Origin of the sequence: Alteromonas sp. BZK5, from assembly GCF_014349115.1 — a bacterium.
GTDB classification, from domain to species: Bacteria; Pseudomonadota; Gammaproteobacteria; order Enterobacterales; family Alteromonadaceae; genus Alteromonas; species Alteromonas macleodii.
On sequence record NZ_JACSOE010000016.1, the window covers coordinates 1 to 57671 of the forward strand.

At 43.9% G+C, this 57671-nt stretch carries 57 protein-coding genes and 1 other annotated feature; of the genes, 27 read left to right on the top strand and 30 right to left on the bottom strand.

The features are described 5' to 3' along the window. The first annotated feature begins 401 nt into the window (after positions 1-401). On the top strand, positions 402-1046 hold the full coding sequence (gene adk, locus BIZ39_RS06555) for an adenylate kinase (protein ID WP_014950043.1): 645 nt from the start codon (positions 402-404) through the stop codon (positions 1044-1046). Between the two features lie 147 nt (positions 1047-1193). After that, positions 1194-1589, top strand: a complete 396-nt coding sequence (locus BIZ39_RS06560) for an MAPEG family protein (protein WP_014976958.1) — start codon at positions 1194-1196, stop codon at positions 1587-1589. Between the two features lie 519 nt (positions 1590-2108). Here BIZ39_RS06560 and BIZ39_RS06565 read toward each other — a convergent pair. Beyond that, positions 2109-4703, bottom strand: coding sequence for a TonB-dependent receptor (locus BIZ39_RS06565; RefSeq protein ID WP_187446633.1), 2595 nt, complete (start codon positions 4701-4703; stop codon positions 2109-2111). Positions 4704-5151: 448 nt separating this feature from the next. After that, positions 5152-5805 carry a signal peptidase I gene (gene lepB / locus BIZ39_RS06570; RefSeq protein WP_061486123.1) on the bottom strand — a complete coding sequence of 218 codons (654 nt, stop codon included), beginning with the start codon at positions 5803-5805 and terminating at the stop codon, positions 5152-5154. Between the two features lie 330 nt (positions 5806-6135). Here lepB and BIZ39_RS06575 point away from each other — a divergent pair, with 330 nt between their 5' ends. The 3 genes from BIZ39_RS06575 (at position 6136) to BIZ39_RS06585 (ending at position 11107) form a co-directional block, all read left to right on the top strand. Continuing rightward, positions 6136-9051, top strand: coding sequence for a M16 family metallopeptidase (locus BIZ39_RS06575; protein WP_187446634.1), 2916 nt, complete (start codon positions 6136-6138; stop codon positions 9049-9051). 258 nt (positions 9052-9309) lie between these two features. Next, positions 9310-10155, top strand: a complete 846-nt coding sequence (locus BIZ39_RS06580) for a formate/nitrite transporter family protein (RefSeq protein ID WP_187446635.1) — start codon at positions 9310-9312, stop codon at positions 10153-10155. A gap of 91 nt (positions 10156-10246) precedes the next feature. Further along, positions 10247-11107, top strand: a complete 861-nt coding sequence (locus tag BIZ39_RS06585; RefSeq protein ID WP_187446636.1) for an alpha/beta hydrolase — start codon at positions 10247-10249, stop codon at positions 11105-11107. Between the two features lie 157 nt (positions 11108-11264). On the opposite strand, the gene hisIE is transcribed toward BIZ39_RS06585, so the two are convergent. The 8 genes from hisIE to hisG are packed head-to-tail and all read right to left on the bottom strand — an operon-like array spanning position 11265 to position 18405. Continuing rightward, entirely contained in the window at positions 11265-11882 is a 618-nt protein-coding gene (gene hisIE, locus BIZ39_RS06590) for a bifunctional phosphoribosyl-AMP cyclohydrolase/phosphoribosyl-ATP diphosphatase HisIE (protein ID WP_014950034.1), read from the bottom strand. Then, positions 11879-12691, bottom strand: coding sequence for an imidazole glycerol phosphate synthase subunit HisF (gene hisF, locus BIZ39_RS06595; protein ID WP_039222819.1), 813 nt, complete (start codon positions 12689-12691; stop codon positions 11879-11881). The genes hisIE and hisF overlap by 4 nt, the downstream gene beginning before the upstream one ends. Beyond that, positions 12673-13410, bottom strand: a complete 738-nt coding sequence (gene hisA, locus BIZ39_RS06600) for a 1-(5-phosphoribosyl)-5-[(5-phosphoribosylamino)methylideneamino]imidazole-4-carboxamide isomerase (RefSeq protein ID WP_049588644.1) — start codon at positions 13408-13410, stop codon at positions 12673-12675. The genes hisF and hisA overlap by 19 nt, the downstream gene beginning before the upstream one ends. Next, positions 13410-14039, bottom strand: a complete 630-nt coding sequence (hisH, locus tag BIZ39_RS06605; protein WP_187446637.1) for an imidazole glycerol phosphate synthase subunit HisH — start codon at positions 14037-14039, stop codon at positions 13410-13412. Before hisH ends, hisA begins: the two co-directional genes overlap by 1 nt. Beyond that, positions 14039-15109, bottom strand: coding sequence for a bifunctional histidinol-phosphatase/imidazoleglycerol-phosphate dehydratase HisB (gene hisB / locus BIZ39_RS06610; RefSeq protein ID WP_014950030.1), 1071 nt, complete (start codon positions 15107-15109; stop codon positions 14039-14041). The genes hisH and hisB overlap by 1 nt, the downstream gene beginning before the upstream one ends. Then, positions 15106-16185, bottom strand: coding sequence for a histidinol-phosphate transaminase (hisC, locus tag BIZ39_RS06615; protein WP_039225205.1), 1080 nt, complete (start codon positions 16183-16185; stop codon positions 15106-15108). The genes hisB and hisC overlap by 4 nt, the downstream gene beginning before the upstream one ends. Beyond that, positions 16185-17489 (bottom strand): histidinol dehydrogenase, encoded by a 1305-nt coding sequence (gene hisD / locus BIZ39_RS06620; protein ID WP_187446638.1) that lies wholly within the window; start codon positions 17487-17489, stop codon positions 16185-16187. Before hisD ends, hisC begins: the two co-directional genes overlap by 1 nt. Before the next feature lie 13 nt (positions 17490-17502). Further along, positions 17503-18405, bottom strand: coding sequence for an ATP phosphoribosyltransferase (gene hisG, locus BIZ39_RS06625; protein WP_014950027.1), 903 nt, complete (start codon positions 18403-18405; stop codon positions 17503-17505). Between the two features lie 50 nt (positions 18406-18455). After that, positions 18456-18574: a sequence feature (His leader region), on the bottom strand. Between the two features lie 230 nt (positions 18575-18804). Between hisG and BIZ39_RS06630 the strand changes: the two genes are divergently transcribed. Continuing rightward, positions 18805-19044 carry a hypothetical protein gene (locus tag BIZ39_RS06630; RefSeq protein WP_014950026.1) on the top strand — a complete coding sequence of 80 codons (240 nt, stop codon included), beginning with the start codon at positions 18805-18807 and terminating at the stop codon, positions 19042-19044. 15 nt (positions 19045-19059) lie between these two features. Here BIZ39_RS06630 and BIZ39_RS06635 read toward each other — a convergent pair whose 3' ends face one another. From BIZ39_RS06635 to BIZ39_RS06650, 4 genes are all read right to left on the bottom strand, one after another. Beyond that, the gene (locus BIZ39_RS06635) at positions 19060-19356 is read right to left on the bottom strand and encodes a hypothetical protein (RefSeq protein WP_336246532.1); all 297 of its coding nucleotides are present in this window, start codon (positions 19354-19356) and stop codon (positions 19060-19062) included. Between the two features lie 373 nt (positions 19357-19729). After that, a complete protein-coding gene (locus BIZ39_RS06640; RefSeq protein WP_014950022.1) occupies positions 19730-20302 on the bottom strand; it encodes a YSC84-related protein in 573 nt (190 codons plus the stop codon). 180 nt (positions 20303-20482) lie between these two features. Beyond that, positions 20483-20752, bottom strand: coding sequence for a DUF6482 family protein (locus BIZ39_RS06645; RefSeq protein ID WP_257721543.1), 270 nt, complete (start codon positions 20750-20752; stop codon positions 20483-20485). Between the two features lie 116 nt (positions 20753-20868). Further along, positions 20869-21351: a DUF2244 domain-containing protein gene (locus BIZ39_RS06650; RefSeq protein ID WP_014950020.1), complete on the bottom strand. Its 483-nt coding sequence runs from the start codon at positions 21349-21351 to the stop codon at positions 20869-20871. A gap of 152 nt (positions 21352-21503) precedes the next feature. On the opposite strand from BIZ39_RS06650, the gene BIZ39_RS06655 reads away from it, so the two are divergent. The 3 genes from BIZ39_RS06655 to BIZ39_RS06665 all read left to right on the top strand — a co-directional run bounded on the left by BIZ39_RS06655 (position 21504) and on the right by BIZ39_RS06665 (position 24134). Further along, positions 21504-22412, top strand: coding sequence for a sulfite exporter TauE/SafE family protein (locus tag BIZ39_RS06655; RefSeq protein WP_014976941.1), 909 nt, complete (start codon positions 21504-21506; stop codon positions 22410-22412). A 113-nt stretch (positions 22413-22525) separates the two neighbouring features. Then, positions 22526-23830, top strand: a complete 1305-nt coding sequence (locus BIZ39_RS06660) for an alpha-amylase family glycosyl hydrolase (protein WP_187446639.1) — start codon at positions 22526-22528, stop codon at positions 23828-23830. 85 nt (positions 23831-23915) lie between these two features. Then, on the top strand, positions 23916-24134 hold the full coding sequence (locus tag BIZ39_RS06665; RefSeq protein ID WP_049588654.1) for a hypothetical protein: 219 nt from the start codon (positions 23916-23918) through the stop codon (positions 24132-24134). 249 nt (positions 24135-24383) lie between these two features. Here the strand turns inward: BIZ39_RS06665 and BIZ39_RS06670 are convergent, their stop codons facing one another. From BIZ39_RS06670 to BIZ39_RS06685, 4 genes are all read right to left on the bottom strand, one after another. Then, positions 24384-24941: a DinB family protein gene (locus BIZ39_RS06670; protein ID WP_236552046.1), complete on the bottom strand. Its 558-nt coding sequence runs from the start codon at positions 24939-24941 to the stop codon at positions 24384-24386. 50 nt (positions 24942-24991) lie between these two features. Beyond that, positions 24992-25297, bottom strand: a complete 306-nt coding sequence (locus BIZ39_RS06675; RefSeq protein WP_187446640.1) for a hypothetical protein — start codon at positions 25295-25297, stop codon at positions 24992-24994. 179 nt (positions 25298-25476) lie between these two features. Beyond that, the gene (locus tag BIZ39_RS06680) at positions 25477-25788 is read right to left on the bottom strand and encodes a hypothetical protein (RefSeq protein WP_159578111.1); all 312 of its coding nucleotides are present in this window, start codon (positions 25786-25788) and stop codon (positions 25477-25479) included. Positions 25789-25909: 121 nt separating this feature from the next. Then, a complete protein-coding gene (locus tag BIZ39_RS06685; RefSeq protein WP_187446641.1) occupies positions 25910-26452 on the bottom strand; it encodes a DUF6624 domain-containing protein in 543 nt (180 codons plus the stop codon). Between the two features lie 828 nt (positions 26453-27280). Here BIZ39_RS06685 and BIZ39_RS06690 point away from each other — a divergent pair. Beyond that, positions 27281-28168: a hypothetical protein gene (locus tag BIZ39_RS06690; RefSeq protein ID WP_187446642.1), complete on the top strand. Its 888-nt coding sequence runs from the start codon at positions 27281-27283 to the stop codon at positions 28166-28168. Between the two features lie 340 nt (positions 28169-28508). On the opposite strand, the gene BIZ39_RS06695 is transcribed toward BIZ39_RS06690, so the two are convergent. From BIZ39_RS06695 to BIZ39_RS06710, 4 genes are all read right to left on the bottom strand, one after another. Continuing rightward, positions 28509-29132, bottom strand: a complete 624-nt coding sequence (locus tag BIZ39_RS06695; protein WP_187446643.1) for a phosphatase PAP2 family protein — start codon at positions 29130-29132, stop codon at positions 28509-28511. Between the two features lie 134 nt (positions 29133-29266). Continuing rightward, positions 29267-29962, bottom strand: coding sequence for a calcium-binding protein (locus BIZ39_RS06700; protein ID WP_187446644.1), 696 nt, complete (start codon positions 29960-29962; stop codon positions 29267-29269). A gap of 320 nt (positions 29963-30282) precedes the next feature. Beyond that, positions 30283-30681, bottom strand: coding sequence for a GFA family protein (locus BIZ39_RS06705; RefSeq protein ID WP_187446645.1), 399 nt, complete (start codon positions 30679-30681; stop codon positions 30283-30285). 47 nt (positions 30682-30728) lie between these two features. Beyond that, the gene (locus BIZ39_RS06710; RefSeq protein WP_168462830.1) at positions 30729-31784 is read right to left on the bottom strand and encodes an aromatic ring-hydroxylating oxygenase subunit alpha; all 1056 of its coding nucleotides are present in this window, start codon (positions 31782-31784) and stop codon (positions 30729-30731) included. Positions 31785-31945: 161 nt separating this feature from the next. On the opposite strand from BIZ39_RS06710, the gene BIZ39_RS06715 reads away from it, so the two are divergent. After that, the gene (locus BIZ39_RS06715; RefSeq protein WP_187446646.1) at positions 31946-32866 is read left to right on the top strand and encodes a cation diffusion facilitator family transporter; all 921 of its coding nucleotides are present in this window, start codon (positions 31946-31948) and stop codon (positions 32864-32866) included. Between the two features lie 103 nt (positions 32867-32969). Further along, a complete protein-coding gene (locus BIZ39_RS06720) occupies positions 32970-33302 on the top strand; it encodes a hypothetical protein (RefSeq protein ID WP_044556999.1) in 333 nt (110 codons plus the stop codon). Between the two features lie 75 nt (positions 33303-33377). Here the strand turns inward: BIZ39_RS06720 and BIZ39_RS06725 are convergent, their stop codons facing one another. After that, entirely contained in the window at positions 33378-34184 is an 807-nt protein-coding gene (locus BIZ39_RS06725) for an EAL domain-containing protein (RefSeq protein ID WP_080986429.1), read from the bottom strand. A 299-nt stretch (positions 34185-34483) separates the two neighbouring features. After that, positions 34484-34723 (bottom strand): hypothetical protein, encoded by a 240-nt coding sequence (locus BIZ39_RS06730; RefSeq protein WP_049587720.1) that lies wholly within the window; start codon positions 34721-34723, stop codon positions 34484-34486. Between the two features lie 252 nt (positions 34724-34975). On the opposite strand from BIZ39_RS06730, the gene BIZ39_RS06735 reads away from it, so the two are divergent. The 11 genes from BIZ39_RS06735 to BIZ39_RS06785 all read left to right on the top strand — a co-directional run bounded on the left by BIZ39_RS06735 (position 34976) and on the right by BIZ39_RS06785 (position 45707). Further along, positions 34976-36895 (top strand): ATP-dependent DNA helicase, encoded by a 1920-nt coding sequence (locus BIZ39_RS06735; protein ID WP_014950010.1) that lies wholly within the window; start codon positions 34976-34978, stop codon positions 36893-36895. A 77-nt stretch (positions 36896-36972) separates the two neighbouring features. Continuing rightward, on the top strand, positions 36973-37689 hold the full coding sequence (gene tsaB, locus BIZ39_RS06740) for a tRNA (adenosine(37)-N6)-threonylcarbamoyltransferase complex dimerization subunit type 1 TsaB (protein ID WP_187446647.1): 717 nt from the start codon (positions 36973-36975) through the stop codon (positions 37687-37689). Between the two features lie 130 nt (positions 37690-37819). Beyond that, complete coding sequence (locus BIZ39_RS06745) at positions 37820-38113, top strand: hypothetical protein (RefSeq protein WP_014950008.1); 294 nt, start codon at positions 37820-37822, stop codon at positions 38111-38113. A gap of 342 nt (positions 38114-38455) precedes the next feature. After that, positions 38456-39109 (top strand): Slp family lipoprotein, encoded by a 654-nt coding sequence (locus tag BIZ39_RS06750; protein ID WP_014950007.1) that lies wholly within the window; start codon positions 38456-38458, stop codon positions 39107-39109. Between the two features lie 99 nt (positions 39110-39208). Then, entirely contained in the window at positions 39209-40048 is an 840-nt protein-coding gene (locus tag BIZ39_RS06755; RefSeq protein WP_014976929.1) for an alpha/beta fold hydrolase, read from the top strand. Positions 40049-40169: 121 nt separating this feature from the next. Beyond that, on the top strand, positions 40170-41822 hold the full coding sequence (fadD, locus tag BIZ39_RS06760; RefSeq protein WP_014950005.1) for a long-chain-fatty-acid--CoA ligase FadD: 1653 nt from the start codon (positions 40170-40172) through the stop codon (positions 41820-41822). A 62-nt stretch (positions 41823-41884) separates the two neighbouring features. Then, positions 41885-43042, top strand: a complete 1158-nt coding sequence (rnd, locus tag BIZ39_RS06765) for a ribonuclease D (protein WP_014950004.1) — start codon at positions 41885-41887, stop codon at positions 43040-43042. 120 nt (positions 43043-43162) lie between these two features. Next, positions 43163-43459, top strand: coding sequence for a YcgL domain-containing protein (locus BIZ39_RS06770; RefSeq protein WP_014950003.1), 297 nt, complete (start codon positions 43163-43165; stop codon positions 43457-43459). 6 nt (positions 43460-43465) lie between these two features. After that, positions 43466-44548: a lytic transglycosylase domain-containing protein gene (locus tag BIZ39_RS06775; RefSeq protein WP_187446648.1), complete on the top strand. Its 1083-nt coding sequence runs from the start codon at positions 43466-43468 to the stop codon at positions 44546-44548. Next, positions 44548-45216: a fumarylacetoacetate hydrolase family protein gene (locus tag BIZ39_RS06780; protein WP_187446649.1), complete on the top strand. Its 669-nt coding sequence runs from the start codon at positions 44548-44550 to the stop codon at positions 45214-45216. Before BIZ39_RS06775 ends, BIZ39_RS06780 begins: the two co-directional genes overlap by 1 nt. After that, the gene (locus BIZ39_RS06785; RefSeq protein WP_061486105.1) at positions 45213-45707 is read left to right on the top strand and encodes a YcgN family cysteine cluster protein; all 495 of its coding nucleotides are present in this window, start codon (positions 45213-45215) and stop codon (positions 45705-45707) included. Before BIZ39_RS06780 ends, BIZ39_RS06785 begins: the two co-directional genes overlap by 4 nt. Positions 45708-45722: 15 nt before the next feature. On the opposite strand, the gene BIZ39_RS06790 is transcribed toward BIZ39_RS06785, so the two are convergent. The 3 genes from BIZ39_RS06790 to nhaB are packed head-to-tail and all read right to left on the bottom strand — an operon-like array spanning position 45723 to position 48379. Further along, positions 45723-46277 (bottom strand): GNAT family N-acetyltransferase, encoded by a 555-nt coding sequence (locus BIZ39_RS06790; protein WP_014949999.1) that lies wholly within the window; start codon positions 46275-46277, stop codon positions 45723-45725. Further along, a complete protein-coding gene (gene dsbB, locus BIZ39_RS06795) occupies positions 46274-46801 on the bottom strand; it encodes a disulfide bond formation protein DsbB (RefSeq protein WP_187446650.1) in 528 nt (175 codons plus the stop codon). The genes BIZ39_RS06790 and dsbB overlap by 4 nt, the downstream gene beginning before the upstream one ends. A 3-nt stretch (positions 46802-46804) precedes the next feature. After that, positions 46805-48379: a sodium/proton antiporter NhaB gene (gene nhaB / locus BIZ39_RS06800; protein WP_014949997.1), complete on the bottom strand. Its 1575-nt coding sequence runs from the start codon at positions 48377-48379 to the stop codon at positions 46805-46807. Between the two features lie 430 nt (positions 48380-48809). Here nhaB and fadR point away from each other — a divergent pair, with 430 nt between their 5' ends. The 4 genes from fadR to BIZ39_RS06820 all read left to right on the top strand — a co-directional run bounded on the left by fadR (position 48810) and on the right by BIZ39_RS06820 (position 53540). After that, positions 48810-49520 carry a fatty acid metabolism transcriptional regulator FadR gene (fadR, locus tag BIZ39_RS06805; protein WP_014949996.1) on the top strand — a complete coding sequence of 237 codons (711 nt, stop codon included), beginning with the start codon at positions 48810-48812 and terminating at the stop codon, positions 49518-49520. Between the two features lie 354 nt (positions 49521-49874). Beyond that, on the top strand, positions 49875-52052 hold the full coding sequence (locus BIZ39_RS06810) for a S9 family peptidase (RefSeq protein WP_187446651.1): 2178 nt from the start codon (positions 49875-49877) through the stop codon (positions 52050-52052). Positions 52053-52228: 176 nt separating this feature from the next. Then, positions 52229-52588: a phasin-related domain-containing protein gene (locus tag BIZ39_RS06815; protein ID WP_014949994.1), complete on the top strand. Its 360-nt coding sequence runs from the start codon at positions 52229-52231 to the stop codon at positions 52586-52588. Positions 52589-52775: 187 nt separating this feature from the next. Further along, positions 52776-53540: a hypothetical protein gene (locus BIZ39_RS06820; protein ID WP_187446652.1), complete on the top strand. Its 765-nt coding sequence runs from the start codon at positions 52776-52778 to the stop codon at positions 53538-53540. Between the two features lie 376 nt (positions 53541-53916). On the opposite strand, the gene BIZ39_RS06825 is transcribed toward BIZ39_RS06820, so the two are convergent. The 3 genes from BIZ39_RS06825 to BIZ39_RS06835 all read right to left on the bottom strand — a co-directional run bounded on the left by BIZ39_RS06825 (position 53917) and on the right by BIZ39_RS06835 (position 57484). Continuing rightward, complete coding sequence (locus BIZ39_RS06825; protein WP_187446653.1) at positions 53917-54453, bottom strand: DUF3592 domain-containing protein; 537 nt, start codon at positions 54451-54453, stop codon at positions 53917-53919. A gap of 58 nt (positions 54454-54511) precedes the next feature. Next, positions 54512-55945 (bottom strand): hypothetical protein, encoded by a 1434-nt coding sequence (locus tag BIZ39_RS06830; protein WP_049587740.1) that lies wholly within the window; start codon positions 55943-55945, stop codon positions 54512-54514. A 78-nt stretch (positions 55946-56023) separates the two neighbouring features. After that, positions 56024-57484: a DUF3336 domain-containing protein gene (locus tag BIZ39_RS06835; protein ID WP_187446654.1), complete on the bottom strand. Its 1461-nt coding sequence runs from the start codon at positions 57482-57484 to the stop codon at positions 56024-56026. Positions 57485-57671 lie beyond the last annotated feature (187 nt).

A 57671-nucleotide genomic window follows, 5' to 3' on the forward strand; every position in this document is an offset into this window, starting at 1 on the left:
AAACGACCTGACAGGTATTACCCCAGAGTAGTGAGGAAAAGACCGACTAAATACCCCACAAAGAAAAATGCCAGTCAGCTTAACTGACTGGCATTAGGCGTAATGCCCGTTTTTTTATTTCTACGACTAACAAAAGTAAGTTTAGCCATTTTATTGTGCTATATTTTGGCGGTCTAAAATTTCAAGTTAATCATATTAAGAGTTAGCTTATTCATCTTAAATAAGATGAGTTACTGAATGGGTGTAGGCGCAAATTTACAAAAGTGCCTATAAGCTGAACATATATTCGCCATTAGTCTTAAGATTAACTTTACGGTACTGCTTACACTTGTCACCCCAGTGTTGAATGTGTAAAGTGCCCGAAGTAAAAAGTTTAAAAATCATAAGCGGAGAACGCACTCATGCGAATCATTCTTCTCGGCGCTCCTGGCGCGGGTAAGGGCACACAAGCTCAGTTTTTAATGGGCAAATATGGCATTCCACAAATTTCAACGGGCGACATGCTTCGTGCTGCAATTAAAGCAGGTACAGAGCTAGGCCTTGAAGCAAAGCGTGTAATGGATGAAGGCAAACTAGTATCTGATGAGATTATCATTGGCCTAGTAAAAGAGCGTATTGCACAAGATGACTGTAAAGACGGTTTCTTGTTAGACGGTTTCCCTCGCACTATTCCTCAGGCTGACGCAATGAAAGAAGCAGGTGTCACTGTTGATCATTGCATCGAGTTTGACGTTCCTGATGATGTAATCGTAGAACGTATGGGTGGTCGTCGTGTACACCCTGCATCAGGTCGCGTTTACCACGTTGTTTACAACCCGCCAAAGGTGGAAGGTAAAGACAATGAAACTGGCGATGACCTTATCGTTCGTGATGACGACAAAGAAGAAACAGTGCGCAAGCGTCTTGCGATTTACCATGAGCAAACAAAGCCGCTTGTGAACTACTACAGCGCTGAAGCGGAAGCTGGAAACTGTGAGTACCACAAGCTTGACGGTACACGCCCAGTTGAAGAAGTGAGTGCTGAACTTGCTGAACGTTTAGGTTAATTGCCAACAACGTCAACAAAAGGTCGCTTAGGCGGCCTTTTTTGTTGCTTGTAACTTATTAGCGGATAACGTTTAATGACAACCATGAATGTTGAATTAAGCGCTGATTAATACAGCGCGATATAACTAGAACATGTGGAGTAGACCATGGTTTTGCCAATCACGGCGTTTTACGCCAGCTTACTGGGTATTTGCTACCTGTATTTGTCGTTTTTAGTCATTGGCGCCAGACGTCGCCACCAAGTGGGAATTGGCGATGGTGGTCACGAAGACCTAAGTCGTTTGACTAGAGCACATGGCAACTTTAGCGAATACGTACCCATAACCCTTATTATGATAGCGTGTTTTGAAGCCAATACTGGCCAAGTGTGGGCTGTTCACGCATTGGGGAGCGCACTGTTATTTGGCCGTGTATTACATGCCTATGGCTTAGGTCGTCACTCAGGCGTTAGCTGGCAGCGCTTCGCGGGTATGATCCTGACTTTCCTTGCTATGCTGTGTGCAGCAATAGGTAATTTGGTGCTCATTCATTTCGGATTGTAAGCGTTGCAAAAGAAGTAAATACATATAGAAAAAATGGCATTAAGCTTAGCTGGCATTTTTTTTACCTCATTTCCAATCAGGTTGAGCTAATTCAGGCATTGAGAACAGGTTCGCTGTGTGTACTGCAAAGGTATAGTCTCTGCACAGAGGAATAACCGCAACGAATCGACTTGACGGAACTTTTGCCACCTAAGCGTTTTGTCCTGTTTGGCCGTTTAACCAATTCGGTTGGAGTCTAAATGCTAAAGATTCTTATAATTTTGGTATTTCTAGTTTTTTACACCTACTTACTGAAGCGTAGGTTTAAAGTGAAGATGATGGAGGCATGGCGCGCCGAAAAGGTGGGGTCTGAGGTTATGGTCTATGTGATGATTGTATTGCCTGTGACTCTCGCATGGCTCACTACGGTTCTTATTGAATATTTGTTCTTTTAGAAAACGTCGAATCGAAACTTAAAAAGCGCTCAAGGCATGCCATTGTTAAGCAATGCGGTTGAGCGCTTTTTCGTTTTAAAGGCTTTTAGAAGCGGTAAGTTAGTTTAGAGTATACGAAGCGGCCACGTGGGTTGTGCACGCCGCCTACATAGCCGTATAAGTCACCATCACCATCTCCAATAGCAAATGGAGGCTCTTCGTCAAGCAGGTTGTTTGAACCAATTACAAGGCGAAGGTTATCGCTGTAGTTGTAACCAAACTGCAAGTCCACCAACATTTGAGAATCAACTGTTCTCGAGGTATTTTCTTCAAAGTCCAACACACCGTCGAAATCAATGTCAGGCGTGTCTTCAAACTCACCAACAAAGCTAATGTTCAAGTTGGCATCGAACGCACCTTTAGACCAGGTTGTGCCGAATAACCAACGGTGTTCTGGATAGCCATATTCGCCAGTGTACTCAAGACCGTCTTTTTCGAACTCGTTCATGTAAGACCAATCAAGGTTAAAGCGTACGTTACCGAACTCTTGCAACTCCATGCGGTAGTTAGCGCTGAAATCAACACCAGACGCTTCTTGAGATGATACGTTTTGGTAGGTGTTGAAAATCTTTTGAATTACACCTAATGACTCGCCTGGCTGCGGATCTAAGCGAACACAGATTGTGCTGTCTTGGTTATTACATTCCGCGTCGTAAACTAAACCGAATTGCTGCTCATCAATTTTGTTATCCTGCGTAATACTCCATACATCAATGCTCAGGCCTAATTCTTGAATAGGTGCGTAGATAACTCCTACGTTCCAAGATTCTGACTCTTCTGCATCCAAGTTAGGGTTACCCGCAAACTCGATATTGTAATCCAACGATTCACAATCTTGACCTGTTGCATCACAGCGATATTTGTCTACGAAGAAAACACTTTTCTGTGATGGGCCAAGGCCAACTTGTGCAAGAGACGGTGCTCTAAAGCCCTGAGCCCATGAACCGCGCACGGTTACTTCATCACTTGGCGCCCAACGTAATGCTATTTTAGGGTTAGTTGTACTACCAAAGTCACTGTAATGGTCGTAGCGGCTAGCTAGTTGAAGCTCAAGCTGTTCAGCTAAAGGTATAGATAGCTCTAAGTATGCAGCATACTGGTCGCGTTCAGCAGAGGCAGAAACCGATTCTGTACCGAAGATTAATCCGCGCTGGAACTGAACATCAGGAACGTCAGATACTTGCTCTTCGCGATATTCAACACCTGCTGCCATCATGACAACATCGTCGCCGAAGCTGAATGCTTCACCGGTAATGTGAGCGTCAACGCTGGTCATTCGAGATTCACCACGGCGCACAAGGCTAGTAGTAATATCATCAATTACACTTTGTGGGTTAGTAACGCCACCAAACGGGTTGTAATTACCAAGGTTAATTTGTTCCTGAAGCCAGTCAACGCGAACCCAACCTTGTGACTGATCACCACTTTGTTCTGAACGGCTGCGGCCTTTTTGTACAGATGCTTCCCAATCGTAATCATTGAACGTGCCACGAAGGCCAGCGACTAAACGAAGGGTGTCAGATTCGATATCCCAGCGACGGGCACCTGCGTCAACAGGGCGGTAGCGACCAATTTCAATGTCTTGTCCAAACGGGTTATCAGGATGAGTACCCGGAACGGTTAAACCAGCATCTTCATCTAGAGGTGTTGCTGCACCGCCTGCTTCAGACGTATTGTGCTGCATTGCAACTTCCATAAATGCTGTGGTTTCGTCGCCAATTTTATAGTCGAACTGACCAATAAAGCCCACGCGCTCAGAAGCCGGTATGGTTAAACCAAATGGGCCATAATCGAACAGACAGCTGCCAGACGCCGTTGCGCTATCTTCTGGACAATCAGGGTCGATAGTTTTAACACCATCCACATAGAAGTAACCTGGATAACCTCGTGAAGAACGGAAGTCCATACCACCATAAGGTGATTGGTTAGCTGTTCCGAATCGACCCATTTCGTCAGCGCCAAGCGTGCTGTTGTTGAAATAGTCGATGATAACTGTAGCACTGCTTTTTTCGCTTTGAGAGCCCCATAGAATACTGGCAGTGGTCTCATCATAGCTTGGGCCTGTTGTACCACCATAACCTGCATTAATCTCTAGACCTTCGTAGTCTTTCTTCAGTACTACGTTTACTACACCAGCAACAGCGTCTGAGCCGTAAATCGCAGAAGCGCCATCTTTTAATATATCGATTCGTTCGATGGCGGATACAGGAATAGAGTTAATATCAACGAATGAGTTAGTGATACTTTCAGCAAAGGCGCTAATTGCCACGCGACGTCCGTTTATTAGAACAAGCGTTGCATCTGGCCCCATACCTCTAAGGGATACCGCTGCCGCGCCATTGGCTGTAGAGTCTTGGCTGTTATTGCGTGTCGAGAAGGTACCCGCACCTGTGGCCGGCATACGCTCGAGTAGCTGTTGAAGGTTTTCATAGCCCATGCCTTCAATCATTGTTGCATCTATTGATTGAATAGGTGAAGGGCCTTCCATATCTGTACGTTTGATACGAGAACCGGTGACTGCAATTCGTTCAAGGTTGGCTGCTTCTTCGTCAGCTTGCTGTGCATACGCAGGAGATAGAGAGGTTAATCCTGAAAGTGCTAATCCCACTGCAATTGCACTTACTTTACGACCTTGTTTCATTGTTATTTCCTTATTTCCATTTTACTTGTTGTGTGTTTTTGCAACACGATGGTGTTGCAAAATTATGAATAGCACTCCTAATACTTAAGTTGCAATAGGGGAAAACACGAAAGATGTGACACTTGGTTACAAAGTGTGTAAACCATGTATTACTTTTTTAAATGTGAAGCGGGATGAAGCGGCCGTGAAGTTAAACTAAAAACAGCGTAAAAATAGAGGGTTGCGGCTTAGTTAATTGGTGTTGAGGAAGTGGGAATTTGATAAGGAGCAAGGCCGCTATTTGTAATTCATTAGTAAGAATTTACGTATATGCAATTGCTCCTACATTTTTCTTTATATACGTGAATATCACCGCTTTATCAGATCTGACCAGATTTTTTTTGCCGAAAAATTGAACGCAAGTAAAGGTCTAGCTTGGCCTTTTTGCAAGTAAGGGTATTGTTCAACCCTACTGAAGTGATGTGAAAAGCCTGTCTTTTCGCGGTAAATACATATCGTCCGGATCTAGTGAAAATGCAACCGAGTTGGCTTTGCCCTGAATTTCTTCAATTGGAATGAAGCCATAATAACGAGAATCAACGCTATTGTTCCTATTATCCCCCATTGCCAGCACGTGATCTCTGGGCACAGTGATCAAATTAAAGTTTTTCGCAGGGCTAGGTAATGGGTTAAGCGCTATGGTTCGTGTTTGGCCTAAAATCTGCTCGGAATAAAGATTGTGACCTTTGACGCTTAACGTTGCTTTTTCACCATTGATAAAAAGAACGTTGTTTTCTAATTTGACCTTATCACCTTCAATGGCAACCACACGTTTAATGAGTCTGGTATCAGCTGCATTACTGTCAATGATTACAATGTCACCGCGATTGATGTTACCAGTTTTCGCGACAACAACGTCTGTGAACGGCAGTTCTAGCGTGTAGGCTGATTTATCAACCACTACGCGGTCGCCTACTTGAATGGTGGGCTCCATAGAGCCTGTAGGGACATAATACCAATCAGCAACACTGCTTCGAAACGAGAAAAGCAAAACCATAAATAAAATGAAAGGCAGGTTGTTCTTAACGCTCTGTTTTAGATTTAACACGGCTTCGGTTCTCACTTTTCGTAGATTGCTCGTTGGATCAAAGTTTTATCACGACATGGCTTGTGTAATAGATGTAGATTGTAAATTACCTAATTTGTTCAAAATTGAGGTGTGGAAAATGTAACGAACTATGTCGGTAGCTAATTAAGGTTGCTCTAGCTACAGGGTATTGAGCGTTGAAAAAAAGCAATAAAACTAATGTAAATCATATGTTTATATTTCACTCTGTAAAAGATGAACGCCGCCCGTTTAGGCATGCTTAAAATGTCTGAAAAAGGAATGTCATGGCACTGGTGGTGCACTTGTGGTACTTGTTACATTTTTGACTGGCAAAGAACATACATAATGCTTGAAACATTCAAACGAACAAGAATGTACACTGCAATTGCTGTAATAACATTAAGTGCAGTTTCGACAGGGTGTACGCATAACACCAATGATCCACAAAATGTACGAACTGCTTCCGATATAACCAGCGAAACAACCACTAATGCAGATAATAGTACTGCTTCCCTAAATACGTCACTGTTCAACGTGGACTACGAGCGTTTTACTCTGGATAACGGGCTTACCGTTGTACTGCACGTTGACAGGTCTGATCCCGTTGCTGCAGTCGCCCTCACTGCGCATGTGGGTTCAGCCAGAGAAAAAGAAGGGCGAACAGGCTTTGCGCACTTGTTTGAACACTTACTTTTTCTCGAATCAGAGAACTTGGGAAAAGGCGGTCTTGATAAACTCAGTGCGAAAATTGGCGGCTCAGGTGCAAATGGCTCGACGAGTCGTGATAGTACCAATTACTTCCAAACTGTACCCATTGATGCTTTAGAAAAAATGATCTGGGCTGAAGCCGATAAGTTGGGATTTTTCATTAATACCGTAACAGACCCTGTGCTCGCTAAAGAAAAGCAAGTGGTGAAAAACGAAAAGCGCCAGAGTGTGGATAATCGTCCTTATGGTCACAATCAATATGTGATTGATAAAAACCTTTACCCTGAAGGGCATCCTTATAGTTGGCAAGTGATTGGGTCGTTAGATGATCTGCAAAACGCAACGCTTGCTGACGTGAAAGAGTTTTTCAAAAAATGGTATGTACCTAATAATGTGGTGCTTACCATCGCGGGTGATATTGACGTAAATCAAACTAAAGCGTGGGTTAAAAAGTATTTCGATGAAATTCCTGCGGGAGAGCAAATCAATAAATTACCGCCTCAACCTGCGAAGCTCAATGAGACTAAAAAACGATTCCATATAGATAATTTTGCACAAGCGCCACTTTTAACTATGGTGTGGCCAACCGTACCTGAATATCACGATGACTATTATCCACTTCAAGTACTTTCTCAGTACTTAAGCCAAGGCAAAAATGCTCCGCTGAACAAGGTGCTTGTTGACGAGAAGAAGCTCACCAGTGATGTTTATCTTTATGGCTATGATGCTGAGATTGCTGGACAGCTACAGCTGCAGGTTATGGCATTTAATGGCGTGAACTTAAACACTGTTGCAGATGGAGTTAACGAAGCGTTCGCCCGTTTTGAGAAAGACGGGATTTCTTCCAAGGATTTGGCGCGCATAAAAGCAGGTCAAGAAACAGAATTTTATCAAGGACTTTCAAGCGTCTTAGGTAAAGGTTTTCAATTGGCGCAATACGAAATTTTTGCGGGCGGGGCTGAATTTATCAGCCAAGATGTTCAGAAAATTCTGGGCGTTTCACAACAAGATGTAATGCGTGTTTATAGCACCTATATTAAGGATAAACCGTTTGTGGCCACCAGCTTTGTACCTAAGGGACAGCAAGAGTTGGTGTTAAGCGGCTCTACTGAAGCTAATGTAGTGGAGGAGCAAATTGTCGCGGGGGCGGAAGAGAGCTTTGATGCGTCAGTTGCGGCTGAATACGAACGTACTCCGTCATCGTTTGATCGCACGAAAGAGCCTGCTTATGGTGAATCAATAGAAGTTACACCACCTAAGGTTTGGCAAAATACACTGTCGTCTGGCATCAAAATAACGGGTATTGCTAATGACGAAGTGCCTTTGGTCGCGTTTGAGTTAAAGCTAGATGGTGGCATGCTTCTAGACTCAGTAGGTAAGACAGGAACCGCCAATTTACTTGCCGCAACCTTGCTTAAAGGTACGGCGGAAAAAACACCCGAGCAGCTGGAACAGGAAATTGAGCTTTTAGGCGCTTCTCTGGAGGCCAGTGCTTCTGAAACTGACATAACTATAAGCGCAACGGTATTGTCTAAGCACTACAGTGACCTAATGCAGCTTGTCACTGAAGTGATACTTTCTCCTCGCTTTGATGAACAAGAGTTTGAATTAGCTAAAGACGATACAATCAACCAGATTGAACAAATAAAAGCTAACCCCAATGCCATTGCATCGGTTGAGTTTAAAACACTGCTTTACGGAGACGCGCATCCATTTGCTAAAACTGTGCTTGGCGATAAGAAAAGTGTGAATGATATAACGCTTGATGACCTAAAGGGGTATTACGAGAAATACTTCACACCATCATTGGCAAAGTTCCATGTTGTGGGAGACATCAAGCAACAGAACGTTGTAAAAAGCCTAGCGCCACTTAATGCGCGATGGTTACCAAAAGATGTTACTTTTGCGAAGGTACCAGAGCCCAAACTGCCAGAAAGCGCCCAACTCTTTTTCTATGACGTGCCTGGGGCTAAACAGTCAGTGCTTTATTTCGGCCATTCCGCCCCGAATGTTACTCATGATGATGCTTATAAAGTCAGTGTGATGAATTATCGTTTAGGCGGGGGCGGTTTCGCCTCACAGCTTATGCAGGAACTGCGTGAAAACAAAGGCTACACCTATGGCATTCGTTCATCGTTTTCTAGCGATAAATATACCGGTGAATTCACCATACGAAGCGCCGTAAGGTCGAACGTTACCTTAGAAGCAACGCAAGCTATCATGGATATATTAGCAGAGTTTGGTGCAAACTATTCAGATGAAGATTTAGGCGTTACGAAAGGATTCACACTTAAATCTGGTGCAAGGGCGTTTGAGACGCTAGGCGCTAAACTGAGTATGGTTAGCGAAATCAGCGATTTTGGCTTGCCCAATGATTACGTTTTACAGCAAGAAGCTGAGGTGAAAGCGTTAACCGTGGGTGAGATAAAGCGCCTATACGGTGAATATGTACATCCTGATAAGATGATTTATTTGATAGTAGGGGACAAAGATACCCAGTTTGAGCGTTTAGAAGCGCTTGGGCTAGGGCAACCAACCTTGTTAAACCCTTAGTTCATGTTTGACGTTTTGCGAGCATTATAACGACCGGCAATAAAACCAAAGCCCTTGTGAACAGCGTTCACGCGGGCTTTTTTATTAAAATGGGTGCTATATCTGAAATAGGCAAATTTATTGTGACCAAAAACGTGCTTAATCAACGTAACCTAATAGGGAGGTCTGGTGATGCCTGTTAAGTAGCTGTGTCGTAGACCAAATACTATGTAATTGAGGTAAACGTCCTAGTTAAGCAAAGAGTTGCAGGAGGCATGAGTGACAGAAAAAGTGAAGGAGTCTGGGCATAGGGAGCAAGGCGTTGCCCTTAGTCATACTGAAGAAAAAGATGTACGAGATAATCAGAGCTTAAATTCTGTTTCTTTGTATGCCATTGTCCACAGGGAAGGGTTAGAAGAACTTCAGCGTCCTATGATGTCATTGTGGTGGTCTGGTGTGGCGGCAGGCATTGGCATCTCGATTTCAATTCTTGCTGAAGGAATTCTGCATCACCTCTTTGCAAACTCTCCCAATCAGTTTGTTATCGAAAACCTGGGCTATACGGTTGGTTTCGTGCTGGTGATTGTTGGTCGCCTACAGCTATTTACCGAAAATACGCTGTCAGTTATCCTGCCTTTGCTAAGCAAGCCATCGGTTAACATGGGAGTGTGCATCGCGCGCTTGTGGGGCATTGTCTTCGCCGCCAATATGTTCGGCACCTTTTTGGCTGCGTTTTTCAGCTTTTCGCTGCAATCTGTTCCACCAGAGCTGGTTGAAGGGATGACCGCTATTTCTGAACATTATGCCAAGCTATCACCGTCAGACGCCTTCTCATACGGCATTATATCTGGGTTTATCATTGCCGCTATTGTATGGATGAAGCCTTCGGTTAAGCATTCTCAAATATTGATGATAGTTATTTTTACTTATTTAATTGCTATAGGAAATTTTACGCACGTGATAGCCGGTTCAACAGAACTTTTCTTGTTAGCACTGCAAAATAAAATAAGCGTTCTTGAAACACTCTCACTAATTGGTGCAACATTACTAGGAAATATTGTGGGCGGAACGGGGCTGTTCGCGCTGCTGGCTTATGGCCAAGTGGTAAGGGAAATCGAGAAATAGAGAAGTCAAAAAGTGACCCTTGGTGTGCAAACAGTGGTTAATTGAAATTAGCTGCGTTATAACATTCCGTTTAAACCACTAAGGGATTACGGTGCTTCGCTTTCTAACAGCAATAATTCTTGTCGGAAGTGCATTTTCATGTGCTTTTGCTGAATCAATCATTAAACCTATCATTTCTGAAGCGTCTGTTTCGTTACCTAGAAGCAAAATAGTGACAATAGAAGATACGGAAACTGCACGTAAATATACGTTATTTGTACAGTTGCCAAAAAGCTATAACACATCTCCTTCCAAGGATTACCCCGTAATATACACAACAGATGCGCCTTACAGTTTTCCTATTATCGTAGGCTCTATGCGAATGCCAGTAAACGTAGGCCAAATGGAAGAAGCGGTCATAGTGGGGTTGTCTTATTCCCTAGAATCAAAAGGCGTGGAGAGTAGAGTAAGGGACTACACTCCTGCCATAGCCAATAGTTGGAAACTGGAAACCGGTCTTGCTGCTGAGTACCTGTCATTTATTAGACGAGATGTATTAACATTTATTGAATCTACATATCGAGTAGACGCCAATCGACGGACTTTTATTGGGCATTCATTAGGCGGGCTATTTGGCGGCTACGTGCTCATGCAATCTCCTGAAACCTTTTCTAACTATGTGCTTGTTAGCCCTTCAGTGTGGTTTAATGACGATTACTTACTAACCTTAGAAATGGCTGAAACTCAATCGCCCAAGCGTGTTTACATTGGTGTGGGAAGCTTAGAAACGCCTGAGTTTGGCGAGGGTCAAGATATGGTTGCGGGGAGCAAAGCATTGGCAAGTAAAATCATCGCTAAGGCAGATCAAAACATAACACTACAATTGCATGTTATCGGCGGTGCGTCACATGCGACCGTATTTCCCACCGTTGCTATCCAAGGGATCGATTGGATATTGGGAACGCCGCGCTAGTCGCGTTTTCTTTAACTGACGGATTATTTTATGCTCAATTTTTAGGCAGGCTAAACAATGTTAATTGCAATGAAGTGCAAAGCTCTGCGATACAAAAATGCCCTTCGCGTAGAAAACGAGAAGGGCATTTTGAATAATAAACGAGTTTTACAACGGATTACTTGTGGCGCTCACGCAACACATCAAGTGCATCGTTTAGCGACATATCGCTCGCCTGAAGCAGTACCGTTAAGTGGTACAACAAGTCAGCGGCTTCATTCTTTAGCTCTTCTTTGTCGTGCACAGTAGCCGCCAATGCGGTTTCTACACCTTCTTCGCCCACCTTCTGCGCTATGCGCTTAATGCCTTTGTTGTAGAGGCTAGCGGTATAGCTACTTTTAGGATCCGCGTCTTTACGGGAAGCCAATACACGCTCTAAATCTGCAAGAAACGTAAAGGCTGGTGTGTTGCCGTCGAACCAACAGCTTTCAACACCAGTGTGGCATGTCGGGCCGTTAGGGTTGGCAAGTACCAACAGTGAATCTTGGTCGCAGTCACAAGCAACGCTCACTAAATCTAGCGTGTTACCTGACGTTTCACCCTTGGTCCAAAGACGCTGTTTTGAACGGCTGAAGAATGTCACTTTGCCCGTTTCAAGGGTTTTCGCCAATGCGTCTTGGTCCATGTAGCCCTGCATTAATACCTTGCCAGACAGTGCGTCTTGCACAATGGCGGGTAGTAGGTTGTCCATTTTGTCCCAAGCTAATTTATTGCTGTTTTCGTTAGTAATGATCACGGGTTTACTCCTTCTGCTTGCGCCGTTAATCCGTGACGCTTACGCATGGCAACGCCATTGCTGGTCAACTCTGCTTTCAACTCATCAATATTGATGATGCCCTTGTGAAATACTGATGCTGCAAGCGCGCCATCTACGTCAGCCTGTTGAAACACATCCGTAAAGTGGGCAATTTCACCTGCGCCACCCGACGCAATTAGCGGCACTTCACAGATATCGCGCACGGCTTTTAGCTGCTTCACATCGTAGCCTTTGCGCACGCCGTCTTGGTTCATGCAGTTCAGAACAATTTCACCCGCACCGCGCGACTGAACTTCTTTAATCCAATCGATGGTTTGCCACTGGCTTTTTTGCGTTCGCGCTTCATCACCAGTGAATTTGTACACTTCGTATTGGTCGGTTGCTTCGTTATAAAAGCTGTCGATACCAATCACGACGCACTGTTGACCGTATACGTCGTGTAGCTGGTTAATTAGATCTGGGTTATTAAGGGCAGGGGAGTTAATCGAAATCTTATCTGCACCCATTTCCAAAATGCGCCCGGCGTCTTCAATGCTCTTAATGCCGCCCGCTACGCAAAACGGGATATCAATAACCTGTGCTATACGGCTTACCCAGCTTTTGTCTACCACGCGGGCATCAGAACTTGCGGTGATATCGTAAAATACCAACTCGTCGGCCCCCGCTTTTGCGTATTGCTCGGCAAGAGGCACAATATCACCAATAATTTCATGATTTCTAAACTGAACGCCTTTAACGACTTTGCCGTCGCGTACATCCAAACAGGGAATTATGCGCTTTGCCAGCATGCAATAGCCTCCTTCACCGTGAATTTACCTTCAAGTAGTGCGCGGCCTAAAATTACGCCACCAACGTTTGTGGGTTTTAGCGCTTCGATATCAGCGATGCTGCCAATACCGCCAGACGCTTGCCAGCTAACGTGTGGGAAACGGGCTGCCATTTCTTGATACAGCTCAGTGTTCGCACCTTGTAGCGTGCCGTCGCGGCTAATGTCGGTACACAGCACATGCTTTGCGCCTACTGTAGCGAAGTCTTCAAGCAAGCCTTCAAGGGCTACGCCAGAATTCTCTTGCCAGCCGTGGGTAGCAATAAGCTTTTCACCGCTGTCGCTAATATTGATATCAAGGGCCAATACAATGTGCTCTGGGCCGTATTTTTCTACCCAAGACTTCACAAGCTCGGGTTGTTTTACCGCCAAAGAACCAATCACTACGCGGCTTACGCCCGTTTCTAGTAATTGCGCTACTTCTTCTTCACTACGAATACCGCCGCCGGCTTGAAACTTCATGCGCTTGGTATCGACCATAGACTTAATTAGTGAAAGCTGACGTTTACTGGTGTCTTTAGCGCCTGTTAGGTCAACAATGTGCAGCCAGGTTGCACCTTGGTCGGCATAGTCGTGAACCACGTCTACTGGGTCCAGTTCGTATTGGGTTTTCTGCTCGTAGTCGCCTTGATAAAGGCGTACTACGCGTCCGTCAATAAGATCAATCGCTGGAATAATCATTATAGGTTCACAAAGTTAGTCAGTAATTGTGCTCCGGCCTCGCCAGAACGCTCTGGGTGAAATTGCACCCCGTAAAAGTTGTCTTTATTTATAGCTGCTGAAAACGTATTACCATAAGTGCAGCTTGCAAGCGTGTGCTCGTACTCAGGAACGGCAAAACTGTGCACAAAGTAAAAGTAGGTATCTTGTGGGATGCCCTTAAATAAACTTTCTTCTTTATGAGAGACTGTGTTCCAACCCATATGAGGTAAGCGCACGCCTTTTGATTCCATGCGAGCCACATGACCTGGCATTAGGTTTAAACAGTCGATGTTGCCTGTACCTTGAAAACCACCTTCAGCGCTGGTTTCAACCATAAGTTGCATGCCTAAACATACGCCTAGCACAGGTTGGGTAAGCGACTGCAGGGTTTCCACTAGCGCTTTTTGCTTAATGCTTGCCATCGCTGCTGCCGCTGTTCCTACGCCGGGTAAAAACACTTTATCAGCGTTTTTTATCACGTTTACATCGTCAGATACGTCCACTTCAACGCCTAAGCGCTCAAGGGCAAAGCGTACTGATGAAATGTTCGCGCAGCCGGTATTTACTATGACTATTTTTTGTCGCTGGCTGGGGTTTACCACTGACATTACAGGGCTCCTTTACTACTTGGTAGTGCATCGCCTTGGCGCGTAATGGCTTGACGTAGCGCACGGCCAAATACTTTAAACAGGCTTTCTACTTGGTGGTGAGCATTACCTTCGCTGGTGGAAAGGTGTAACGATAGCCCCATGCTTTGTGCAAGCGAATAGAAGAAGTGCGGTACCATTTCGGTGGCCATTTCACCTACCTGGTCGCGGCTAAATTCAGCGTCAAACTTAAGGTGTGGGCGGTTAGAAATGTCCATAATACATTCCGCACGACATTCATCCATTGGCAACGCGAAACCAAAGCGACCAATACCGCGTTTGTCGCCTAGTGCCTTTTTAAGCGCTTCACCAAGGGCAAGCGCGGTGTCTTCTACACTGTGGTGATCGTCAATGTGCAAATCGCCATCGGTAGTCAGGTTTAGCTCGAAGCCACCGTGGGTCGCAATTTGGTCAAGCATGTGGTCAAAAAAGCCCATGCCGGTTTGAATTGTCGACTTAGCCTGCGAATCAAGATCTACACGCACGCGAATGTCGGTTTCAGAGGTGGTACGTACCACCTCTGCAATACGTGACGACGCAAGTAAGCTTTTCTGAATATCGTTCCAGTTTAAGCTTTCACGGTTGTACTGAAAACTGCGAATTCCCATGTTTTCAGCAAGCTGTACATCGGTAATTCTGTCACCAATAACAAACGAACGAGTGAAGTCCACTTTGCCTTGCTGTAGGTATTCTTGTACTAAGCCAAGCTTTGGTTTGCGGCATGTGCAGTTATCAGCATCGAAGTGCGGGCAAATAAGCACGTCGTCAAACACTACACCCTGGCTTTCGAAAATGGCCATCATGGCATTGTGTGGCTTGTCGAAGTCTTCTTGCGGGAAACTGTCTGTACCCAAGCCGTCTTGGTTACTTACCATCACGAGTTTAAACCCAGCTGCCTTTAGTTTAAGTAGCACAGGAATAACATTTGGCTCGAAAACAAGCTTCTCTAAACTATCTAATTGCTTATCTACTGGCGGCTCTTCTACGAGTGTACCGTCGCGGTCAATAAATAAAATGGCTTGCTGACTCATGCCGCGTCCTCATTATTTTTAAATTCGTTAATTAGCTGCATTAAACGCTGGTTTTGCTCTTCAGTGCCTATGCTTACGCGTAAACAGTTTTGTAAGTTAAGCTGTTTTGATTGATCGCGAATAAGCATGCCTTGGCTTACCAAGTACTGCATTAGGGCTTGCGCATTTGCGTAGCGGAATAAGATAAAGTTTGCTCGTCTATCACCCACTAATTCAAAGCCTTCGATAGATTCCAGCGCTTCGGCTAGGGCCTCTTTTTCCCGGTTAATGGTAGCCACCTGAAGCTCAAGTAACGTTAGCGATTCAGCCGACAATGCTTGTGCAGCAATCTGCGCTACTGGCTCTGGAATGGGGTAGGGCGCTATCACTTTAAGTAGTGCTTGGATGACGGGTGCCTGAGCAAGTGTAAAACCACAGCGAAGACCGGCAAGAGCAAACGCTTTAGACAGCGTACGAAGTACCACCAAGTTTGGATAGTTGTTAATCTCATTTGCCCACGTATTGTCGGCATCGAACTCAATATACGCTTCATCTACAACAACCAGTGCTTTATCGGCAAAGTGATTGAGCACGGTTTTAATGTCTTCACGAGCAACTGGCGTACCGGTTGGATTGTTGGGCGCACAGATGAAAATCACGTTAACGTCATCTTCAGCGCATACAGCATTCACGTTAAGGCTAAAGTCGTCGTTAAGCGGCACTTTCTTAACGCCCACATCACAGGTTTCAGCACTGATTGCATACATACCGTAGGTAGGCGGGCATATCAGAATGCTGTCTTTACCCGGCGTGCAGAAGGTGCGAATAAGTAACTCAATGCCTTCATCTGCGCCGCGGGTAACAATAAGCTGCGATTTGTCTAGCCCGGCGTAGTTTGCGTAACCACTGACTACCGCTTCGGGCTGACATGACGGATAGCGGTTAAAGTTGCTGCTATCTACACTGTATTCGTTGGCATAAGGTGACTCGTTGGCATTAAGCCAGTCTTGACCACCTGAAAACAAGCGACGAGCCGATTCATACGGCTTTAGCGGCACTAAATTTTCGTTAATTAGGTTATCGATAAGTGCCGACATTAGGCGTCTCCTTGCTTAAGTGCCTGCATACGAAGTGCAACGGCCTGTTCGTGTGCATCTAAGCCCTCGGCAGCTGCAAGTGCCATAATCGCAGGGCCTAAATTACGCATGCCGTCTGCGCTTAGCTCTTGAATAGTGTAGCGACGCATAAAGTCTAATAATCCAAGGCTAGAGTAATTCTTAGCATAGCCATAGGTTGGCAGTACGTGGTTAGTGCCCGACGCGTAATCACCTGCAGATTCTGGTGACCACGGGCCTAGGAATATAGAGCCTGCGTATTTAATTTTTGGCAAATAATCACGGGCATTCTCTATTTGTACAATTAAGTGCTCAGCAGCGTAGGCGTTACTTGCTTCAATGGCTTGCTCAATGGAATCAGCCAAAATATAACGCGCATTTTCCATAGCAGGGCGTGCAATCTCAGCGCGAGATAGGGTTGCTAATTGACGTTCAACCGCGGCTTTTGCTTCTTCAATAAGTGTAGCGCTGTTAGACACCAAAATAGCCTGCGAGTCTGGACCGTGCTCGGCTTGGGAAAGCAGGTCGGCCGCTACAAACTCAGGGTTTGCGAACTCATCAGCAAGTACCAACACTTCTGATGGGCCGGCCGGCATATCAATAGCTGCACCATCAGCACGTTGGCTTACTTGCTGTTTAGCTTCAGTCACAAAGCTGTTACCCGGGCCAAAAATCTTATCTACTTGAGGAACGCTGTCTGTTCCCAAGGCCATAGCGGCGATTGCTTGGGCACCACCACACAAGAAGATCTTGTCGATGCCGCATTTTCTGGCCGCATACGCAATTTCAGGCGCGATAAGCTGTTCTTTGTTTGGTGGAGTACAAAGTAGCTTATTTTCGCAGCCCGCCACCAATGCAGGTACGCCTAGCATCAATACGGTTGATGGAAGTGGAGCGCTGCCGCCTGGAATATAAAGACCCACTGCATCAAGGGCGGTGAAGCGCAGCTCGCATTTAACACCAGGCGTTGTGGTTAGCGCGATATCACTAGGCATTTGCGCTTCGTGAAACATTTTTATGTTGTTGAACGCAGTATCGATAGCACTTGCTACATCTGGCGTTACCTTCGCAGCAAGAGCATCAATGTTTTCTTGTGAAAGGACAAGGCTAGTTAAGTCTGGGCAGTCAAATTTACGTGTGTAATCAAGTACTGCCTCATCGCCTTCTTTTTCAACGCGGGCGATAATGTCGCCCACGGTCTGCTTTAACTGTTGGCTATTGGCCATAGCCGGGCGGGCTAGCGCCTGTTTTTTCTCATTTACCGAAAGAGATGACCAAGTAATCATAATTGCCTGCCTTTTAGCCCATCATTTTTTCGATTGGCATTACAAGAATAGAGCTACAACCAAGGGCTTTAAGTTTCTCCATGGTTTCCCAGAACAAGGTCTCTGTAGAAACAACGTGGATAGCAACTTGTTCTTCATTTCCAGCAAGTGGTAGAACCGTAGGATTTTCAGCACCTGGAAGTAGGCTTTTCACCTGCTCTAAATACGCTTTTGGTGCGTGTAGCATGATGTACTTGCTTTCTTTTGCTAGTAATACGCCATCAACACGTGGCATTAGTCGGTTAACCAGTGTTTCTTTCTCGTCGCTAAGCTCGCCATCAGCGCGCTTAATAAGTACCGCTTTACTGCGGAAAATAACGTCTTTTTCAACAAGACCGTTAGCTTCAAGGGTTGCACCGGTAGATACAAGGTCACAGATAGCGTCAGCTACACCTGCTCGTGGGGCCACTTCCACAGAACCTTGTAGCATTACAGCCTTTGCATTTATGCCCTGTTCTTTGAAGTAGCGCTCAAGTAGGTAGGGGTAAGTTGTTGCTACTTTTTTGCCTTCTAGCGACTGGATTCCTTGATAATCCATCTCATTAGGTACCGCAATAGACAGGCGGCAGCCGCCGTAGTCTAGACGACGCAATACTTCATATTCGAATGGCTTGCCCGCAGCTTTACGCTCTAGCATTTTCTCTTCTAGCTCATTTTCGCCAATAAAGCCTAGGTCTACTACACCATCCATAACAAGACCTGGAATATCGTCGTCACGCACGCGAAGCAAATCAATAGGCTGGTTCGTAGAATGCGCAATCAGCAGGCGATCACGAATATTGAGTTTAATGCCTATAGCTTTCAGTAGGGCAATGCTGTCATCGCTCAATCGACCTGATTTCTGTACGGCAATTCGAAGTCTTTTGCTGTTACTCATTGAAACGTTCCTTACACGTTGTGTTTTAACTTTTGATTGCGCCTAAAACGAAAAACCCCCGGAAGTTTCCTTCCGAGGGTCGAGAATTTGTTTTATCTGCGCCACTGGAAGGATACATAGACCTTCCAGCACGAACCTGAAAGGTTATGCTTTGTGGTGATGGTGATGTTTCGTCGCGCAGTTAATCATTTTGAAAATTTTAATTCCTAATTTCGAACGGCTGAAACATTAGCGTTTTGAATTAGGATTTGCAAGGCTAAAGTGAACTCTTTTGGCACATTAACTCTAATTTAATGTGTATATAATAAAACAATTCGTTATGAATTAGTTTTGAACCGTAATTTTAGGCAACTCGTTGCCGATAAGTTATAGAGACAAATGCAAACTTCTGGAGGGCGTATGAGCAACGATCTACTGTTTCCCATTTTGCCTCGCAACACAAAAGTACCGATTGAGACGGACGACCGCGTGAAGAAAGTGCAAAAGACCAAAAAGTCCGAGCATTTCAGTGAAGAAGAGCGCGATCAGTTTCAAGACGTGAAGCGAACTGAGATTATCGAAAAATCAGCTGAAAACTCGAAAGATAAAGAGCGAGGTAACAGCGAGGGTGGGCTTAAGCATATTGATATTGATGTTTAGCGAAACTTGTTAGCGTTAGGTTTTGCTCGCATTGAGTTCTTCAAATAAAGCCGCAATTTGATTCGTCACTTTGTGCTTAGGTAAGTAGAAAGGCAGCGGCATTCGCTTAGAGTGAGACTCTTTCACTTTTACCGTGGCACTTATATAACTTTCTAACACTGGCAAATCTTGCTGCTTAAGTGTCTCAATTAACTCTCTTGGAAGCTTTGCTTGGCTATTGAATTGATTAACAACAATACCCAACAAACGCAGTTCAGGGTTGTGGTCTTCTTTTAATTCCATTGCATTTTCAAGTAATCGCTCACTAAACAGCGAAAAAAATCAACACCGCAAAACCACGTGGTTTTATATACCTAGAATGGAAAGCGTTATGGTTAGTATAAAAAAGTCTGTATGGCAGCTTGCAATAATGCTTCTGGCGTTTGGATGTCCAATAATACTTACATCAGCCGATGTGTACACTGCGCAATATTACGCAGATAAAGGATTGAAAAGTGCTAAGCATTTTCCTGGATTGGCGAGTCTTTGCGATATTAGTCTTGAGCCGCGGGATATTTTTATTGTAAAGGTTTAGAGCGGTAGCGGGCAGTTGTGCAGAAAAAATAAAAAGGCCTCTTGCATTCAAGAGGCCTTCGGTGTGTTGGAGCGCTAATCGCTAATATGGTTAGGAATAGTTAGGGCAGAATTAGTTTAGTTCTTTATCTACCCAAAATTTCGTGCCTTTAACAGTGGCCTGTAATGTAAGGCCGCTTTCAGTCATAGTATACACTGTGACGTTACCCAAGTAGCCTTCGCCTTCTGCAGATGCACCTTTGTTACCGGCTTTCGCTGCTACATCCGCGTTACCACCTACGGTCCATCCATTTTCAATAAAGTGATTCATCGCTTTTTGTGTGTGGAAAACCATAACAATTCGGTAATCTTTTGCGCCTAAGCCAAGGCCTACGCCACCTTCGGCCATATTCATATATGTTTTTGCGCCGGTTACATTATTGTTTACAACACCATAGCCTGTGCCCGCCGCCACAAAGAATACGTTGATGTTAGCATTGGTAAATACGGCGTAGCCGGCAGCGTCTTTTACCTGAGAGCGCGTATCGGGCTTTTCAGAATAAAGGCGGGCAAGCGCGTTATCTTGCATATCTAAAATAGCTTGTCGCTTTTCAGCAACAGTTCCGTCGCCCATCGAAGCGCACGCCGTCAAGGCTAACACGGCAGCCACAAACACAGATTTAATAGCTAACTTACTTATTTTCATGCAATTCTCCTTAGCATGTAGGTATTTTATTAACTACAGAAGAAGACCATTCTTACTGTTTCTAATTCAATAAAATACCGTTTTAATTTACGTCACATTAGTTGTACGCAAAAAACGTGCTAAGTGGTGCATGGAACATTGAAAACTATTGGTCTTACTTGCTAGTACACCTGCAAGTCGCTACCACTCAATTTCAAGCTCTAACGCACCGGGATGATCGGTTTGACCAACCATTTCTTCATACGGTGTGCTTTGACGGAGCCAAACTTTCTCAAAGGCTTGAGAGTCAAAATGCTCCCTAATCTCGTTCAAACAGTGAAACGTTTTAGGTTGTGACTTGTTGTCGCGAACCAAGGTGCGTGAGGCGCCCATACCGGTTGATGCGAGGTAATTGCCGCCTTCTAGTGACTCGATGTATAAGTTCATAGTGTAACCCTCATTAGGTCGCAACTCGTTATAGCTGCGTCTTGTATCTAATTAGTCGAAAATAGCCACAATGATCATTAATTTTGTGTCATGCACGATAAGGAGCCTTACGCATTGGTTGCATTTCAAAGCAACACGAATTACCACCACTTATTCGAACATACTGCGATCCCCGCCTTTTGCATACATTCATGAACACGCTCTTTGTCTTCTAAATTTAAAAATGATCCCACTTCAAATTGCTGCAGAGGGGCTTGTAGCACAAGCTGTGGCGCACATTTTAAGCTCAAGTCTTTTTTATAGTACAAGGACGTATCAGGGCGGAAGAATTCTATGCTGATACCGTTCGAGCTAGTGACTTGAATGCTGTTTGATGAAATTAAGAGCGTCTCCCAGCGGTATGTTGCTTTAGAAACCAAATACATAATCAGTGCCAGTAACCCGACCTCCAATCCTGCAAAAGGTAATATGACCCACGCACCGGCCAGTGACCAAGCAATAGCTATCGAGCTGATAAAAAGGGCAAAAGCTGCAATAAGGTGCTTTGTCTGTTGCCATGTTGCTGAGCGGTTTGGCGAAAGATGCAGTTGCACCTGGTGCTCAAATGTAGATACTTCAACCATGTTTTTAAAATGCTGTATATGATATCTGTGTAAGTAAAACCTTATACGTAGTGGGATAACAATAGTTTGAAAATTGTACAGGTGCTAGTTGGCTGCGTACTTAGAAAAGTCATGCCGTGTAACTTGCCGTATTATCTGCCTTAAGGACGTATGTGATTTCTCTCATCAAGCAAAACGCTGGCAAAACAGCGTTGATAGTACTTTTATTTTTATGGATCGGCAGTTTGCTAGCGCAACCAGCCCCTATTGAGCTTGTTAAAGAGTTCGGGCTTTTCAGCGTTCTTGGCGTTATTGGTGCTATATTTGCGAACGCCACTGGAGCTGGCGGTGGCGTGGTTTTCGTTCCGTTTTTTAACTACCTGTCATTTTCTGCGCAAAGCGTTGTGGCAACGAGTTTCGCCATCCAATGCTGTGGTATGACCGCGGGGGCACTAACTTGGGCCGCGTATTATAAACACCAACACAAGTATGATCAGTATTGGAAGGCATTACCCAGTGTACTGATGTTAACGGTTCCCTCGTCAATATGCGGCATAGGATTCGCTCAGTATTCTTCTCAAAGTACACGGCTTCTAGAGCATTTGTGGGGTGGGGCCAATAACCTTCACATCGCTTTTGGTAGTTTTTCTATTCTATTAGCAATCGCAATATTTGCTTCTATTCCGCTAATGAAGCGTACCCATTTCAAAAAAGACTTACATACGAAAGATCTTTTGCTTTTACCTTTCATTGGTTTTTTAGGCGGCATTATCACCGCGTGGCTTTCGGTAGGAGTAGGAGAGTTAGTCGCTGTTTACCTCATAATTCGAGGGTTTAATGTAACTTTGTCTATTGCCAGCGCGGTTATCTTGTCGGCTTTTACTGTGTGGTCTGCATTGCCGTATCACGCTTTTATAAGCGAGTCTGTGGTATGGCAGGTTGTTTTGTTTGCTGGGGCTGGTGCAATAGTCGGTGGAACGATTGCAAAGTTTGTTGTTTTAGCATTTTCGGTTCAGCGTCTAAAACTTTTTTTCGGTATTTGGGTACTAATTTTAGGTGTTACAAGTTTACCTATTCTTTAAGCCACGAGCTTGCGGCAGTTAAAGGCCCAGCTCGCTGCAATTTGAAGCCTAAAGTAACGCGACGCAGAACCAGATTCTTCTTCTAAACGCTAATCTCGATAAGGAAAGATAATATGGATATCAATCCTGTTCCTAAGAAACGATATAACGTGCTTCAGCCAGAATGGTCATCTCACGCTGTTATTTATCAGGTCAACACACGACAGTTTTCAGAGCAAGGTAATTTTGAAGGAGTGAGAAAGGGGTTATCCCACATTAAATCACTTGGCGCTGATATTGTTTGGCTTATGCCTGTACACCCTATTGGTAAAAAGAATAAAAAGGGAGAGCTTGGAAGTCCCTATGCAGTAAAAGACTATCTGGCCATTAACCCTGAATTTGGTAGCGAAGAGGATTTCAAAGCGCTGGTGGATGAAGCGCACAAGCTTTCGCTAAAAGTCATCATAGACTGGGTGCCAAATCACAGTGCGTGGGATAATCCTTTGGTTGAACAGCACCCCGAGTGGTACGCCAAAGACTACAAAGGAGATTTTCGTCCATCTCCGTGGTGGGATTGGAGCGATATCATAGAGTTTGATTATGAACACGTTGGCCTTCGCAAATACATGATTAACGCGTTGTGTTATTGGGTTGAAAAGTTCGACATTGATGGGTTTCGCTGTGATGTAGCGGGGTATGTCCCCAACGATTTTTGGCAGCAAGCAGTGCAAACGCTAAGCGCAATCAGACCAGTCTTCATGTTGGCTGAATGGGAGAATCGAGATCTTCACGAAAATGCGTTCAATATGACATACGCATGGAGTTGGAACGAGACGCTACACGAACTCGCACACGGACAATGTTCGCTGGATAGGTTGCGCAAGTATTATTCGTGGAACGAACGCAGCTGGCCTCACTCCGCTTACAGAATGACCTTCGTTAGTAATCATGACAAAAATGCCTGGGATGGCACTCAGCGCGAACAATTTGGTGATGCGCTTGAAGCCTGCATTGCGTTGTCGGTGGTAGGTGAAGGTATGCCGCTCATTCACAACGGGCAAGAAGCCGGGGAAACCAAGCGTTTAGCGTTCTTTGAGCACGATCCTATACACTGGCAAGAACATGAAATAGGCAACTTGTACCGCAAGCTAATTGCTCTTAAAAAGTCCAAAGCCGTGCTAGGGAACGGAGAGTACGGGGCAAGAATGATACAGGTGCCAAACTCTAAGATGGATAAGGTATTTAGCTTTGTACGTTGTAGTGAAAGTGAAAAAGTGTTCGTTGTGATTAATTTTTCAAATGAGTATCTAGAGGTGACCTTTGAAGAACCATTGTTTCAAGACGAATATACACAATGGCAGCATGAGGAGAAGCGAAATTTTGAAGCTGGTTCTGTCTGTGAGCTTGAACCTTGGCAGTTTGAAATTTGGGTAGCTTGAAGCGTTGATCGTTTGGCGTAGTGTTTAACTACAAAAGGTATATAAGATTTTTCATTTTTTACTGAGTAAAGATTAAGGACTAACTATGACTACGAATGATCCAACTGAAAAAAGCGAAGACCGCTCGTTAAATAATCACGCTGCGCTGAAAACATCCATTGCCAATGGTGATGTAAAAGAGGTCAAGACGCGACTTGAAGGGCATACTTTGAATAAGCTAGAAAAAGGTTATCTTATCGATCTCGCACGCTTGAGTGGTAACAGTGAAATCGAGGAAGTGATCAAGTCTATACCCGAAAGTTAGGTGCTTACTTAATTCATCTAATGTGAATCTAATGTGATTCTGATGTGAATCAGTCTCAACTTGATCTGTCAGATTCGAATAATAGGACTCAATCAAATCTGAGAGTCGCATATGTGCCAGAAGCGGACGGTGGTAACACCCCACTAAGGGGCGATAATACATGGGCTTAAATTAGGATCGAAGTGACGCAGCCCATGTATTAGCGCCCCAGCGATCAGCGCGAGCGCCTTTAGTGGCTTGTTATACCCTTTAAGCGTTGGGTATTTTAACCAGCAAATCCGTGACGCCTAAATCTACACTAAGTTGTGACAACAGTGTAGAAACCTGTCCACGATGATGAGTTTGATGGTTAAAGAAGTGCAGCAGTAGATGTGCGAAGCATTTTGAATGCGAGACGCCTCTCATATTTTGATAGTTTAGGTTACTTGCTAAAATGCCCTCGGAAAGCTGATTAACAAAATTCAAGATTGTGTTGTCCAGACTTACTCTTTCTTGTTTAAGCAGGGCGAGCTCTGAGAACAAAAGTGAGTCTAGTTTTTCAGGCTTAGGCTTCGATGCTAACGAATCTAATGCAGTAAAAGTTTTAGAATGAGTGGCAAAACGTTTAAGCCAAATTATATCTGCCACCAAAATATGATTGAGTGTACCAATGATAGAATCAAAGAAAGCCCCTCTATCCTTGGCAAGTTCCTCTGAGCCTAAATTCGACGCAGCAGAATAAATAGATGCGTTCATCCATTTATTGTATTCAGCCATTAATATGAAATTGCTTTTCGAAGACATTCGTCCGCTGCTTGCGATTGTCATGTGCTTCCCCAAATGACCAGCGTTTTACAAAATTTGACATTGTTAGGTTGTCACGAAGTCTCTTTATGTAACAAGCCTTTAATTACTAATTCGCAGTTACCTTGATCTCTTTCAAATAATGCAATACTTGGAGCATAATAGACATTATTAGCGGCTTTTACTTGTAATAATCTTTTCGTTTTAGATTTGTTTCTAAGTTCGTCATTATTGGCGCTAGCTATTTCAACGTCGCACGATTGAAGTAACACTGTAGAAACTGACTCATCCTCAACTGCTAGTACTTCCTCTATTACAGCATTTTTTGCTAAAGCGCTCGAAGAGCACAACATTGAAATTATAAAAATTTTCTTTTTCATTGAGTTAATATCCTTGTTTTACTCATCTAAAAATAAGTTTTTTTTGATTAAGCGCTTTTTACGAAAATTCTTGCTACAAATAGCACATAACTTACTAATATGGCGAAGCCGCGCACGTGTTTGCGTCCCAGCGAGCGACAGCGAGTGCCATAATTTGTTTGTTAGGCCGTGCTGATAAGTTAGTCACGGCTATTAATAAAACTTTGTAACTCATCTGAGAAGCCGCTAATTTGTTTAGCTTCTAGAAGGCCGTCTGATTTCATTAATGCAAGTTGCAGCATAGCTTTAGACCTTGCATTGTAATCGAATATGTTGACGATACGTTTGTCGCTGTTTTCCATCAATTTATACAAATAAAGATATTTTGCATGATTTGAAAGTTCGGGATCATCGATTCCTTTACGCACATCGTCCAAAACTTGCTGGCAGCATTTATCTAATGCATCTGCCTTAACTTGTTTGAAGTGTTTCCAATCTGCCTCTGAAATCATGTTTTACCTCTATAGGCCTAAAATTAAGCTATGGGGCACATATGTGGTGCTATAATCGCGAAGCGGCCCCGCGTATGTGTCCCAGCGACGGCAGGGAGTGACTTAAGCGCGTTGTTAAGTCTCACTTACGACCACACATTCTCTCTGATGCCATATTCCAATAGGCTTGAGCTGTAGTCATTTTCATTTCACGCCTTCTATTATCAATATCTTCAATGTCCTGAATAGGAAATGGTGTGAAATCAGTGCCATCACATTTGCCTTGGGTTCCGTAAAGCTGTGGGCGATGAGTCCTATCATAAAGGTATGCGTAGTTAGCAGGATTAATCTTTCCTTCTAACGCTAAAGGGCGCATGATTTTAAGCATTTTGTCTTGAAACTCTTTGTTGTAGTCGGCATGTTGAACAATTATCCATGCTGCCTGCGAAGCATCTTTTCCGACCATATCGATAGTGGGCCAGCCAAATTCAGTAACAATTTCTTCGATTCTATTAGCTTGCTCTATGCGAAGTTTTTCGAAATCCCTATCAGTTTTTCCGTGTAATGTACTATGATCCAGTTCCATCATCTGATTTAGTTCTTGACGCAGACTGAAGTAATCATCTTTAGCAAATGAAAAGTTACTTGTTAGGCATATAAAGACAATGAGATATAAATTTTTCATATTACTCCTCCGTGAGACTTAACTTTTAAATAAGGGGCGCAGGCATGTGGGGCATAATGGCGAAGCCGCCCCGCATGAATGTGTCCCAGCGACCGAAGGGAGTGCCAACAGCGTTTTGTTAGGCGTACAAATGAACGCACGCAGCTTTGCTGCTACCACTAGCCGATAAGACCACTTATTTAAATTATTGAATTTAAGATAAAACAACCCTGTGCGAAATGCCAGATGTTAACGACATTGCTGGATAAAAGAGCGAGTTTAGAAAGCTGGTGATGTTGAATATTTGCGTTGCGATATTGATGAAAAGCGCGTTGCTAAAGCCGTTGAAACTATCAAAAAAGCAAGCTGTAAAGACAACCTAGCGAAACAACCTTGATGCTGTAATGTCACATCCGAATCACCATTTATTGCTGTGAGTAAATGACGCCTAACGCCCCGCTTAGGGGCAATAACACGTGGGCTAAAATTGGAGCGAAGCGACTGAGCCCACGTGTTATTGTCTCAGGGAGCTTGCGAACCTCCTAATTGATGCGTTTTATATATTTTCACTCATCGTATATTGAATATCATCATGAGGTGGAACGAACTGGAGTAATAAGCTATTTCATGACGAGAGTACTGGCACACCAATCACAGTTTTCCTGTACTAATCTCCCATCTACAGGTAAAGATGACGACTAATATATTACGTAAAACCAAAATAATTCCTCCGTTTAACTTTAACACGCTAGCCCACTCTGAAAGCCACCTGTAACATAGGGTAATGTGTAGAGCTAATTTGTCTTATATCAGGTCAATTTATGCGAACAAGCATCTAAAGGAATAGCTATGGCAGCCAAATCAACTATCACTCATCAATATGATTTACAAATGACAGTCATAGACATCGTGGCATTGCCTGAAGAACGCTGCGTGGCCTTGAGTTGGAGCCAAGATAGTGGGTATCAATTTATTGCGTTGCAAGAAGGTAACTTTGTTCCTCTTTCCTACACGATATCGTATGACTTAGAAGAACTCTCATGTGCTGCCTTGTTTAAAACTACATCTGGATTCGGCTGTGTATTCCCCGATAATGTTGTTACCTATACGCTCTCAGATAGTCACTTTCAAACATATCCTTTCGCCGAACCGTTTCCAATGGATGCTGCAAACCGTTCAACGTCACCGGTAAAAGCTCACATGGATGAACACACTGGTACAATCCACGTAATTTTCGAAGATTTCTTTTATAAAAGACGAGGACGGTTTATTTCAAAAATAAGTTTAAATAACAACCTTGCTCATTATTCCCCATTGTATGCTTTTCCGTTCAACACAGCTTGGTATCACGAATGTAGTGACATCTGTTTTGATAAAAGGCCTCTTGTGCTCGCCATTAATTGCCCATCACTATGGCACAAAAGAGAGCCGTGCCCTACGCGATCAACGCACCTAACGGTGATCAATGATGATGGTATCTCTAACGTGACTTCGACTGAACACGGCCATGGGAGCTTTTCTTCAGATAAACAACACCTGATGGTTAAAACAATCTTCAGTCCCTATAGCATTCATTTTTATTCTCTATCGGGTGATAAAGCATTTGTTCTAAACTTAACCCCCAAGCGGGTACTGGGAAACATTGATAAGAAGTGGTTGACACTCTTCGATAAATTTAACGACACTTTATGGCTTGCTCGCGATTATGATGTAACTCAGGTAAAGCTCTTGCGATAAACGCCTTACAATGCTTCGAACATAACTCTGCCAACTTCATTACACCGCTACGTTGGACTCAAATTAAGTAAAAATATGGGCAGTCCGTAAAAGGAAAGCTTTTATCGGACGAGTGAAAGTGAGTTTTTGTGGCTATCTCGACAGACTCCATTGCCCCTGACGCGGTTATCTAACTGAGTTATGTCAGACGTCCGCTTCACGCTCATAGCTGCCTGTTAGATTGAGTCTAAACCTATCCATCGAAACTGTGAGATCAGATATGAGCACTACATCTAATATAGGTGTGTCACTTCCTATAAAGAAAGGAGGCACACCGTAGCTCGTATTTCCGTGATTAGCGTTATTTAAATCGATTCGGCAGATGAGAGCTTTGCTTAAGACCTTCAACTTCATCTTCAACAGGCTTTTCGAGCTTTGACACCGCGTAGGCCACGCCAAAGCCCAAACAACTTCCCACCAAAACATCTGATAAGTGATGCGCGTCGCGCTTAGTCCTCGACTTTCCTATGACTGCTGTAGCAGCTAGGCCTGCCGCCGACGCTAACAATAAAGGTCCAGAACTACGAGGTATTGAACCAGCCACTGCGGCTACTGCTGATGCATGTCCTGATGGCATAGAGTTAAATTTGTCTTTCAATGCGGGGCCTTTTATCTCAGGGCTGCTCTCTGCTCTTGGGCGCTTTCGTCCAATCAAACGTTTAAGCCCTGCGTTAAATAATCCCGCCACTGAAGCTGATAACGTCGACTTTAAAAGAAAGCGCTGCACCTTTGGTGCATGCGTCATCTTAGATAGCGCGTAAGCAGAACCCGTAATGGCGACGACAGATGGAGGTGTTGTCGCCTTGCTCAAAGTGCTTGATGTTATAAAGTTCTCTTTATTTTGCGTTGTATTAGCGCTGGGCTTGTTCATTTTTCGCAGTGCTCGATACGCAAGTAGGCCTTTAATTCCTGTGGAAGATAACATAAAAATCCCTCTTAGATAAAGTGATGGACTATTGAGGAAAGTTCTTGCCGTGTACAACATTGAAGCCACGTGGCCAAAACATGCTGTAAACGTAGAAAAAGAGCCGCACGTGCGGCCCTAACATCACTTAGTCATTACTCTTCAGAACTATCACTTGAGTTACTTTCAAACTTACTCTGATAACGCTTAAATTCCGTACGCGTAATTAATTCATCGTCATTTGCGTCAATATTATCAAAATCACGTGTTACACCACTTCGCGAGGCTTCAGCTTTAGTAAGCTTACCGTCGCTGTTAGCGTCCATCATCTCAAATTTACTGCGCGCAATGACCGCTTCATCTGCGATAACCGTATTATCGTGAACAACAGTATCTTCAGCGACTTTGTCAACGTTTGTCTTTTCTAAGTTTCCGTTAGCCTTCAACTCAGTCTTAGCTCGTAGTTCGTGAGTCAGCCTTTTGTCTTTCGTCGCGGCAACCACTTCATCGACATCAGTATCAACTTTAACTTCCGTTTCCATTGTACCTTCTGTACCCATACTCTCTTTCATCGATTTTACCGTTGCAAGCACGTCGTCATCGAAATGTTGAGGGTGCTTCGTTACATGAGCATTGAACTCTTTAATTGAAAGCTGCATGTCTGAATTGGTATCAATTTTGGAAAAGTGCGCATAAATCTCATCGTCGTCAGCTTCTTCTCGTGAAATATAGCCGTTGTCATCGTTATCCAAATCGGCAAATGTGGTGTCTATTTTTTCGATACCATTGCCGGCAAACGCGGCAGTAGAAAGTGCGGCGCTGATTAGTGTAGCAATTGTTAATTTTTTCATATCTAACTCCTTGGTTTTTCGGCCTCCATACTGCTTAAAAACGGAGGAGAGTATTCACATGGAGTTATTCACAGCATATGCCATTTCAATAAAATGTTTTTAGATCATTGGTTTATGTTTTTTGAAAGGTTGGGTGACGACAGGCGGAATTGTGAGATCTATAGAATTTTCTGAAAAAGTTACTCGCTATTTTTGACAAAAACGGAACACGTTAAGCGGAGAATGTTTTGAATGCGAGCAACAATCGACCTGCCGTTATTCAAGCAGCGAACTTTGTTTAGTATAAAGCCATTAGGTTTCGAATGAGTATTCAATGTTTGTTACGGTAAACGTTCAAATTTTGTGATGGTTTCTAAGCTTTCTTCCCACGCAGCTTTGCTTACGCCGAAGATATGTGCAGTAGGTTTAATCAGTAGTTTTGTATCCAGACACCCAGCGGGTACGGCTAGAATGTCACCGAGTTGAGTACACGGAAGGGCTGAACCACAAATTTTACAGAAACTTTTGCTATGACGCGTGTTCTCGAGCGTGAAGTTGACTACAGCGTCAACACCCGATGCCCAAGTTAATATAGCCGAACTTGAAAACAGGTTGGCTGCGAAGGCCGAACCTGTATCCTTTTGACAATGTTTGCAGTGGCACAGATAAAAACTGTCAAAATCACCCTCAATTTTAAAAGTTACCGACCCGCACAAACAAGACCCTTTGTAATTGTTCATCAAAACTCCTTTTTTGTGAAATACCACTATTTAAAGCACCAAGACTGCTACTGTTTAGCAAGCCAATCGTAAAAATGCGCCACGCCTGCTTCTAAAAACGGTTCTATGGGACCGTGTTCTTCTTCGCCTGATAAATAAAGTGCTCGTCGACCTTTTTCTAGCAATAGGCAGGCTTCTTCATCTTCTACCGCTGTTTCCATATAGGCCGCTTTTTCCGCTGCAAAGTAGTCTGGCATATCTTTATAAAGTGCTTCGGGATAATAAAATTCAACGTGGTTTACACATGCGCCGGCACCCTTGGGGTAAATCGTGCTGACGACAATAATATCTGGGTACCACTCAATCATAATATTAGGGTACAAAAAGCACCATATTGCGCCAAAGCGAGGAAGTGTTTGCCCGAATCGTGCCAATAATGCGTCTTGGAACTCTCTGTAACGCGGTGTTGTGCGCTTGGTAAGCTGGTCGCCTAGCCCAACTTTTTGAACTGAAAAATCATCGCCAAACGACCATTCTAAATCATCGGGTTTAACAAACTGGCGAAGCCCAGGGTGCATGGAGTACACGTGATAGTTCTCTAGATAGATTTCGATAAATGTCTTCCAGTTAAATTGATATTCCGACGTTTCAGAACCGGCGTAAAAGTAATCGGTAAAGTCGAGATAGTCCTCAAGCCCAAGGGCAGATAAGTCCATATTAGGAGATCGCCCTCGAAATAGAAGACCGTTCCACACTGACAGTGATTCCTTTTTCAACTGACCGCTAGGGGCATCCTTAAAGTGGGGCGCACCTTTAAGCTGGCCTGTATTGTCATAGCCCCAGCAGTGGAGTTTACAAACTATGCTGCGTGCCCTGCCTTGCCCTTCAAGAAGTTGAGCTTGTCGATGTAAGCAAATATTGGATATAAGTTCATAATTCTCACCTTGATTAAACAACGCATAACGGTCGTTAAAGTGAGGCAGTACTTGATAGCTAAACTTCTCTGGCACCATTAGGGAATGGCCCGCATAAGCAAGCCCTCGAGAGAATGCTTGCTCGACTTCCTGCCGGCTTTCATCAGCATCAAAGTAACTTTTTATAGAAGGATGGGTAACGATTTTCATAGTTTAAAACGGGTGCTAAAAACGCAGTGCGTTGAGTCGAAATAATATAGGCGCTATGTATCACTGAATTGCTTAAAAAAATAGCAATATTTTATTTAAAGCACTATTTTTTTTAAAATATCGGAGTAGAATCCGCGCACCTTAATTTCGAAGTGATTTTCATGGACATTGGCTTCCATCACCTTGAAGAAAAGCGTCTATTAACGCTTTCTTTTTATATTGCCGGTGCATTTGTCGTTATTGCGCTTGGTTTTGCCATTTTAACCAGCTCTGGCGCTATTTTATTTGATGCTGCTTACTCATTAATTGCTTTTGTTATGTCAATGCTAACGCTAAAAGTAGCTAACTTGGTTCAACGTCCTGATGATGACCGTTTCCACTTCGGTTACACGGCCATTGAGCCGACATTGAACATGTTCAAATCGCTTATCATCATTGCCACGTGTGTGTATGCCGTTGCAAGTTCAGTTCAGAGTTTGTTGGCGGGTGGACATGCTGCTGAATATGGTATTGGTATGTTTTACGGCGTGGTAGCGACAGTTGGCTGTTTCAGTATATCTATTTATATGCGCGTCAAAGGTAAGCACTTGGTGTCTGATTTAGTCAAAGTTGATTCGCATACGTGGATGATAGATGGTGTGTTGAGCGCCTCTATTTTGTTCGCTTTTATTTTAGCTTACGCGTTGGAATCGACTGAGTATAAAACATGGGCGCCGTATGTAGACCCGGTATTGTTGATTATACTTGGTTCGGCAATGCTTCCTGTACCGTTTAAAATTTTGCGCGAAAGTTTAAATGAAGTGATCAATAAAGCTCCTCCTGAGTCTATTTCAGCGGTAATCGAGAAAAAATTCAAAAAAACGTTGGCTGACGTACCGTATGAGCATGTGGAGGTGCGAATTAGTAAGCGGGGTAGGGATGTTTATCTGCTAGTCCATATTATTGTGGATGATGCATTCTCGTTTGCAACGATCAGTGAGTTAGATGAAATTCGACTGAAATGCGAAGCAGAGATGCGCGAGTGGGACCCAGCAATTATCATGGACATCTTGTTCATCAAAGATCCTGAACTAGCAGAGTAATGATATAGGGTGAATATGATATTTCTCGTATTCACCCCTTGCGTGGCTGGCAAAATTCTCCAAATTTTCCGATAATCAAGTCTTTAAGCTAAATGAAGATGTGATGGAAACGCGACTTCCGCTATATAAAAAGCTGCTGGTGATGTACAGAATAGAGCCGGGGTGTTTAGGGCCGCAAGGTACAGACTACGTCGAAGAGTTTTGTGTATTCGCTAAAAAGCGGCTAAAAGACAAACACGGGCATTGCTTGCGATGGACGATTAAGCCGCGCTATGACAAAACACTACCTGAGTTGGAGTTTCAAATAAAAAACGGAGTGGTTTCGCGTGACAATGCCGCTAAGTACATGGATAGCTTCAACATTGATATTGACGCATTTGAAGAAGAGTTAGAAGAGTCGCTGGCAGATTTGGTTGACGCGTTTTTCGAACGATAAACCGGTGCTGCTTAAATTAACTTTCAGCGTTTTAACTGTAAGATTCAGGCTGGATTAGATTGTAATCAAGCCTACTTAATTAAACTTCTCCTCAGGTACGCTTGGAAATGTTTCAAAAAGCGGAGGAGAGAAAAAGTATCCTTGCTGTTTTACTATATTTAATTCCGCCAATGTATCTCGTTCAGCTTTGGTCTCTACACCTTCAGCAAGCACATCTATGTTTAGTGCTGAGCAAAGCTCGGCAAGTGCCTTTACTATTAACGTTTTCCTATTGCTTGTATCTATGTCACGAATTAGGCTCATATCAATCTTGATACTGTCTGGGGCGAGTTTAGCTAACCAGTCTAAATTGGCAAAGCCCGAGCCGAAGTCGTCAATAGCAACCTTAAAGCCGATTTCTTTATAATAATCGATAATATTTTGAAGGTGAGCAGTGTCAGCTATTTTTTCTTCTTCAACCACTTCAAACGTAATTTGCTCCCTTGGAAAGCCATATTTATCAGCTGCGGCGAGTGTGGTGCGAATACAAATGTTAGGTTTATAAACAGCCCCGGGCATAAAATTTATGCTTAGCCGCTCTTTAATCTTAGCTTCTGCGGCTAATGCAATGGCCTTAACTCTGCAAGACTGGTCAAATTTATAAACGTTTTGAGCTGTGACCTGACTTATAACGGTGTGAGCAGGCTCATTATTTAGCCCTCTTACCAATCCTTCAAAACCAAACGTGCATTTTTGTGACAGGTCAATAAGAGGCTGAAACGCCATGGTAAAGTCAAAATCAAGTGCTTCTCCATTGAGGCAGCCTTCACACGACAGTTCTCTCGTTTCTTGCTCTTTGATGTATATGGGAAGTTCTGACGCTGAAATGCCGCTAAAATTCATGAGGCCCACTTGGTAAGGAATTAATGAAGTGTAACTTGACATTGCAATTATCACACTTGTTAAGGCAAGTAGCAAGGTAACTGTTTGATTCGACGATGAGACTACTCGGAGTAGTAATTCTCGTTTGGGTAGCTGCAGTCTTATCGGCGATAAGTTCATTTCAGCGCTTATAAAAATTAGGAAGTAGACTGGAGCTAATTGCGTGGTAAGCGCAATTTAATACTTTCTTGGTATAAAAAGGGGCATAAAAAAAGCCTCAACGCATACGTTGAGGCTTCCATACTAATCCCACTGTTGTATTAGTTTAAAGACTTCAGCTTTTGATAACCTTCAGCTTCCAGTTCGTCATTTACGCACTCCAGTACAAACACATCTTCTGGCTTGCCTTTAGTGCCTTCTTCTTCAGCGATTTCTTTGCAGAACTGGGTTAATTCCGCTACCAGCTCTGCAGGTGCTTCGTCTGATGCAGCTGCAATTACAGAGAACGCCATTGCGCTTAAACCTACTAAGCCTAAACCTATAAAGCGTAAACCTTTCATAATTACCTCGTTTAATAGTTGAGTGTAAACATTTACGAGCTGGATATTGCGCCTAAGTGTTAAGATTAAAAAGCTAATTTTTTTGTTCTAGAAGACAAATTCTTTTCATCAAAAATTTAACAATTGTTTTGACTCTAAAAGGCGTCAGGTAGCAAATGCTGACGCTAAAATGAAAACCTTTAATGGGCATTCCATAGGCTTTTTGGCATAATGCGCCGCTTAAAGTAGAAAAGTAATGACAGCGCCTAAACCATGCCCACAATAAATAACGTATTCTCTTCAGATGGCCTCCTTGCAGGTGCTATCAAGGGGTTTGTACCTCGCGAAGCTCAAACTGAAATGGCAAAGGCGGTTAAGCGCGCTATTGATACCACTGGTAGTCTAATAGTAGAGGCCGGTACAGGAACGGGAAAGACTTTCGCTTATCTCGCTCCGGCATTGTTGAGCGACGGAAAAGCCATTGTTTCTACAGGGACTAAAAACTTACAAGAGCAGCTATTTCACCGCGACTTACCGCTGGTAAAAAAGGCCCTAGGCAGCAAGCGAAAAACCGCACTGTTAAAAGGCCGTTCAAACTATCTTTGTCTACACCGTGTAGCGCAGCACAGCGGCAACTCTACGCTGGTTGAAAAAGAGGTATTGGGTCAGCTTTCAGAAGTGAAACGTTGGTCTAGTACTACGAAAACAGGTGATATGGGGGAACTTAAAACCCTTCCCGAAGATGCCCGTGTTTTACCGCTGGTTACCTCTACAGTGGATAACTGCTTGGGCCGCGATTGCCCAGATTATGAAGATTGCTACTTGGTAAAAGCGCGCAGAAAGGCGCTGGATGCTGATATTATTGTGGTAAACCACCACCTTTTCTTTGCTGATATGGCACTGAAAGACACAGGGTTTGGCGAACTTATCCCAGAAGCTGATGCGATTATTTTTGATGAGGCTCATCAAATTCCCGATATTGCCAGCGATTACTTTGGCGAGTCACTTTCGACAAGACAAATTCACGATATTGCGAAAGATATCACGCTGTTGTTCAGAACAGTGCTAAAAGATGCTGGGCAGCTAGATAAAGCGGCTGACAAATGCAGGATGATTGCCTCTGATTTACGGTTATTGTTCCCGGATACGGCTGAACGCGGCAACTGGGCTGAGGCGTTAGACCGTGACGACGTGCGCATGCAGGTGGGCAAGCTGGCCGAAGCGCTAGGTGTACTGCATGAAGTGTGTAAGCTCCATATTGGCCGCGATAAAGATTTAGACAACATGTACGAACGTGTTGTGGCTGCAAGAGAGCAGTTAGATGCGTTAAGCGACAATAAGCAAGAAAATGTAAGTTTGTGGTATGAAACTACTCAGCGCCACCTCATTATGCATTTAACGCCCTTATCAATTGCCGCTAAATTCAGACGTTTCGTATCATCGCCGCCGCGCGGGTGGATTTTTACCTCGGCAACCTTAATGGTAAACGGCGGTTTTGATCACTTTCAGCGCCGCATGGGCTTAGAAGACGCAGAAACGTTAGGATTAGATAGCCCGTTTAATTATCCTGAACAGGCCATGCTGTGCGTGCCCCGCTATTTACCAGAACCAAACAGCTACGCTATGCGCGAAACTTTGCTAGAAACAGCCAAACGGCTAATCAAAGCAAGTCGCGGGAGATGTTTCTTGTTGTTTACTAGTCACGCTATGCTTCGAGAAATTGCGCAGAAGCTAGAAGATGAGATAGATAATCCGCTACTGGTGCAAGGGACTACCACCAAGCAAGCATTGCTGGATGCGTACCTTGCAGATGAAAAAGCGGTATTAATGGGCACAGGCGCTTTTTGGGAAGGAGTAGACGTTCGCGGCAACGACTTGGTTTGCGTGATGATTGATAAGCTGCCCTTTGCGTCACCTGATGACCCGCTGCTTCAAGCTCGTATGGAAGATGTAAAAAAACGTGGAGCAAACCCGTTTGGTGTTATTCAAATTCCCCAAGCTGTTATTACGTTAAAGCAGGGCGCGGGAAGACTCATCCGAGATCCTTCAGATAAAGGCGTGCTGGTTATATGTGACAATCGATTAGTGACGAAGCCTTACGCCAAAACCTTCGTCGGAAGCTTGCCAGATATGAAAAGAACAAGAAGCTTGGACGAAGTGGAAAAATTTTTAGCCGGCATTGATGAAGCCTAAGTTAAAGCACTGAAAAAGCGGTAAGCGTGTATTACGCCATTAGCCCCTTTTCAGCTTATATGAAATAAGAGATAAACATGAACATTTTAGCTATAGATACCGCAACCGAAGCTTGTTCGGTCGCGCTTCAATTCAAAGACACCGTCATAACGCGTTTCGAGATATGCCCTCAGCAGCATAGTCAGCGACTTCTTCCCATGGTCGATGAGGTGTTAAAAGAAGCAAAGGTTTCGCTGGGCGACCTAGATTTACTGGCTTTTGGTCGAGGCCCAGGCAGCTTTACCGGTGTTCGCATAGCGACGGGAATGATTCAAGGTTTAGCGTTAGGGACAGGCTTAAAAGTAGCGGGCGTGAGTACGCTCGAAGCTATGGCGTTTGAAGTAGCGTCTAAAACTCAGCATAAAGATGCATTGATTACCGTCGCGTCTGATGCGCGTATGGGTGAAGTGTACTTCGCGGTTTACTCTCAGTCGCAAAATGGGCTTGTACTTTGCACTGAAGAGCAAGTTTGTCCGCCCGAATTGGCTATTGAACAGCTAAAAGTACTTAGAGAAGAAAACGGCGCGGCTGTAATTGCAGCTGGCACCGGCTGGTCTGCCTACGAGGAGCTTGATAACTGGAAGTCTGAAGTATGTGGTGAGGTAGCGTCTGACATCACGCTTCCAAACGCGCAATACATGCTTAAACTTGCAATAGATGCACATAGTAAAGGCGAAGTATCTGACGCTGTGAATGTAGAACCTGTATATCTGCGCGATAAAGTAACGTGGAAAAAATTACCAGGCAGAGAGTAACGACACGCCGCCGAATATTGGGCGCCCATTATTAACAATAAGATAAATCGAGCAACGGGGAAAAGAGGGGCGAGTCTTAAGGTTAAAGCTCGCTTCCCAATGGTATGATTCTTGCCTCAGTTAACTTTGTATGATTATCAATAATAATTTCGCTGTACCGTCTTCCGAACCTTCGCAAGGCCGTGTCGCTAAAATTAACAAAGACCCTGAACAGCAAAGTAAAGGGCAAAGCGAATCGTCTGCTAGGGCGATTGTTGTTGCGCCCGACGAACAGGGAACGGATAACGCCAAAGCGTACCAACAATTCATTCGCGAAGATGGCAACACGTATTCTCAAAATGCCATAGCGTCATACACAAGCTTTGAAAAGCAGCAGCAACGCGAGTCTATTCAATCTATGTTCGGCGTGGACATCTACGCGTAGTTCAATTCCAAGCACCATAATTCACACCGTAGATAAATTTAACAAATTGTTAAAACCCGCTGTTTATTTGAACAAAAGCCTACCGTACATACTCTACAAATTGTTGGTTGGGATGATCTATCTCATTTAAGCGACATAGTGTTTGAACGGCAGTGGTTGTCCATTCGTATAAATGCTAATGTTTGGTTGTTGGTATTCGGTTTTTCTTTTTCTCATAAAGAGATACATGAAAGTAGAGGCGGGTTGTAATCGAAATTTCACTGTATTTTTTAAACAACCCAGTGCTTGTAGACTGACTTTTATTCAAACGCAGCATTTTCTAGGATTTATAGGAGCTCGTCGATGTCTCGGTATTTAGTTTTACTTACAGTCTTTTTATTTGCGGGCTGCACAATAGTCCCAGATAGCATAGAAGTGCCTGAAGGAACGCAGCTAGTTAGCTATTCGAAAGCGGTTACGTCGGGGGCGAACGCGCAAGGCCAAAAGGCCAGATGGGGAGGAATGATTGTTGGTGTTGAAAATAAGCCCAACAAAACGTTCATTGAACTCGCTCATTTTCCGCTAAATCATTATGGCAAGCCTTCAACAAATGGAGAGACGTCGGGTCGATTCAAAGTACAAATTGATGGCTTCGTCGACCCAATTGTTTTTGAAGAAGGGCGTGCGGCAACGTTTCTAGGTACAGTTACCGCTCCAACTGCGGGCATGGTGGGTGAGCAGCCCTACATTTATCCGACGATCATTGCCGATGACTACCACATGTGGAGGAAGCAAGAGGTTTATGATGTAAATACTTACTTCTTCAATTACCACACAGGTTGGTATTCACCTTTTTATCGCTTCAATGGCCCTTGGATGTATCCGCATTTTAATCGAACGCGCGTAATTCGTTACGAAAATGCGCCGAGCAAGGCCACGCTTCCTTCTAAATCTAAGTCTACACGAAGCAAGACAAAGGCAACGATACAGCCCGCAAGGCAGGATAAAGCGAAGTAAAAAACTTATCATGGAGGCGGCATAATATTGCCGCCTTTTTTTTATTTTTAGGACGGTCATGGAAAGTGCGCGGCGATTTATTGCCGCAAAGGATGAAAGATGATTGAAACAGAATTTAACATTGGGGCATTACATTTAGCTGCGTTAGATAATCAAGGTGCCGGCAAAGTCGTACTTGGTTTACACGGCTACTTGGATAACGCAGAGAGCTTACGGCTGTTAGCACCCTACCTACAAACTCACCGCTTTATTGCGCTAGACCTAGCTGGTCATGGTCGTTCTGGTCACCGTGCACTAGGCGCACATTACAATCAAGCTGATTACCTGCAAGACCTTTATGCGCTAATAGAATCTCAAGAGTGGGAAGAAGTCATTTTATTAGGACACTCTCTCGGCGGAATACTAGCGAGCCTTTTCGCCGCACTTTTTCCGGAAAAAGTCACTGCTGTAATAAGTATTGATGCTTGTGGGCCGCTTACCGAAACTGAAGAAACAACCGCAGCACAAATGCGTGACGCAATAATGAGTCGTCACGCGAAGTCGCGAAATAAACTGCGAATCGTTGATTTAGACGACGCAGTTAAAGCCAGGTGCAAGGTATCAGATATTCCTGCCGAACACGCGCGTTCTATTTTATCGAGAAATTTGACCCAAGATGCAGGGGGACATTGCTTCTGGTCGAGCGACCCGAAGCTTCGTACAAAATCTACACTAAGACTCACAGAAAAGCAGGCAGAATCGCTAATGCGTGCTATTGTATGCCCAATTCTTTTTATTGGTGCATCTAACAGTTTTAAAAACCTTGAGACTGTTTTCCCCAATCGCAAGGGGTGGTTTTTAAATGCGCAATACGAACAATTAGTAGGCGGCCACCATATTCACATGGAAAATACTGACGATGTAGGGGTATTAATTCGTCATTTTGTTGAGCAATTGTAAATTGTGCCGTTTATTTTTTTTTACACATCCTATACTATTCGCAAGTTATCAGACCAGTTATATAAGTGCAGCTCCCCATGCGCTTATAAAATAGTATAAGAATAAAGTAGAGGAGGTTTTGGTGGAAAAAACCTGGCTTAAGCATTACGACCCTCGCGTTTCCGCAGAAATTGATGCCGATCGTTACGCATCTGTAGTAGACATTTTCGAGCAGTCGGTAAAGAAGTTTAAAAACAAAGAAGCCTTCATTAATATGGGGCATTCAATCACGTTTGAAGAGTTAGATACTTTATCAGCTCAGTTTGCCGCTTATTTGCAAGCAAGCGGACTAAAACGCGGTGATGCTGTGGCAATTATGATGCCCAACCTTCTTCAATACCCTGTTGCCATGTTTGGTATTCTGCGCGCAGGGATGGTTGTGGTTAATGTAAATCCTCTCTATACAGCTCGTGAGTTAAAGCACCAACTAAATGATGCTAATGCAAAAGCCATCGTTATTGTTGAAAACTTTGCGTGTACTCTAGAAGAAGTCATCGCAGATACAAATCTACAAGAAGTCTTTCTGACCGCTTTAGGCGATATGCTTCCGGCACCTAAGCGCTGGATCGTGAACGCAGTAGTGAAGTACGTTAAAAAGATGGTGCCTTCGTTTAATCTACCTGAAACGACATCGTTTATGTCTGCGGTTAAAAAAGGGCAATCTCTTGAATATAAACGCCCAGATATCGATAGCGGCGATTTAGCGTTTCTTCAATACACAGGTGGCACAACGGGTGTTTCTAAAGGTGCCATGCTTACTCATCGCAATATGGTAGCGAATTTAGAGCAAGTGTCAGGTATCTTAGAAACAGTGATTGAAGAAGGCGAAGACTTTGTTGTTACCGCGCTTCCGCTTTACCATATTTTTGCGCTACTGGCGAACTGCTTGATGTTCGTTAAATACGGGTGCCGTAACTTGCTTATTACCAACCCACGTGACATGCCGGCTTTTGTAAACGAACTTAGCAAATATCCGTTTACCATTTTACCTGGCGTAAATACCTTGTTTAATGGCCTGTTAAATACGCCTGGATTCAGTGAACTTGATTTCAGCAAATTTAAGTTTGGTTTAGGCGGCGGTATGGCTGTTCAGCGCCCCGTTGCAGAAAAGTGGGAAAAGGTCACCGGTACTGTGCTTCTTGAAGGCTATGGGCTAACAGAGTGTTCGCCTGTGGTAGCGGTTAACCCGCCACAGATTGAAGCTTATAAAGGTGCAATCGGTATGCCGGTCCCTTCTACAGACATCAAGCTCCTTGACGACGACGGTAACCCTGTCGAAAAGGGCGAGCCTGGTGAAATGTGGGTGAAAGGCCCTCAGGTAATGAAAGGATATTTGAACCGACCAGAAGCAACAGAAGAAATTCTAAAAGACGGTTGGTTAGCCACAGGTGACATCGCAACGGTAGATGATGAAGGTTACTTCTATATTGTTGACCGTAAAAAGGATATGATCCTAGTTTCAGGCTTTAACGTGTTTCCTAACGAGATTGAAGAAGTGGCTGCAATGCATGAAAACATTGTTGAAGCAGCTGCGGTTGGGGTTCCTCATGAAGTCAGTGGTGAAGTTGTGAAATTATTCGTAGTTCGAAACAGCGACTCACTTACTGAAAAAGACGTTATCGCGCATTGCCGTAATCACTTAACGGGTTACAAAGTGCCTAAGCAAGTTGTTTTCAAAGACGACTTACCAAAAACCAATGTAGGTAAAATACTGCGTCGGGAGCTTCGAGACTAATTTCGTTGAAATAGTTTTGTGAAAGCCGGCGTAAGCCGGCTTTTTTATTACTGTGCAAAAATATGCAATATCAATTAATTACAACATCTGAACAACTCGAAAAAGTGTGCACTGCCGCACAGCGTCAAGAGGCGGTAGCCTTAGACACCGAATTCGTAAGAACGAAAACCCTCACTCCTCATTTAGGCCTTATCCAGCTCTATGATGGCCATCAGCTGGTACTCATTGATCCGCTCGCCATAGACAATATGCAGCCATTTATCGATCTCATGGAGAATACCGAAGTCGTAAAAGTACTGCACTCGTGTTCTGAAGACATTGAGGCGTTCCTTACCGCTTTTGATACCGTACCAACGCCTGTGTTCGACACGCAGCTTGCGGGAAGTATTTTGGACATGGGACCGTCACTTGGCTATGCAAAGCTTGTAGAGTTGCTGTGTGATATCAGTTTGGACAAAGGGGAGTCGCGAACCGATTGGTTAGCCAGACCTCTACGTGAAGCGCAGCTTAGCTACGCAGCGAATGATGTGCTGTATTTACTGCCTTGCTACCAACAGTTAGCCAGTAAAGTACAAGAGGCGGGGAAAGTGCACTGGATTTACCAAGAGATCGCTTTGCTAGTTGATAAGAAGCGCGCTCAAATGCCTGAAGATTTTGCGTACTTAAGCATTAAGAATAACTGGCGATTGAACAGCGAGCAGCTCACCGTATTACAGGCACTAGCGGCATGGCGCTTGAATACCGCACGAAAAAAAGATCTGGCCCTAAACTTCGTGTTCAAAGAAGGGCATTTGTTTGAAGCGGCGCAGCGTCTTATCGATAGTAAATCTGGCCTTTCGCGTATTAACGGCGTGAATCATCAATCGGTACGCCGCTACGGCGACACCATCATCACGCTAATTGAAGAGGCGAGAGCAAAGTACGCGCAAACACCAGAAAAGCTCAGACTTCCGGTTGTGCTGCGGTTAATTGATATCGCCAAGTACAAAAAAACGCTGGCCGAGCTTAAAGTTATCAGCGACCAGATAGCGAAAGACAATGCTGTAAATAGTGATGTTATTGCCTCTAAAAAACAGCTGAATCAACTGTTAAAATGGTACTGGTTTTCGGTTGATGAGACCCGCGTGCAGGGACTAATGCCCGATGTACTGTCGACGTGGAGAGAGCCATTGTTTCGCTCTCACGTAACTCGTCTACTTGGCGACGCTCCGGCCCAATAGTGCCTTAAAAGCAATATGGGTGAGCAGTATTAGCGAGAGGTGTATGTTCTCTGGCCAATTAAATCTGCATAGTGACCCCAAAAGAACTAAACAAACGAATTAAGAAAGAGTAAAAATTCTATGTTATGCGCAGTTTATAAAACGCGAAAGAAAGACGGAATGTATTTGTACGTGCCAAAGAAAGACCATTTTGAAGACGTGCCAGAGCCGCTTATGGCGAAGTTTGGTCGCCCAGAGCTAGTGACTATCATCGCACTAGAAAAGCGTGAGAAACTTGGCCTGGTTGACAAGCAAAAGCTTATCGACGAGCTTAATGAAAAAGGCTTTTACCTTCAAATGCCGCCAAAAGAAGATAATTTGCTAGAGCAACACCGTGAATCTCTTGGGCTTTCAAAAACGCCCGATAAGAAGTTTTAAATATCCATGTTATTAAAGACTCTAAACCGCTTAGTTAGCCGAATTACCTTTATAGCTAAGCGCAAAAATCGTAGTTTATTTCCTCAACCGCGCAATATTGCCCTAGTTTTATCGAGTATAACCTTAAGCTTTTCACTGGCAGTTCATGCCGAAAATCAGCCAAGTAATGACAGAGGGCTTAGCGAGACGGGCTTCAAAAGCTACGTTGCTCAACTGAAAAAAGAAGCGGCCGAAAAGGGCATAGATAAGACTAAGCTAGATTTGGCGTTTGCTGACATTACTTTCAGGCCCACGGTCGTCAAGTCTGACAAAAGCCAGCCAGAGAAAAAAATAACGTTAGATGACTATCTAGCAACGCGAGTACCCGACTGGAAAGTGAAGCAGGCGGTTGAGCAGTACAATGAACACAAAGTACTGCTTGACGAAATTGCTCAAAAATACGGGGTTCAGGCACGCTTTATTGTTGCGCTATGGGGCAATGAATCTAACTTTGGTAAAATTCAGGGCAACTTTAGTGTGCTGTCTGCACTGGCATCTTTGGCGTATGAAGGGCGACGAGAAAAGCTGTTTAAAGACAATTTTTTTGCGGCACTTCAGATTCTAGATGAAGGGCATATCTCTGTAGAGGCGCTTAAAAGCTCTTGGGCCGGTGCGATGGGACAAACACAGTTTATGCCCATATCCTTTCTAAATTACGCAGTGGACTACGACGGCGACGGCAGGAAGGATATTTGGGGAACCAAGGCAGACGTCTTTGCATCAATCGCCAACTACCTATCATCTGAAGGTTGGGATAGTGAAGGGACGTGGGGACGCCAAGTAATACTAACCAAACCAGTACCTTTTTCAGGGTTAGCGAAATCTAACATGAAGCCGTTGGCCTTTTGGCAGCAGAATGGCGTCAAGCGCTACAACGGAAATGAACTCCCCAATGCAGAAATCAGTGCATCGCTTATTATGCCAGATGGTGAGCAAGGCCGAATTTACTTGGTGTATAACAATTTTCACACACTGATGAAGTGGAACCGCTCGTCTTACTTTGGCGTTTCGGTTGGGTATTTATCAGAGCGGATAAAACGAGGTTATTAATGGCTTATCGTCACATCGATTCTCAAGGCAATGAAATATCACTACCCGTTGGTAAAGTAGTGTGTATAGGTAGAAATTACCTCGACCACATTCAAGAAATGAATTCTACCGTATCTGAAGCACCCTTGCTGTTTATGAAGCCAAAGGCTGCCTTATGTTATATGCAGAAGCCTATTGACATTCCTACCGACAAAGGCGAGTGTCACAACGAGCTTGAAGTCGCTGTGCTGCTAAAATCATCATTGAAGAATGCGAGTGTAGATGACGTAAAAGCCGCGATATGGGGTATTGGACTTGGTCTCGATTTAACCCTTCGCGAGGTTCAAGCCGAGCTTAAGAAGCAAGGCCAGCCTTGGGAAAGAGCGAAGTCTTTCGACAACAGTGCACCGCTGTCAGGCTTTGTGCCGTTAAGTGAAATAGAAAACTTGGAAGACCTGCGTTTTACCTTAACTATAAACGGGGTGGTTAGACAGCAGGGACATACCGAGCTGATGCTGCACAAAATCATCCCACTTATCGCCCATATGTCATCTATATTTACGTTAGACAGCGGCGACGTGATTCTTACAGGCACGCCCAAAGGGGTAGGTAAGCTTTGCTCGCAAGATACGATTGTTGCAACGCTAGACAATCATTTAACCGTGGAAACCGAGGTAATAGCAGAATGACAGCCGCGTTTTGGGAAACCAAATCTTTAGAAGAGATGACCCAAAAGGAATGGGAATCACTTTGTGATGGATGTGGTAAATGTTGTCTGCAAAAATTTATCGATGATGACGCGGTAGAAGAATACGAAGTGACCGACCACATTAACGATAATGAGAAGATTCACTATACCAATATTGTGTGTACGTATTTGAACACAAAAAAATGTGAATGTACCCAATATGAAAGGCGTACGGAGCTGGTGCCTGATTGCGTGAAGCTGACAAAAGAGAATCTAAAGGATATCTTTTTTATGCCTAATAGCTGCACCTATCGCCGCCTTTATGAGGGAAGGGGCATACCGTCGTGGCACCCATTGTTAAACAAGGGAAAGAAACACGTGATGCACGCAAAGGGAATGTCGGTACGCAATAAGACTGTTTTTGAAACCGATGTGGATTTAAATGACTTTGAAGACTATATAGCCATTTGGCCTTTAGAAGACTTAGATTAACGCGCAGAACGCGCGTTAATCGCCATTAACAATCGCATAAAGCAACGCATCGCGCCCGAATACGCGTTTGCGACAAAGCCCTTCTTTTGTACCACCAATTCGCTCTGCTACACGTATGCTTGCCTTGTTGTTAGGCTCTATAAAGCATTCTAATCGATGCAAATTCATTTGAGAGAACGCAAGCTTCTTCAAGGCTTCACAAATCGCGGTAGCTAAACCTTTCCCGCATGCGTCTGGTCTGAGCCAGTAGCCAAGATTAGCGGTAAGGTGCGTGTGGTGAATATGATTGATAATGCCCATACCTAAGCACTTTTCGTCGTGCATTAGCAAGTAGGTAAGTCCATAGCCTGTATCTCGGGCCTTTTCCATGTTGGCGATGCACTGTTTGGAGAGTGCAGGCGTAACAGGGCAAACCGCTGAACCAAACCAAGGTTTTACGTGATGGATAGACTGTTGCCCAGCCTCACAAAGCGCATAGCAGTGTTTCTCCGCAATGCGCTGAATGGAAATGGGGCCTTGCTCCGTATGTATTGGAGGTAGGCGTGACGGTAGAATGGATAAGTCGATCAAAAGGGTTTCTTATCCAAGAATCGACATGCAAACACAATAGCGAATACAGCAAAGTAGGCAGCAAAAATAATCTGCATCCACTCAGCCATTCCCATAGACAAAAACTGCCATGAATCTTCTAAACAGTCACCTTCAGCAGCAAATACAGCGGGTAGCCACTCGTGAAGTTGTAACCACGAAGGGAAGTTTGGCACAATTTCACAGCTGGCAAAAAATGGGTTCGCAGCATTGAGAATGCCAACGTGTTCTTTGGCAATTAAGAAGCCCCATCCTGCAGATACAGCCCAACCAGCGAAACCAAGCATGCGTGTAAAGCCATTGTTTTTAATAACGACAATAAGTGCTGACAACACAATACCGTACATGGCGGTTCGTTGATAAATGCACATAATGCACGGCTTTAAACCCATGCCATACTGAAAGTAAAGCGCAGCAATTTCTAATGCCAATGATGTGGCGAAAAGCACAAGCCATGAAGACTTGTGCTCTGCCCATTGGCTAATGCTGTGAATGATTCCGCGCATAGACTAGTGACCTACCGCTTGAGCACCCGCTTCAGCAGCGGTGTGGTGTTCAATGAGGTGCATGTCGTAAAGCACCTGAGTAGCATCAGCAAGTCCAATGTAAGTTGCTAACAAACCAACGATGGTCAGCACGATGGTATATGGCAATGCCATCATAACCATACGGCCGTACGACAAACGAAGCAGTGGCGCGATGGCTGAGGTTAGCAAGAATAGGAAAGCAGCTTGACCGTTTGGTGTTGCCACGCTTGGTAAGTTGGTTCCCGTATTGATTGCTACAGCAAGCATATCGTACTGGTCACGTGTGATTTGACCGGCCTGTAGAGCCGCTGTGACTTCAGTGATATAAACAGAGCCCACAAACACGTTGTCACTCACCATCGAAAGCACACCGTTAGCAAGATAGAACATAACCATTTGCGTTTCGCCTTCAAACGACAGTACCCAATGGATTACCGGCTGGAAAAGGCCTTGGTCAATGATAACGGCTACTACACCAAAGAATACGCAAAGTAATGCGGTAAATGGCAGTGCTTCCTCGAACGCTTTTCCAAGTGCGTGTTCTTCGATAACACCGCTCATAGAAGTAGCAAGTACAATAACTGACAGACCAATAAGACCCACTGACGCCATGTGCGTAGCAAGACCAATGATTAACCAAACACCTATTAGTGCTTGTACTACCAGCTTAGCGGTTTCACGCTTACTGCGGCCCTTGTCCATATGGTCGTTATAGTCGACCAAGATCTGTCTTACCGCTGCAGGTAATTTTGCGCCGTATGAAAACATACCGGTTTTTTCCAGAATTACGGTGGTAAGTAGTCCAAATACGAATACTGGGATAGTAACAGGTGCCATACGGATGAAAAATTCAACGAAGTCCCAGCCGGCCTTGTCTGCAATAATCAGGTTTTGTGGTTCACCTACCATGGTCATAACACCACCAAGGGCAGTACCTACCGCTGAGTGCATCATAAGGTTGCGTAGGAAAGCTCTGAAGTCTTCTAAGTCGTGGCTTCCCAGCTCGTCGTCGCTTGTGTGGTCGTGATCAGAATGAAACTCCTTGCCCGACGCTACTTTGTGATAGATAGAGTAAAAGCCTAGACCGACGCTGATAATTACAGCAACTACCGTTAATGCATCGAGAAACGCCGATAGAAATGCAGATGCAAAAATAAACGATAGGGATAAAATTAACTTGTTGCGAACCTTAATCACTAATTTGGTGAACAAGTACATAAGCAGGTCTTTCATGAAGTAAATGCCCGCTACCATGAATACCAGTAGCAATAGCACTTCTAAGTTAACTTCAATCTCATGCATCATATGGCCAGGCGATGTCATGCCTATAAACATCGCTTCGATGAGCAGCAGGCCGCCTGGTTGAAGCGGGTAACATTTCAATGCCATCGCTAAGGTAAAGATGAATTGGATTACAAGCGTCCAGCCCGCTACATATGGGTCCACCATAAAGATAAAGGGATTAACAATGAGAAAGGCAATAATGGTTTTTTTATACCAGTCGGGCGCATGTCCCAGGAAATTCTTATAGATCGCCGCGATCATTGAGGTTTGCATGAGTTCCTGTTCCTTTTACAACAAAGCACGCGTTTTTGCGCATCTTTATACTGTGTAGTTCCGGTTATTGCATACATAAACTGCTGGCGCTATGCGATTTATTTCGCCTTACCGCGGTTTTGCTGCTGTCATTATAGTCGGAAATTAAGCGTACATGATATTAACGTCTTGAGAAAGCAATTCACAGACCCCACCATGTGAAAGTCACTGAATATTTATCACTTTTTTTATGATAGTTATCATTGAATTTGAAAATACGTAATATTTCGAACATAAAATGTACAAGTAGTGTTTAATGGTGTTTGAAATAACACTTTAATTTTAACAAGTTGTTAAAAGCTTTAGTGGACGAGGCATAATTCATTGTGATAATAAAACAGCATCTGGTACAATCAGTTGCAAAATAACAATAACGTGCAGGCGATTAGTTATGATTTATAAGGCACAGAGTCCAGCTGGATTCGCCGAAGAATATATTGTTGAATCTATTTGGAGTGGAAGATTTCCACCTGGCACCATTTTGCCTGCAGAAAGAGAGCTTTCTGAGTTAATTGGTGTAACGCGTACTACACTGCGTGAAGTACTTCAGCGTCTAGCTCGTGATGGTTGGTTAACAATTCAACACGGAAAGCCGACCAAGGTTAACAATTTCTGGGAAACGTGTGGGTTAAACATTTTAGAAACTCTCGCTCGTTTAGACCAAGAAGGGATCCCTGAACTGGTTGATAATTTATTAGCAGCGCGCACTAATTTAAGTGCGGTTTTCATTCGAGGCGCAATTCGAAACAACCCTCAAGAGTCTGCTGAAATTATTGCCCGTTATAAAAATGTGGAGCAAGAAGGTTTAGCTTTTGCCCAGTTCGACTATCAAATGTCACATGACCTGGCGTTAGCGTCTAACAATAACGTATTTGTTTTGATGATGAACGGTTTCCGTGGTTTGTACTCGCGTATTGGTGGCTATTTCTTCTCGCACCAACAAGCACGCGACGTGGCAAACAAGTATTACGCAGACTTGCTTGATGTTGCTGAGAAAGGCGAATACGACCGTGTCCCTGTAGTAGTTAGAAAGTACGGTATAGAAAGTGGAAAGGTGTGGCTTGCTATTCGTGATGACATGCCTAAGGATTTGGTCGACTAAACACTAGGCTGCCAAAGGCTGTTGGTTTCCATACGACGGCTTTTACAATAAACAACAAAAGCGCCGCATTATTTCTGAATATGCGGCGTTTTTTTATCGCTTTCTACTAACGCTCGTTGGTGAATTTACAGCGATGAAACACAGTTTCACATATCTTGTAACATTTTAACCCTTACTTAGTCTCATTCGCGTTAAGTAACGCTAGACCCTAAATCGTAATTATATATACTCACTTTACTTATAAACTTCGCTTAGTTTAGCTGCTTTCTTAAATCTTCAATGATCAAAAGTCGATTGTCTTCAATCGCTTGGCGGTAAACAAAGCGCCAAAAAAAGTGCACAACAGGAATAATAATGAAATATCTATGGATAGCACTTGCCGCAGGTGGCTTGGTAGCAGGCTGTGGCGTCGAAAATAAAACTGAAAATCCTCAACAAGTAGCTGAAAGTGCAGCGCCATCCGTTATGCTAAATACTCAAGTAAGTGCGCCTGTGGCGAAAAAAGTGCCGCATGAAATGACCGCGCATGGTGTCACCCGTAATGACAATTACTATTGGATGCGTGATGACTCCCGCACCGACGAAGAGATATTGTCCCATTTAGAACAAGAAAACAGCTATGTTGAGACTGTTTTGGCTCCTCTTAAGAAAAACCGAGAAGCGCTTTATGAGGAGCTCGTGTCTCGGATTGAGAAGGACGACTCAACCGTTCCCGTTCTCGACAATGGTTACTGGTACTACACCAGCTACTCAGGTGAAAACGAGTATCCTATTTATTTAAGAAAACCTTCACTTGACGCTGAACCGCAAGTATTGCTTGATGCAAACCGAATGTCTGAAGGGCATGATTATTTCAGTATTGGCAGTTACGCGGTGAGCAGCAACAACAAGTTGCTTGCGTATTCTGAAGATACGCTTAGCCGACGCATCTACACTGTGTATGTCAAAAGCCTAGAGAGTGAAGAAAAGCTTGATGACATTTTAGAAGGTACGTCTGGAAGTGTAGTTTGGGCGAACGATAATACCCACCTCTTTTACGTGAAGAAAGACCCGCAGACTCTTTTAGGATACCAAGTCTATCGCCATAAATTGGGCACGTCTCAAAGAGAAGATGTTTTAGTTTATGAAGAAAGCGACCCTACCTTTTATACCTATATCAGTAAAAGTAAAGACGATAGTGTCATATACATTCACCATGACAACACCGAAAAAACAGGTGTGACTTTGATTGATGCGAATAACCCAACGTCTCAAACAAAAGTATTCTTGCCCATTGAAGACGGACAAGAATACAGTGTAGCAAAAGCGAGTGACGGTTATTTTGTGTTGACTAATATTGGTGCGAAGAATTTTAGAGTGATGAAAGCACCATTAGACGCCACTAACGATGTGTCGAAATGGCAAGAAGTGATTGCACATCGTCCAGACGTTTTCCTTCAAAGTATTGAAGTAATGAACAACCACTTAGTGGTCAAAGAAAAAGAAAACGGGATGCTGCGCTTGGTCGTTCACAATCTGACGACAAACGAAGAGAAAGTTATTCCAACTCAAGATCCAATTTACGGTGCGTATTTTAATGCAAACCCTGAAATGGATACCAATAAGCTTAGAATTTATTACAGCTCGTTGACCACGCCTGGTTCTATCATTGATATCAACTTAGATACCCTTGAAAGCGAGGTGATGAAACAAACCCGTGTATCTGACACTTTTGACTCCTCTCTCTATGCCTCTGAGCGCGTGATGATTGAAGCGAGAGACGGTACGTCGGTTCCCGTTTCGTTGGTTTATCGCAAAGATAAGTTTAAGAAAGACGGCACCAATCCATTATATCAATACGCCTATGGCTCATACGGTTCGACTGTAGACCCAACGTTTAGAAGCAGCTGGTTGTCTTTGATAGACAGAGGTTTTGTTGTCGCGATCGCACACATTCGCGGAGGTCAAATGTTGGGGCGCGAGTGGTATGAAGACGGCAAAATGCATCAGAAAATAAATACCTTTACTGACTTTATTGACGTTTCAAAAGGACTTGTGGCAAAGCAGTACGCAGACAAAGACCGCGTCTTTGCTATGGGCGGCAGCGCGGGTGGCTTATTAATGGGCGCAATCGTAAATATGGCACCTGAACTCTATCAAGGTGTGAGCGCGCACGTTCCATTTGTTGATGTAGTGACCACGATGAGCGATGCGTCTATTCCGCTGACTACCGGCGAATATACCGAGTGGGGTAACCCAGCCAACAAAGCTGAGTTTGACTATATGCTTTCCTACTCGCCTTACGATCAGATTGAAGCGAAAGACTATCCACATATGTTGGTCACAACCGGACTACACGACTCACAAGTGCAGTACTTTGAGCCAATGAAGTGGGTGGCGAAGCTAAGAGAATACAAAACAGACGAAAACTTATTGCTTTTCAAAACCGACATGGAAGCGGGTCACGGTGGAGCTTCAGGACGTTTCAAACGATTCGAGTCTACCGCGCTTGAATATGCGTTTGTATTGCATCTTGCAGGTGTTCCACTCTAACTCTACACCCACCTTTTTAAAACCAGTCTCCTCTGGTATTTCGCCCGAACAAGTTAGCGCTTTTTCGGGCATTTTTATGTTTTTTGTGTTTTTAGTATGCGGATTCTAATTGTTAATCGTAAAGTAAAGCCATGGTGTTGAAATACACTCTCATTTAGCATTCATAGGAGCTGAACATGACTACTACTGACACAATTAAAGGTAAAATCAACGAAGCCGAAGAAATGGCACGTAAAATTTGGTTAGCAGGCCTAGGCGCTTATGGTAAGAGCGTTGAAGAAGCGCAGGGGCGCTACGAGAAGCTAAGCGAAGAAGCGAACAAAATGTTTGACGAGCTAGTGACAAAGGGCGAAACGCTAGAAGAAGACGCAAAAAGTAAGTTCAAATCTACGACTAACGATGTTGAAAATCGCGTTGCAGACGTGCGCAAGAAGCTTGGCCTTGATTCAGAGCCAGCTGATCAGCGCATCGAAGAGCTTTCAGCAAAAATCGATGCCTTGACTGAAGCGGTTGCAAAGCTAGCTGCCAGCAAGTAAAGCAATCAGTATATTGGACACCGTTTTCGGTGTCCAAAACGCAGCTTTCATTTAATCCTTTTAACTAAATAGGCTAGATAGAAAGCTACAGTTGAGTGACCGCGGAAAGCGAGTGTGCAAATTAGTGTGCTGTAAATCACATTGCTTTCCACTGTCATGCTTACTAAATCTCCATATTGGAGGCGTTATGAGCAACAAAAATATTCCTAACCCGGAAGCTATGCCTGTTGTCCAAAGAGAATCGACAACGCTAAATGGTACTACCCCTTCATCTCTGAAGTCGTCCCCCTTGTTTGGATGGCTTTTTGCTGGTTCCGACCTATTGTCTGCAAAGCTAGATCAAGCGGCAGGTGTGGTCAGCCAAAAAATTGATAACACTCAAGAAACCATCAATGCTATGCAAGCTAAAGGCTTGGAAGTGGAGAGTGAACTTAGACGTACGCTTAATCCATTCGCCCTAGTTGATACAGCTCAAAAACTGGTTGCATCAACGCCGTTATTTTCGGCGTTGTCTGGCGGTCAAAAACGTCAACAGAAAGAACAGCAGCTTGAAATGCTGAGCGCAAAAGTGGACTTACTCGTCGAGCAAGTAGCCCTTTTAGCTGCAAAGGAGGCGGCGAAAAAAGCCGAAGTGACAAGTACTGCAAGTAAGGCTACTGCCAATAACAGAACAGCAACTAAAAGCTCTTCAGCTAAGTCAACAACCACCTCGTCGACAACTACCGGTACCCGCAAACCGAGTAAAGCAAAAACAACCACTACAACGGCCGCTTCATCGCCTAGTGCGACTAAAAAGGCCGCGACTGGAACAGCGAATAAGCGCACCGTAGCAAAGTCAACGGCAGCTAAGAGTACAGCACGTAAAACAACGGCTAGTACAAAAGCTACATCGGCCAAAAGTACGACTAAAAGCACATCTGATTCGTCTGACATCACAAAGAACGACGAGTAAAGGCGTTCAATAAAGGTAAAGGTAGTTTTTGGTAATAGCGCCAAATAAATGAATACGCGTATATTTGGCGCTGCTTGTGCTAGGCTCGTTTAAATTATCTTTTTGTTTGAGTGTAGAGATAATTATCGGTGATGTCAGGCTTCTAAACTATCCACCTCTAATCCAAGAATTTTTGCCAGTATATCCGAGTCATCTTGTATTGCGTAATAGTCACCAATGAAACATTAATACAATCCTTGTTTGGTTAGTAGTTAGGGTGCTCAGTTGGTGACATGCCAGTGAGCTTTCAGATGTATATATTTGTGTCGTTACTAAAAGACGCTTTTCAAAAGAATCAAAAGCAACTTTCAAATGCAACTAGATAAATTCAATGTCATCAGCGTTTATACTTTAACTTAAAAATAAGAACGTAAACTAACCAAAGAAATACCGACCAAGAAACAAGAAAACCGACAAGCATCATCGACATATGTTCCCAGATAACACGCTTGATCAAAATGGATTCTGCCGAGTTTTTGGGGTTTATGAAAATGTCTACTGGCTCAGAAGTTGCAAATTTTCTTTTTAATTTAAGCCCTAATTTAAGCATAAAGCCGTCGTCATAAATGTCATACCAAGTAACTTTTCTTCCGGTATGTTCTTGGCCACTAGAATTGTATTTGTAAAGGATACGAGGCGTGTATAAAGTATATTGGCTTCGATTATCTCTAGTCGTTGTTGTAATCATTTCGTCAATATATACATTTATTAAAGTTGCTTTGATAGGAACCCAATTCATTGAAGATATTGGGCCGGCTAACCCTTTGACTACTTGTATTGAAAAGACGATGACAAAAATTAGGGCAACTAAAGCGACAAAATAGACTCCCAATCTTGCTTTTCTAAGTTGTGCTCGGCTTACCTCAATAGTCATAAAAACGTCTCATTCAGTCCGTGTTTTATCATATTGTTTATGGAACAATACTTACTCGCTATTTATTTTTCGCCCACAAATTCTGATGCTTTTTAAAACCGAAGAAGTCATAGGGTTCCCAGAAACTCGGTACTAAATCGTCAAGTGCGTCCGGAGTGAAGTTGCTCGACAATTGACTCATAATTTCACTTAATCTGTCCTTCCCTACGCGCATGAGTTTCTTGCGGTTAGCTGGGAAATAAAGGTTTCTTCCTTTGGGAATGATTTCTTGCGTACCGCTGGTAATGTACTTCTGATTTCTTGTTACCACTTTACATAAAGGCTCAGCTGGATTTGCAGGGTTGAGGCCAATCACTATTGCACATTCGTACTGGTCCTTTTCATGACCTTTCTCATTCATCGGTATGTAGGTAATGCCGAACCCTTGTGGGAAATACCCCACAAGCTCAACAAAGTCCTGCGCTAACTGCTTATTTAAGCCGCCTTTTTTCGCTAATTGTTCAATGAGCATGTAGCCTTTAGGCAAGCTCATACGTGAGTAGTCAGACTTAGTTGAAAGCACAATCGAAACATAAATTTGAGGGATCTTTACAATCTCTCCCAGCCCCGTTTTCGACACAAATGCATCTTTTACCAGCTGCTGCAAAAATTCATTGGCTTCTTTGTGAGTTTGAACAAAGCGATCCCTTTCTTCTTTGTTGTTTCCTACATACTTAGGTAGGCCTAACCCCTCAGACAAGTACTTTAAAGTGAAGTGATAGTTTAGCTTCAGAAGATCCTTTCGCTGCGACTCTTCCAGCAAACGAAATTCGTCTAGATCGCCATTTTCCCCTTTCAAGATGGTGAGTGCGGCAGGGCTTTGCAGGCCAATATCTTGAAGTAACGCTGCGGTTATTAGCGGTCGCCCAAGCTCAGTTTTCCATTTATCGCGCCAATAGCGGTTCCCACGAAACCGGGATGCAGCTTCGCGATACTTCGAGAGATATTTGTGAGCAATCGTGTCGTGCTCTAACAGTCTATCGACTAAGCGCAGTGTAAGCACCGCTTTGTAGAGCGGTTTGAAGCGCATGTGCACACGCGCAAAGTTGCCCTCTGGTCCTCGTGTGAGCAGCATAAGTGTACCAAGCAACTTAGCGCTGAGCTGTTGTGTTTCTTGCCAGTTATCGCCCTCACAAAGCTCAATAATTTTGGTGCTTACAGCGTCAAGCCGCTCTATCCTTGCCAGACGCTCTTCTTCAAGCTTTTCAGTGCTGTTTGTTATTTGCTTGGTCAGTTGCTCTGCAAGCACCTCTTTGTTTTTATTTCCCTCAATTTTCTTAAGCTGAGCTTTCAAGTCTTCAATGTGCTGCTCAAGAGAGGGGGTAAGCGAAAAATAGTGACTCGCATCCTCGAACACCGAACCGTAGCCCGTTTCTTGAGGATAAATCATATTGATTAGTTGTTTTACTTGCTGCGTGTAAATGCTGTCGGGGTTTTGGCTTTGTGCGCTCACCGTTTTCCTTTCAAAAGATGCTGCGAATTGCCATTACTTTGCTATTGGCAATTCAAGACAGGTCAAGCGACGCACACGCTATCTTACTTCGTGCCCAAGCTCTACTGCCTCACGTTTTTTCAATTGGCCTAGATGATACCGTAAATTTTCGCTAATTTTGGTATTTCTTTTAATAACATGAAGTTGCGGCCATGATGCCCGTTCGCCACTGACGATCAACTGATTGATGCTTTCGCGCGTTGGATTAGACAACACCTGCGATAAATTTCTAATTTGGCGCTTGGGTAAAATATTGATGTTACCTACGTATTGCTGATCAATGATAGAACGAACTTTATGAATAGCCAATTTGGCACTTTTATTACCGGTTAATCTTTCAATGATATCAATGGCGAAAATACTGTTAGTTTTCGCTAGTTGGCCAAGATGGCGCGCAGACATATCCCACAGCGAGTTGGGGTCAATGCGGTTTGCGGAAATGAATGGCACTGCCAACGGGTTTGTTTGGCTCACGATACTGTGATTTACGCCATATAGCCTCGCTAAGCGCTCGAAGGGAAGGTCGGCCATTAATGAGCCATCGGCAAAACGACGGTTGGGAATATAAGGCACAATATCGCCCGAAGGCGTTTTCGCTCTTAACTGTACAGGGCTAAAAATGATGGGAACTGCACAGGATGCACGTACCGCTTGAGTAATAATTGCATTCGGTGAGGTTTTAGCATTTAACAAGCGCGAATGTTGATGGAGGTCGGCAGGGGATACCGTCACAGTAATGTGTCGACCTGTTTTCTTAAAGGCTTCCTCAAAAGTGGTAAGGTCGAAAAGTTCAATCAGTGCATTTTCAAGTACTGAGCTATCAAATAGCCCTTTCTTTCCAAGACCGGCAAAGCTTCGCCAGTGTTTAAAAGTCTCATAAATAAAGTCGGCGCTGAGTGCTTCTAATAATTGGTCGTGAGTTCGTGTACCCAACATGGCTGCGATGATAGAACCAGCGCTAGAGCCAGACACTACGGTAGGTAACAAATTCTTTTCGTTTAATGACTTAACCACGCCAGCATGGAAAAAGCCTAAGCCTGCGCCACCTGAAAGCATAAGGCAGCTGCGCCCGAAGGCGTGTGCAGTCTCTTCAAAAAATGACAGTTTTTCGTAAAAGTCTACATCTTGCTCATCGGCGTGATAAATTTGCTCTAGCGCCAATATCACTTCGTCAATAAACTGTTCAATAAGATATTTAGTGCCTATTTTACACTGGGTAAGTAATACGGGGTTGGCAATATTGCCTAAATTGCCGTGTAGCCCCTCGTGCAGAATCGACATAAGCGCATGTAAATCGCCTTTGCTTCTGGCAAGCTGTAGGCGCTGAACTCGTTTGCGAATTAGTTTGTAGTCGTAATCATCGCTAGCGTCTTCGGCTTTCCATTCCTCTGCACCAGACAATGCATCGTGCGCTAAGCACGCGGCCTCATATTCATCATAATTGCCTGCATGCTCGATTTCATGTTCAAGCTTTTTTAACCGCAAGTCGAATACTGCCATGACGAGTACCTATTTTTGATTGATGAGGGCTGTGCCTTCTACTCATTTGAAAAAGTACACTGACCCGAAAAACACCAGCAAAACGATAGTTTTCACTTAGAACGCAGTTCTCAAAAATTACAGGTCTTTAAATGTCCATATAACGAAGACTCAAAGCACGGGCATGAGAACAGCGGTTCATACACTA

Excerpts from the sequence above, each read along its gene's own strand:
- BIZ39_RS06690 (WP_187446642.1), top strand. The coding sequence starts at position 27,281 with ATGGCAGCCAAATCAACTATCACTCATCAATATGATTTACAAATGACA.
- BIZ39_RS06715 (WP_187446646.1), top strand. The coding sequence starts at position 31,946 with ATGGACATTGGCTTCCATCACCTTGAAGAAAAGCGTCTATTAACGCTT.
- BIZ39_RS06725 (WP_080986429.1), bottom strand. The coding sequence starts at position 34,184 with ATGAATTTTAGCGGCATTTCAGCGTCAGAACTTCCCATATACATCAAA.
- BIZ39_RS06780 (WP_187446649.1), top strand. The coding sequence starts at position 44,548 with ATGGCTTATCGTCACATCGATTCTCAAGGCAATGAAATATCACTACCC.
- BIZ39_RS06665 (WP_049588654.1), top strand. The coding sequence starts at position 23,916 with ATGACTACGAATGATCCAACTGAAAAAAGCGAAGACCGCTCGTTAAAT.
- hisB (WP_014950030.1), bottom strand. The coding sequence starts at position 15,109 with ATGAGTCAGCAAGCCATTTTATTTATTGACCGCGACGGTACACTCGTA.
- BIZ39_RS06745 (WP_014950008.1), top strand. The coding sequence starts at position 37,820 with ATGATTATCAATAATAATTTCGCTGTACCGTCTTCCGAACCTTCGCAA.
- BIZ39_RS06650 (WP_014950020.1), bottom strand. The coding sequence starts at position 21,351 with ATGGTTGAAGTATCTACATTTGAGCACCAGGTGCAACTGCATCTTTCG.
- BIZ39_RS06700 (WP_187446644.1), bottom strand. The coding sequence starts at position 29,962 with ATGAAAAAATTAACAATTGCTACACTAATCAGCGCCGCACTTTCTACT.
- adk (WP_014950043.1), top strand. The coding sequence starts at position 402 with ATGCGAATCATTCTTCTCGGCGCTCCTGGCGCGGGTAAGGGCACACAA.
- BIZ39_RS06675 (WP_187446640.1), bottom strand. The coding sequence starts at position 25,297 with ATGAAAAAGAAAATTTTTATAATTTCAATGTTGTGCTCTTCGAGCGCT.
- hisD (WP_187446638.1), bottom strand. The coding sequence starts at position 17,489 with ATGATTACTTGGTCATCTCTTTCGGTAAATGAGAAAAAACAGGCGCTA.
- BIZ39_RS06695 (WP_187446643.1), bottom strand. The coding sequence starts at position 29,132 with ATGTTATCTTCCACAGGAATTAAAGGCCTACTTGCGTATCGAGCACTG.
- hisH (WP_187446637.1), bottom strand. The coding sequence starts at position 14,039 with ATGTCAGTGGTAAACCCCAGCCAGCGACAAAAAATAGTCATAGTAAAT.
- fadR (WP_014949996.1), top strand. The coding sequence starts at position 48,810 with ATGATTTATAAGGCACAGAGTCCAGCTGGATTCGCCGAAGAATATATT.
- BIZ39_RS06730 (WP_049587720.1), bottom strand. The coding sequence starts at position 34,723 with ATGAAAGGTTTACGCTTTATAGGTTTAGGCTTAGTAGGTTTAAGCGCA.
- BIZ39_RS06785 (WP_061486105.1), top strand. The coding sequence starts at position 45,213 with ATGACAGCCGCGTTTTGGGAAACCAAATCTTTAGAAGAGATGACCCAA.
- hisG (WP_014950027.1), bottom strand. The coding sequence starts at position 18,405 with ATGAGTAACAGCAAAAGACTTCGAATTGCCGTACAGAAATCAGGTCGA.
- BIZ39_RS06560 (WP_014976958.1), top strand. The coding sequence starts at position 1,194 with ATGGTTTTGCCAATCACGGCGTTTTACGCCAGCTTACTGGGTATTTGC.
- rnd (WP_014950004.1), top strand. The coding sequence starts at position 41,885 with ATGCAATATCAATTAATTACAACATCTGAACAACTCGAAAAAGTGTGC.
- BIZ39_RS06670 (WP_236552046.1), bottom strand. The coding sequence starts at position 24,941 with ATGACAATCGCAAGCAGCGGACGAATGTCTTCGAAAAGCAATTTCATA.
- BIZ39_RS06750 (WP_014950007.1), top strand. The coding sequence starts at position 38,456 with ATGTCTCGGTATTTAGTTTTACTTACAGTCTTTTTATTTGCGGGCTGC.
- tsaB (WP_187446647.1), top strand. The coding sequence starts at position 36,973 with ATGAACATTTTAGCTATAGATACCGCAACCGAAGCTTGTTCGGTCGCG.
- hisA (WP_049588644.1), bottom strand. The coding sequence starts at position 13,410 with ATGATTATTCCAGCGATTGATCTTATTGACGGACGCGTAGTACGCCTT.
- BIZ39_RS06735 (WP_014950010.1), top strand. The coding sequence starts at position 34,976 with ATGCCCACAATAAATAACGTATTCTCTTCAGATGGCCTCCTTGCAGGT.
- BIZ39_RS06825 (WP_187446653.1), bottom strand. The coding sequence starts at position 54,453 with ATGACTATTGAGGTAAGCCGAGCACAACTTAGAAAAGCAAGATTGGGA.
- BIZ39_RS06835 (WP_187446654.1), bottom strand. The coding sequence starts at position 57,484 with ATGGCAGTATTCGACTTGCGGTTAAAAAAGCTTGAACATGAAATCGAG.
- nhaB (WP_014949997.1), bottom strand. The coding sequence starts at position 48,379 with ATGCAAACCTCAATGATCGCGGCGATCTATAAGAATTTCCTGGGACAT.
- dsbB (WP_187446650.1), bottom strand. The coding sequence starts at position 46,801 with ATGCGCGGAATCATTCACAGCATTAGCCAATGGGCAGAGCACAAGTCT.
- BIZ39_RS06755 (WP_014976929.1), top strand. The coding sequence starts at position 39,209 with ATGATTGAAACAGAATTTAACATTGGGGCATTACATTTAGCTGCGTTA.
- BIZ39_RS06770 (WP_014950003.1), top strand. The coding sequence starts at position 43,163 with ATGTTATGCGCAGTTTATAAAACGCGAAAGAAAGACGGAATGTATTTG.
- BIZ39_RS06575 (WP_187446634.1), top strand. The coding sequence starts at position 6,136 with ATGCTTGAAACATTCAAACGAACAAGAATGTACACTGCAATTGCTGTA.
- BIZ39_RS06565 (WP_187446633.1), bottom strand. The coding sequence starts at position 4,703 with ATGAAACAAGGTCGTAAAGTAAGTGCAATTGCAGTGGGATTAGCACTT.
- BIZ39_RS06640 (WP_014950022.1), bottom strand. The coding sequence starts at position 20,302 with ATGAAAATAAGTAAGTTAGCTATTAAATCTGTGTTTGTGGCTGCCGTG.
- BIZ39_RS06820 (WP_187446652.1), top strand. The coding sequence starts at position 52,776 with ATGAGCAACAAAAATATTCCTAACCCGGAAGCTATGCCTGTTGTCCAA.
- hisC (WP_039225205.1), bottom strand. The coding sequence starts at position 16,185 with ATGTCGGCACTTATCGATAACCTAATTAACGAAAATTTAGTGCCGCTA.
- BIZ39_RS06810 (WP_187446651.1), top strand. The coding sequence starts at position 49,875 with ATGAAATATCTATGGATAGCACTTGCCGCAGGTGGCTTGGTAGCAGGC.
- hisF (WP_039222819.1), bottom strand. The coding sequence starts at position 12,691 with ATGCTGGCAAAGCGCATAATTCCCTGTTTGGATGTACGCGACGGCAAA.
- BIZ39_RS06685 (WP_187446641.1), bottom strand. The coding sequence starts at position 26,452 with ATGAAAAATTTATATCTCATTGTCTTTATATGCCTAACAAGTAACTTT.
- BIZ39_RS06705 (WP_187446645.1), bottom strand. The coding sequence starts at position 30,681 with ATGAACAATTACAAAGGGTCTTGTTTGTGCGGGTCGGTAACTTTTAAA.
- BIZ39_RS06815 (WP_014949994.1), top strand. The coding sequence starts at position 52,229 with ATGACTACTACTGACACAATTAAAGGTAAAATCAACGAAGCCGAAGAA.
- BIZ39_RS06710 (WP_168462830.1), bottom strand. The coding sequence starts at position 31,784 with ATGAAAATCGTTACCCATCCTTCTATAAAAAGTTACTTTGATGCTGAT.
- BIZ39_RS06775 (WP_187446648.1), top strand. The coding sequence starts at position 43,466 with ATGTTATTAAAGACTCTAAACCGCTTAGTTAGCCGAATTACCTTTATA.
- BIZ39_RS06720 (WP_044556999.1), top strand. The coding sequence starts at position 32,970 with ATGGAAACGCGACTTCCGCTATATAAAAAGCTGCTGGTGATGTACAGA.
- BIZ39_RS06660 (WP_187446639.1), top strand. The coding sequence starts at position 22,526 with ATGGATATCAATCCTGTTCCTAAGAAACGATATAACGTGCTTCAGCCA.
- BIZ39_RS06630 (WP_014950026.1), top strand. The coding sequence starts at position 18,805 with ATGAGCAACGATCTACTGTTTCCCATTTTGCCTCGCAACACAAAAGTA.
- BIZ39_RS06680 (WP_159578111.1), bottom strand. The coding sequence starts at position 25,788 with ATGATTTCAGAGGCAGATTGGAAACACTTCAAACAAGTTAAGGCAGAT.